Origin of the sequence: Serratia sp. BNK-12 (assembly GCF_047456085.1) — a bacterium.
Lineage (GTDB): Bacteria > Pseudomonadota > Gammaproteobacteria > Enterobacterales > Enterobacteriaceae > Serratia > Serratia liquefaciens.
This window is the reverse complement of record NZ_CP179896.1, coordinates 1,438,555-1,496,225: the sequence shown is the minus strand read 5'-3', so window position 1 is coordinate 1,496,225 and position 57,671 is coordinate 1,438,555. Positions and strand designations below refer to the sequence as shown.

45 protein-coding genes (2 of these 45 only partly in view) are annotated in these 57,671 nt (G+C 56.9%); 12 read left to right on the top strand and 33 right to left on the bottom strand.

The features are described from left to right. From nrdA to yfaE, 3 genes are all read left to right on the top strand, one after another. Nucleotides 1-1,321, top strand: the 3' portion of a protein-coding gene (gene nrdA / locus ACMGG1_RS06745) for a class 1a ribonucleoside-diphosphate reductase subunit alpha (RefSeq protein WP_020827813.1). The gene continues 968 nt to the left of window position 1, outside the view; 1,321 of the gene's 2,289 nt are visible here — the last part of the coding sequence; the start codon falls outside the window, past its left edge; it ends in the stop codon at nucleotides 1,319-1,321. Nucleotides 1,322-1,389: 68 nt separating this feature from the next. Continuing rightward, nucleotides 1,390-2,520, top strand: a complete 1,131-nt coding sequence (nrdB, locus tag ACMGG1_RS06740; RefSeq protein ID WP_020827814.1) for a class Ia ribonucleoside-diphosphate reductase subunit beta — start codon at nucleotides 1,390-1,392, stop codon at nucleotides 2,518-2,520. Between the two features lie 3 nt (nucleotides 2,521-2,523). Further along, on the top strand, nucleotides 2,524-2,784 hold the full coding sequence (gene yfaE / locus ACMGG1_RS06735; RefSeq protein WP_130016468.1) for a class I ribonucleotide reductase maintenance protein YfaE: 261 nt from the start codon (nucleotides 2,524-2,526) through the stop codon (nucleotides 2,782-2,784). Nucleotides 2,785-3,078: 294 nt separating this feature from the next. Here yfaE and ACMGG1_RS06730 read toward each other — a convergent pair whose 3' ends face one another. Next, a complete protein-coding gene (locus ACMGG1_RS06730) occupies nucleotides 3,079-4,275 on the bottom strand; it encodes a nicotinamide mononucleotide deamidase-related protein YfaY (RefSeq protein WP_130016467.1) in 1,197 nt (398 codons plus the stop codon). Nucleotides 4,276-4,519: 244 nt separating this feature from the next. On the opposite strand from ACMGG1_RS06730, the gene tyrP reads away from it, so the two are divergent. Next, nucleotides 4,520-5,728, top strand: coding sequence for a tyrosine transporter TyrP (gene tyrP, locus ACMGG1_RS06725; RefSeq protein WP_041414776.1), 1,209 nt, complete (start codon nucleotides 4,520-4,522; stop codon nucleotides 5,726-5,728). Between the two features lie 50 nt (nucleotides 5,729-5,778). Here tyrP and ACMGG1_RS06720 read toward each other — a convergent pair whose 3' ends face one another. After that, a complete protein-coding gene (locus ACMGG1_RS06720) occupies nucleotides 5,779-6,321 on the bottom strand; it encodes a YfaZ family outer membrane protein (protein ID WP_020827818.1) in 543 nt (180 codons plus the stop codon). 334 nt (nucleotides 6,322-6,655) lie between these two features. On the opposite strand from ACMGG1_RS06720, the gene katA reads away from it, so the two are divergent. Then, entirely contained in the window at nucleotides 6,656-8,092 is a 1,437-nt protein-coding gene (katA, locus tag ACMGG1_RS06715) for a catalase KatA (RefSeq protein ID WP_020827819.1), read from the top strand. A gap of 179 nt (nucleotides 8,093-8,271) precedes the next feature. Here the strand turns inward: katA and menE are convergent, their stop codons facing one another. The 6 genes from menE to menF form a co-directional block, all read right to left on the bottom strand. Further along, nucleotides 8,272-9,657, bottom strand: coding sequence for an o-succinylbenzoate--CoA ligase (menE, locus tag ACMGG1_RS06710; protein WP_414161234.1), 1,386 nt, complete (start codon nucleotides 9,655-9,657; stop codon nucleotides 8,272-8,274). Next, nucleotides 9,645-10,616, bottom strand: coding sequence for an o-succinylbenzoate synthase (menC, locus tag ACMGG1_RS06705; RefSeq protein ID WP_130016516.1), 972 nt, complete (start codon nucleotides 10,614-10,616; stop codon nucleotides 9,645-9,647). The genes menE and menC overlap by 13 nt, the downstream gene beginning before the upstream one ends. 11 nt (nucleotides 10,617-10,627) lie before the next feature. Continuing rightward, a complete protein-coding gene (gene menB / locus ACMGG1_RS06700) occupies nucleotides 10,628-11,485 on the bottom strand; it encodes a 1,4-dihydroxy-2-naphthoyl-CoA synthase (RefSeq protein ID WP_020827822.1) in 858 nt (285 codons plus the stop codon). Between the two features lie 11 nt (nucleotides 11,486-11,496). Beyond that, nucleotides 11,497-12,264, bottom strand: coding sequence for a 2-succinyl-6-hydroxy-2,4-cyclohexadiene-1-carboxylate synthase (gene menH / locus ACMGG1_RS06695; RefSeq protein ID WP_128864607.1), 768 nt, complete (start codon nucleotides 12,262-12,264; stop codon nucleotides 11,497-11,499). After that, the gene (gene menD, locus ACMGG1_RS06690) at nucleotides 12,264-13,937 is read right to left on the bottom strand and encodes a 2-succinyl-5-enolpyruvyl-6-hydroxy-3-cyclohexene-1-carboxylic-acid synthase (protein WP_115058422.1); all 1,674 of its coding nucleotides are present in this window, start codon (nucleotides 13,935-13,937) and stop codon (nucleotides 12,264-12,266) included. Before menD ends, menH begins: the two co-directional genes overlap by 1 nt. A gap of 251 nt (nucleotides 13,938-14,188) precedes the next feature. Next, a complete protein-coding gene (menF, locus tag ACMGG1_RS06685) occupies nucleotides 14,189-15,481 on the bottom strand; it encodes an isochorismate synthase MenF (RefSeq protein ID WP_130016465.1) in 1,293 nt (430 codons plus the stop codon). 287 nt (nucleotides 15,482-15,768) lie between these two features. On the opposite strand from menF, the gene ACMGG1_RS06680 reads away from it, so the two are divergent. Continuing rightward, nucleotides 15,769-24,411 carry a GH36-type glycosyl hydrolase domain-containing protein gene (locus ACMGG1_RS06680; protein ID WP_414161233.1) on the top strand — a complete coding sequence of 2,881 codons (8,643 nt, stop codon included), beginning with the start codon at nucleotides 15,769-15,771 and terminating at the stop codon, nucleotides 24,409-24,411. 43 nt (nucleotides 24,412-24,454) lie between these two features. On the opposite strand, the gene elaB is transcribed toward ACMGG1_RS06680, so the two are convergent. The 3 genes from elaB to idnO all read right to left on the bottom strand — a co-directional run bounded on the left by elaB (nucleotide 24,455) and on the right by idnO (nucleotide 26,673). After that, on the bottom strand, nucleotides 24,455-24,766 hold the full coding sequence (elaB, locus tag ACMGG1_RS06675) for a stress response protein ElaB (RefSeq protein WP_020827827.1): 312 nt from the start codon (nucleotides 24,764-24,766) through the stop codon (nucleotides 24,455-24,457). Nucleotides 24,767-24,852: 86 nt separating this feature from the next. Next, nucleotides 24,853-25,884, bottom strand: coding sequence for an L-idonate 5-dehydrogenase (gene idnD / locus ACMGG1_RS06670; RefSeq protein WP_048763018.1), 1,032 nt, complete (start codon nucleotides 25,882-25,884; stop codon nucleotides 24,853-24,855). 24 nt (nucleotides 25,885-25,908) lie between these two features. Continuing rightward, the gene (gene idnO, locus ACMGG1_RS06665) at nucleotides 25,909-26,673 is read right to left on the bottom strand and encodes a gluconate 5-dehydrogenase (RefSeq protein WP_020827829.1); all 765 of its coding nucleotides are present in this window, start codon (nucleotides 26,671-26,673) and stop codon (nucleotides 25,909-25,911) included. A 269-nt stretch (nucleotides 26,674-26,942) separates the two neighbouring features. On the opposite strand from idnO, the gene ACMGG1_RS06660 reads away from it, so the two are divergent. Beyond that, the gene (locus tag ACMGG1_RS06660) at nucleotides 26,943-27,926 is read left to right on the top strand and encodes a LacI family DNA-binding transcriptional regulator (RefSeq protein WP_020827830.1); all 984 of its coding nucleotides are present in this window, start codon (nucleotides 26,943-26,945) and stop codon (nucleotides 27,924-27,926) included. A 1-nt stretch (nucleotide 27,927) separates the two neighbouring features. Here ACMGG1_RS06660 and ACMGG1_RS06655 read toward each other — a convergent pair whose 3' ends face one another. From ACMGG1_RS06655 to ACMGG1_RS06635, 5 genes are all read right to left on the bottom strand, one after another. Next, the gene (locus ACMGG1_RS06655) at nucleotides 27,928-28,422 is read right to left on the bottom strand and encodes a DUF1097 domain-containing protein (RefSeq protein ID WP_020827831.1); all 495 of its coding nucleotides are present in this window, start codon (nucleotides 28,420-28,422) and stop codon (nucleotides 27,928-27,930) included. 264 nt (nucleotides 28,423-28,686) lie between these two features. After that, nucleotides 28,687-29,931: an MFS transporter gene (locus tag ACMGG1_RS06650; RefSeq protein WP_115058416.1), complete on the bottom strand. Its 1,245-nt coding sequence runs from the start codon at nucleotides 29,929-29,931 to the stop codon at nucleotides 28,687-28,689. A 170-nt stretch (nucleotides 29,932-30,101) separates the two neighbouring features. After that, the gene (locus ACMGG1_RS06645) at nucleotides 30,102-30,965 is read right to left on the bottom strand and encodes a DMT family transporter (protein WP_201896183.1); all 864 of its coding nucleotides are present in this window, start codon (nucleotides 30,963-30,965) and stop codon (nucleotides 30,102-30,104) included. Between the two features lie 112 nt (nucleotides 30,966-31,077). Further along, on the bottom strand, nucleotides 31,078-31,503 hold the full coding sequence (locus ACMGG1_RS06640; protein ID WP_046373055.1) for a cupin domain-containing protein: 426 nt from the start codon (nucleotides 31,501-31,503) through the stop codon (nucleotides 31,078-31,080). Between the two features lie 90 nt (nucleotides 31,504-31,593). Beyond that, on the bottom strand, nucleotides 31,594-33,423 hold the full coding sequence (locus ACMGG1_RS06635) for a thiamine pyrophosphate-binding protein (RefSeq protein ID WP_122079904.1): 1,830 nt from the start codon (nucleotides 33,421-33,423) through the stop codon (nucleotides 31,594-31,596). A 338-nt stretch (nucleotides 33,424-33,761) separates the two neighbouring features. Between ACMGG1_RS06635 and ACMGG1_RS06630 the strand changes: the two genes are divergently transcribed. The 3 genes from ACMGG1_RS06630 to ACMGG1_RS06620 all read left to right on the top strand — a co-directional run bounded on the left by ACMGG1_RS06630 (nucleotide 33,762) and on the right by ACMGG1_RS06620 (nucleotide 35,432). Next, nucleotides 33,762-34,637, top strand: coding sequence for a LysR family transcriptional regulator (locus ACMGG1_RS06630; protein ID WP_128864613.1), 876 nt, complete (start codon nucleotides 33,762-33,764; stop codon nucleotides 34,635-34,637). Between the two features lie 129 nt (nucleotides 34,638-34,766). Next, nucleotides 34,767-35,027, top strand: a complete 261-nt coding sequence (locus tag ACMGG1_RS06625) for a type II toxin-antitoxin system RelE family toxin (RefSeq protein WP_128864668.1) — start codon at nucleotides 34,767-34,769, stop codon at nucleotides 35,025-35,027. Between the two features lie 39 nt (nucleotides 35,028-35,066). Beyond that, on the top strand, nucleotides 35,067-35,432 hold the full coding sequence (locus ACMGG1_RS06620) for a helix-turn-helix domain-containing protein (protein ID WP_130016463.1): 366 nt from the start codon (nucleotides 35,067-35,069) through the stop codon (nucleotides 35,430-35,432). Between the two features lie 62 nt (nucleotides 35,433-35,494). Here the strand turns inward: ACMGG1_RS06620 and nuoN are convergent, their stop codons facing one another. The 14 genes from nuoN to lrhA form a co-directional block, all read right to left on the bottom strand. Further along, entirely contained in the window at nucleotides 35,495-36,952 is a 1,458-nt protein-coding gene (gene nuoN, locus ACMGG1_RS06615; RefSeq protein ID WP_044552632.1) for an NADH-quinone oxidoreductase subunit NuoN, read from the bottom strand. A 6-nt stretch (nucleotides 36,953-36,958) separates the two neighbouring features. Next, on the bottom strand, nucleotides 36,959-38,488 hold the full coding sequence (gene nuoM / locus ACMGG1_RS06610; protein ID WP_020827841.1) for an NADH-quinone oxidoreductase subunit M: 1,530 nt from the start codon (nucleotides 38,486-38,488) through the stop codon (nucleotides 36,959-36,961). Nucleotides 38,489-38,588: 100 nt separating this feature from the next. Next, entirely contained in the window at nucleotides 38,589-40,436 is a 1,848-nt protein-coding gene (gene nuoL, locus ACMGG1_RS06605) for an NADH-quinone oxidoreductase subunit L (protein WP_020827842.1), read from the bottom strand. After that, nucleotides 40,433-40,735, bottom strand: coding sequence for an NADH-quinone oxidoreductase subunit NuoK (gene nuoK / locus ACMGG1_RS06600; protein WP_012146014.1), 303 nt, complete (start codon nucleotides 40,733-40,735; stop codon nucleotides 40,433-40,435). Before nuoK ends, nuoL begins: the two co-directional genes overlap by 4 nt. Then, nucleotides 40,732-41,292 carry an NADH-quinone oxidoreductase subunit J gene (gene nuoJ / locus ACMGG1_RS06595; protein ID WP_020827843.1) on the bottom strand — a complete coding sequence of 187 codons (561 nt, stop codon included), beginning with the start codon at nucleotides 41,290-41,292 and terminating at the stop codon, nucleotides 40,732-40,734. Before nuoJ ends, nuoK begins: the two co-directional genes overlap by 4 nt. A 13-nt stretch (nucleotides 41,293-41,305) precedes the next feature. After that, complete coding sequence (gene nuoI, locus ACMGG1_RS06590; protein ID WP_004947256.1) at nucleotides 41,306-41,848, bottom strand: NADH-quinone oxidoreductase subunit NuoI; 543 nt, start codon at nucleotides 41,846-41,848, stop codon at nucleotides 41,306-41,308. A gap of 14 nt (nucleotides 41,849-41,862) precedes the next feature. After that, nucleotides 41,863-42,840: an NADH-quinone oxidoreductase subunit NuoH gene (nuoH, locus tag ACMGG1_RS06585; protein WP_020827844.1), complete on the bottom strand. Its 978-nt coding sequence runs from the start codon at nucleotides 42,838-42,840 to the stop codon at nucleotides 41,863-41,865. Further along, nucleotides 42,837-45,575: an NADH-quinone oxidoreductase subunit NuoG gene (gene nuoG / locus ACMGG1_RS06580; RefSeq protein ID WP_041415534.1), complete on the bottom strand. Its 2,739-nt coding sequence runs from the start codon at nucleotides 45,573-45,575 to the stop codon at nucleotides 42,837-42,839. Before nuoG ends, nuoH begins: the two co-directional genes overlap by 4 nt. Nucleotides 45,576-45,654: 79 nt before the next feature. Beyond that, nucleotides 45,655-47,007, bottom strand: coding sequence for an NADH-quinone oxidoreductase subunit NuoF (gene nuoF / locus ACMGG1_RS06575; RefSeq protein WP_414161232.1), 1,353 nt, complete (start codon nucleotides 47,005-47,007; stop codon nucleotides 45,655-45,657). After that, complete coding sequence (nuoE, locus tag ACMGG1_RS06570) at nucleotides 47,004-47,555, bottom strand: NADH-quinone oxidoreductase subunit NuoE (protein ID WP_104410952.1); 552 nt, start codon at nucleotides 47,553-47,555, stop codon at nucleotides 47,004-47,006. The genes nuoF and nuoE overlap by 4 nt, the downstream gene beginning before the upstream one ends. Nucleotides 47,556-47,557: 2 nt before the next feature. Then, nucleotides 47,558-49,354: an NADH-quinone oxidoreductase subunit C/D gene (gene nuoC, locus ACMGG1_RS06565; protein WP_020827848.1), complete on the bottom strand. Its 1,797-nt coding sequence runs from the start codon at nucleotides 49,352-49,354 to the stop codon at nucleotides 47,558-47,560. Between the two features lie 96 nt (nucleotides 49,355-49,450). After that, complete coding sequence (locus tag ACMGG1_RS06560; protein WP_012146021.1) at nucleotides 49,451-50,125, bottom strand: NuoB/complex I 20 kDa subunit family protein; 675 nt, start codon at nucleotides 50,123-50,125, stop codon at nucleotides 49,451-49,453. Between the two features lie 23 nt (nucleotides 50,126-50,148). Then, entirely contained in the window at nucleotides 50,149-50,586 is a 438-nt protein-coding gene (locus tag ACMGG1_RS06555) for an NADH-quinone oxidoreductase subunit A (RefSeq protein WP_020827849.1), read from the bottom strand. A gap of 711 nt (nucleotides 50,587-51,297) precedes the next feature. Next, complete coding sequence (gene lrhA / locus ACMGG1_RS06550) at nucleotides 51,298-52,233, bottom strand: transcriptional regulator LrhA (RefSeq protein ID WP_142814763.1); 936 nt, start codon at nucleotides 52,231-52,233, stop codon at nucleotides 51,298-51,300. Between the two features lie 858 nt (nucleotides 52,234-53,091). Here lrhA and ACMGG1_RS06545 point away from each other — a divergent pair. Next, nucleotides 53,092-54,306, top strand: a complete 1,215-nt coding sequence (locus ACMGG1_RS06545) for a pyridoxal phosphate-dependent aminotransferase (protein WP_020827851.1) — start codon at nucleotides 53,092-53,094, stop codon at nucleotides 54,304-54,306. A 117-nt stretch (nucleotides 54,307-54,423) separates the two neighbouring features. Further along, nucleotides 54,424-55,023, top strand: a complete 600-nt coding sequence (yfbR, locus tag ACMGG1_RS06540) for a 5'-deoxynucleotidase (RefSeq protein WP_020827852.1) — start codon at nucleotides 54,424-54,426, stop codon at nucleotides 55,021-55,023. 26 nt (nucleotides 55,024-55,049) lie between these two features. Here the strand turns inward: yfbR and ACMGG1_RS06535 are convergent, their stop codons facing one another. From ACMGG1_RS06535 to ACMGG1_RS06525, 3 genes are all read right to left on the bottom strand, one after another. Beyond that, nucleotides 55,050-56,882 carry an SLC13 family permease gene (locus ACMGG1_RS06535; RefSeq protein ID WP_260679815.1) on the bottom strand — a complete coding sequence of 611 codons (1,833 nt, stop codon included), beginning with the start codon at nucleotides 56,880-56,882 and terminating at the stop codon, nucleotides 55,050-55,052. A gap of 97 nt (nucleotides 56,883-56,979) precedes the next feature. After that, nucleotides 56,980-57,636, bottom strand: a complete 657-nt coding sequence (locus ACMGG1_RS06530; RefSeq protein WP_046373051.1) for a sugar phosphatase — start codon at nucleotides 57,634-57,636, stop codon at nucleotides 56,980-56,982. Between the two features lie 16 nt (nucleotides 57,637-57,652). Continuing rightward, nucleotides 57,653-57,671 carry the 3' end of a YfbU family protein gene (locus ACMGG1_RS06525; RefSeq protein ID WP_020827855.1) on the bottom strand. It continues 476 nt past the right edge of the window, so 19 of the gene's 495 nt are visible here — the last part of the coding sequence; its start codon lies off the right edge, out of view; it ends in the stop codon at nucleotides 57,653-57,655.

The window sequence follows — 57,671 nt, the reverse complement described above, 5'->3', positions numbered from 1 at the left end:
TGGTGTTGAAGGCAACCGCGTTCGTCACATGGACTACGGCGTGCAGTTGAACCGCCTGATGTACCAGCGCCTGATCAAGGGCCAGGACATCACCCTGTTCAGTCCTTCTGACGTCCCGGGCCTGTATGACGCATTCTTCGCCGACCAGGACGAGTTCGAACGTCTGTATACCAAGTACGAGCAAGACGACAGCATTCGCCAGAAACGCGTGAAAGCGGTCGAACTGTTCTCGCTGATGATGCAGGAACGCGCCTCTACCGGCCGTATCTACATCCAGAACGTTGACCACTGCAACACCCATAGCCCGTTTGATCCGCAGATCGCGCCGGTGCGCCAGTCTAACCTGTGCCTGGAAATTGCCCTGCCGACCAAACCGCTGGACGACGTCAACGACGAAAACGGCGAAATCGCCCTGTGTACGCTGTCCGCCTTTAACCTGGGCGCCATCGAAAGCCTGGACGATTTGGAAGAGCTGGCTACCCTGGCAGTGCGCGCATTGGACGCCCTGCTGGATTACCAGGACTACCCAATCAAAGCCGCACACCGTGGCGCCATGGGTCGTCGCACCTTGGGTATCGGCGTGATTAACTACGCTTACTATCTGGCGAAAAACGGCGTGCGTTATTCCGATGGCAGTGCCAACAACCTGACTCACAAGACATTCGAAGCTATCCAGTATTACCTGCTGAAGGCCTCGAACCGTCTGGCTCAGGAACAAGGGGCTTGCCCGTGGTTCAATGAAACCACCTATTCGCAGGGGATCCTGCCGATCGACACCTACAAGAAAGATCTGGATGTCATCTGCCAGGAGCCGCTGCACTACGACTGGGAAACCCTGCGTAAAGAGATCAAGGAAACCGGTCTGCGCAACTCGACCCTGTCGGCGCTGATGCCTTCGGAAACCTCTTCGCAGATTTCCAACGCCACCAACGGCATTGAGCCGCCACGTGGTCACATCAGCATCAAAGCGTCGAAAGACGGCATCCTGCGCCAGGTGGTGCCGGAGTACGAACGTCTGAAAAACGACTACGAGCTGCTGTGGGAAATGCCGAACAACGACGGCTACCTGCAACTGGTCGGTCTGATGCAGAAGTTTATCGACCAGTCGATCTCTGCCAACACCAACTATGACCCAACCCGTTTCCCGGGCGGCAAGGTGCCAATGAAGCAGCTGTTGAAAGACCTGCTCACCACCTACAAGTTTGGTGTCAAGACGCTGTACTACCAGAACACCCGCGACGGCGCGGAAGACGTCCAGGAAGATTTGTTGCCGGCCAAGGGCGGCGATGATGACTGCGAAAGCGGCGCCTGCAAGATCTAAAGTTTGAAACAGCGGGCCGGAACTCTTCCGGCCCCTTCATTTAGCCACGATACGATGGACTCAGGCTTATGGCTTACACCACATTTTCTCAGAATAAAAACAACCAGTTGCTGGAACCGATGTTTTTCGGCCAGTCGGTTAACGTTGCGCGTTTCGATCAGCAAAAACATGAAATTTTCGAAAAACTGATTGAGAAACAACTGTCCTTCTTCTGGCGCCCGGAAGAGGTTGACGTTTCCCGCGACCGTATCGACTATCAGGCGTTGCCGGAACATGAAAAACACATTTTCATCAGCAACCTGAAATACCAGACGCTGCTGGATTCGATCCAGGGCCGCAGCCCGAACGTGGCGCTGCTGCCGCTGATCTCGATCCCGGAATTGGAAACCTGGGTGGAAACCTGGTCATTCTCTGAGACCATCCACTCACGTTCTTACACCCATATCATCCGTAATATCGTTAACGATCCGGCGCTGGTGTTTGACGATATCGTCACCAACGAAGAGATCCTCAAGCGTGCGAAGGACATTTCCGGCTACTACGACGATCTGATCGAGATGACCGGCTATTACCATCTGCTGGGTGAAGGCACGCATCAGGTCAACGGCAACACCGTTACCGTTAGTCTGCGCGCGCTGAAAAAACAGCTGTATCTGTGCCTGATGAGCGTTAACGCGCTGGAAGCCATCCGCTTCTACGTTAGCTTCGCCTGTTCATTTGCCTTCGCGGAACGCGAACTGATGGAAGGCAACGCCAAAATCATCAAGCTGATCGCCCGTGACGAAGCGCTGCACCTGACCGGTACCCAGCACATGCTGAACCTGATGCGCTCCGGTGCCGATGACCCGGAAATGGCAGAAATCGCCGTTGAGTGTCAGCAACAGTGCTACGATCTGTTCGTGTTGGCGGCCGAGCAGGAAAAAGAGTGGGCGGAATACCTGTTCCGTGACGGCTCGATGATCGGCCTGAACAAAGACATTCTGTGCCAGTACGTGGAATACATCACCAATATCCGCATGCAGGCAGTGGGCCTTGGCCTGCCGTTCGCCACCCGCTCTAACCCAATCCCATGGATTAACGCCTGGTTGGTCTCCGACAACGTGCAGGTTGCACCACAGGAAGTGGAAGTCAGCTCCTACCTGGTAGGGCAGATCGACTCGGAAGTCCATGCCGACGACCTGAGCGACTTCGAACTCTAAGCGATGGCATCATCAATCGTGACGCTGCGTACCACGGGTACGCAGCTTGCCTGCGCCAAAAGTGAAAATTGCCTGCTCGACGTGCTCGAATTGCACGACGTTGAGGTGGAGTATCAGTGCCGTTCCGGCTACTGCGGCGCCTGCCGCCTGAAGCTGGTAAAAGGTGAAGTGACCTACCGCCAACAGCCATTGGCGTTTATCAACCAGGGTGAAATCCTGCCTTGCTGTTGCATGCCGCTGACGGATATCGAGTTGGAAATCTGATTTTCAAGAACATCCTTCCATCACCTGAATATACCCTATGACTTTCGAGTTACAGCCAACAACGCTGCAGCTTGAAAGACGACGGGTATAAATACCAAAATCGTAATAGATACAACGGCTAACGAGTGAAACACCTGCTTTAACTGCATGCTTGCCTCCTTGCTGTGAAGAGGCTAGCGTAACGGTGTCTAGGCGTTATGTGCAGCCCCATTCTGATTGAGAGTCAATACAGTTTGGGGCTTTCATCTATCCGCCTTGCCACACAATGCCCAAGACCAACAGTCTCAAGCCTCCCTATTCGATAATCTCCAGCGTCTCCAGCCAGGCATTCCTGCCGCATACCGGCCCACCGTTCAACCACCGCCGCAGCATGTCTAGCGCCAGCATCGCCACCGACTCTTGCCTTAACCGCAGGCTATGCCGCGCAGCCCGATAACGTACCGTCTGCCCGATGCTGCCTTTTGGCGTATGCAGCCCAATGCTCACCCGATCGCCGCTCATGGCGCTGACCGCCAATGCCAGCTGCGCCCCGGTCAGTTCCGCCAACGAACGAGCGCGCGCCAACGTGGTTTCCAGCGTTTCCACGCAGTGCGACGGCAACAATTCGCCACCGGCCAACGGCGCCCCTTCGCTTTGCAGTTGTAGATTTATCAACCCGGCGCTGAACTGTTCGCTCAGCGCCAACTTCAACCCTTGCTGATTCAACCGCTGTGCCAGCACTGCCGGCAGGCCAAGGGTTCCTTCAAACAGGGTGTTATCACCCGCAACCTGACGAACCCGCTCCCACGCTTGCTCCATCGCCGCACGCTGGGCAACCGGGCCGGTCAGCTTCAGTTCAATGATCGGGCTGGAGGAACGATAACCCAGAACCACATCCGGCGGCAGCGGCATGCCGTCCAGCTCAGCAGCCAGATCGCTTTCCGAAGTACCAAAAGTGGTTAACCGCAGGCACAGCGGTGGTGCCGGTAAGGTAAAACGCTGACGCAGGCGCGGCACAATTTGCTGTTCGACCATCACTTTGAATTCAGATGGCACGCCGGGCGTGAAAAACATCATGCATCGGTTCAGTTGCAAAGCAAAACCACAGGCGGTGCCAACCGGATTGTCGAGCATCTCTGCGTTAGCGGGGATCTGCGCCTGCTTGCGGTTTGAGGCCGCCATCGGCCTGCCGCGTTCAGCAAAATACGCCTCGATACGCGCCATCCATTCAGCATGTTCAACCAGCTCGACGCCGCAGGCGGTCGCGGCCGCCTGAGCACTGAGATCGTCACTGGTCGGCCCCAGACCGCCGTTAACAATCAGCACGTCGGCGATATGACTGCGTTCCTGTAATGTTTCGATCAGAGAGGAGAGACTGTCCCCCACCGTTTCGCGGCCGCTCATCGGCATGCCCTGCTGGAACAGATAGTCTGCCAGCCAGGCGGCGTTGGTATCTATAATTTGCCCGTGTAGCACCTCATCACCGGTGCTGAGCATCTCCACCCTTAACATTGATCTCTCCCACATTTTCCGATCTTTCCACTATAGAAGCCTGTAAATAAGTTTTCACTAGGCACCACCAGTTAATTTCGGTTAAAGGCATTTTTTTGCGAGATAGCGCAGCCCGCTGCATCGTAAAGATAAGTTAACAGCACCCGTAACGCCCGTTTGACACGAAATATTCCATCAACTATCCTGCCGCACTTAGAATCAGTTACCTATAATTTTCCAAAATCTTTGGTTGATAGAGAAAAACGTGAAAAATCGCACGCTTGGCAGTGTATTTATCGTAGCAGGAACCACCATCGGCGCCGGGATGCTGGCAATGCCGTTGGCGGCGGCCGGTGTAGGCTTCGGCGTCACCCTGGCTCTGTTAGTCGGCCTGTGGCTGTTGATGTGTTATACCGCGCTGCTGCTGGTCGAAGTCTATCAACATGAACAGGCCGATACCGGCCTCGGTACCCTGGCAAAGCGCTACCTCGGCGGCGGCGGTCAATGGCTGACCAGCTTCAGCATGATGTTTTTGATGTATGCCCTGACTGCCGCCTATATCAGCGGCGCCGGTGAATTGCTGGCGGCCAGCATCAGCCAGTGGACGTCGCAGGACTTCCCCACCACGCTTGGCGTATTGCTGTTTACTCTGGTGGCCGGCGGCGTAGTCTGCATCGGTACCCACTCGGTCGATCTGTTTAACCGTATTCTGTTCAGCGCCAAAGTGGTGTTTCTGATTGTCATGCTGGGCCTGATGCTGCCCAATATCCACCAGACCAACCTGATGACGCTCCCGCTGGAGCAAGGGCTAGCGCTGTCGGCCATTCCGGTGATCTTCACGTCGTTCGGCTTTCACGGCAGCGTGCCAAGCATCGTGAACTACATGGGCGGCAACATCCGCAAGCTGCGTTGGGTGTTTATTATCGGCAGCGCCATTCCGCTGATAGCCTATATTTTCTGGCAGTTGGCCACGCTCGGCAGCATCAGCTCCACCACTTTCGTCGGTATCTTGGCACAGCAAGCCGGTCTGAACGGCCTGTTGCAGGCGGTGCGCGACGTCGTGGCTTCCCCACATGTCGAACTGGCGGTGCATTTGTTTGCCGATCTGGCGCTGGCCACTTCCTTCCTGGGGGTAGCGCTCGGGCTGTTTGATTTCCTGGCCGACTTGTTCAAGCGCCAGGATAACGTACGAGGCCGTCTGCAGACCGGTGCCATCACCTTCTTGCCGCCGCTGGCTTTCGCGTTGTTCTATCCACGTGGCTTTGTGCTGGCGCTGGGCTTCGCCGCCATCGCGCTGGCAGTGCTGGCGTTGCTGCTACCGTCAATGCTGGTGTGGAAAACGCGTCAACAGCATCAGGCGAAATACCGCGTCTGGGGGGGAACTCCGGCGCTGGCGGTGGTGTTTGTCTGCGGGGTGACGGTGATTGCCATTCAGGTGGGTATCGCCAGCGGTATCCTGCCGGCCGTAGGCTAATAGATTTTTCGATAAAACGAAGGGGCCAATTGGCCCCTTCGCTGTTTGTATCAGAAGCTCAGACCCACGCCAACATAAGGGCCATCGGCCAAGGTGTTGTCACGACGCCCGTCCTTCCCTTGCATCTGAATATAGCGGTAACCCACATCTACGCTAAGCGGGCGGAAAACCGTCCAACGCAGGCCGCCGCTGGCTTCGTTGTAAGCCTTAACGCCACTGGTCAGTGATTCCGGGGCGAAATAGCCTTCGCCATGCAGGCTGAGAGAACGCGTGATTGCCCAGTCAAGACCGCCGCCCAGTGCCAAAGCCCCACCGCTCTTACCGTCCTTCGGGCTCAGATACAGCGCCTTGCCCCCTAACGTCGCAGTCAACGGTCCCAGTGGCAGGCCGAAGTTCAGCCCCAGGCTGCCAACGTTGCCGTTATGATCGCTACGGGCCCAGTTACCCGTTAAACCCAAACCGCTGGTGCCTGTGTCCTGACCGAAGCCGAGGTTGGTGTAATGCTTGCCGGCTTCGCCAGACAGGCTGAGCGCGTTCGCCGCACCGGTCATAAACAGCATGCTTGCCGCGCAGGCGACCAAAGTCTTTTTCATCGTCTATCCCTCTTGCTACTTCATCCATTAAGAATGATATGAGTTAACCCGTAATAATACCGTCACGAGTCTATACCAAACCACAACCAGTTCTTAAGGGATAAAAGCGAAAAAATTCTTCTGTAATCAAATGAATGTAAAGTTTTGCAAGGAAAAGCGTCCTCCCGGGTGGCAATAGCAACGATAACCCAGACCTATTTGCCGAGTGCGTTCAATAGGTCTACAACTAGTAGTGGCATTGATTAGGGTCAGGGTGAGAACGCCCTGGCGGATTATGATGAAAGCTTGAGTCGCCCAAGTCTTCACTCAATTGCAATACGATAAGGAGCAAGTGATGAGCAAGAAAGGACTGACCACCGCAGCCGGAGCCCCGGTTGTCGATAATAATAACGTGATCACCGCAGGTAAACGCGGCCCGATGCTGCTGCAGGACGTTTGGTTCCTGGAAAAGCTGGCTCACTTCGACCGTGAAGTGATCCCCGAGCGCCGCATGCACGCCAAAGGATCCGGCGCCTACGGCACTTTTACCGTCACCCACGATATTACCCAGTACACCCGCGCAAAAATCTTCTCTGAAATCGGCAAGCAAACTGACATGTTTATCCGCTTCTCCACCGTAGCCGGTGAGCGCGGGGCCGCCGACGCCGAACGCGACATTCGCGGTTTCGCGATGAAGTTTTATACCGAGGAGGGCAATTGGGACCTGGTGGGTAACGACACCCCGGTGTTTTACCTGCGCGACCCGCTGAAATTCCCCGATCTTAACCACGTGGTCAAACGCGATCCGCGTACCAATCTGCGCAACCCAACTTATAAATGGGATTTCTTCTCGCTGTCGCCGGAAAGCCTGCACCAATTGACCATAGACTTCAGCGACCGCGGCATCCCGAAATCCTACCGCCATATGCACGGCTTCGGCAGCCACACCTTCAGCTTTATCAATGCCAACAACGAACGCTTCTGGGTTAAATTCCACTTCCGCTGCGAACAAGGCATTGAAAACCTGATGGATGACGAAGCGGAGGCGATCATTGCCAAAGACCGTGAAAGCTCACAGCGCGATTTGTATGAAGCCATCGAACGGGGTGATTACCCGCGCTGGAAACTGCAGATTCAGATCATGCCGGAACACGAAGCCTCGCAGACACCTTACAACCCCTTCGATCTGACCAAGGTATGGCCGCACGGCGATTACCCGTTAATCGACGTTGGCTTCTTCGAGCTGCACCGCAACCCGGAAAACTACTTCGCGGAAGTGGAACAAGTGGCGTTGAACCCAGCCAACGTAGTGCCTGGGGTCAGCTTCTCGCCGGATAAAATGCTGCAGGGTCGCCTGTTCTCATACGGGGACGCCCACCGCTACCGTCTGGGTGTTAACCATCATCAAATCCCGGTTAACGGCGCAAAATGCCCGTTCCACAACTACCACCGCGACGGCGCGATGCGCGTGGACGGCAACAGCGGTAACGGCGCGACCTACGAGCCAAACAGCTTTGGCCTGTTCCAGGAGCAACCGGACTTTAGAGAGCCACCGTTGAGCATTGAAGGAGCCGCCGACCACTGGAATCACCGTGAAGACGGGGATTACTTCAGCCAGCCGCGCGCGCTGTTCAACCTGTTGAGCGCGGAAGAACATCAGCGTATGTTCACCCGTATCGCCGGTGAGCTGTCACAGGTGCCGGAACAGATCCAGCGCCGTCAGGTCGATTTGTTCACCCAAGTGCATCCGGATTACGGCGCTGGCGTAGCCAAAGCGCTGGGCCTGAAATAACCGTCGGCAGTCACCGAAGCCGTTGACAAAGTGCTCTGTTGTTTAATGGTAGGGGCGCTGCATGCTGCGCTCAATAGCATAATCAATGGGTTAAATCGGGTCGAACATGTTCGACCCCTACCGGTTTAGCCGTTTCGCAGGTTTGTCAGCAGTCTGAGGCCGCCTTTGGGCGGCCTTTTTTATCGATGGGATAGCTGTTCAGCCACCCATTGCTGCAGTTGACGGCGGGAGATCTTGATCCCCCCGGTTTTCAACTCGGCGGGCATCGCCAACAAAGCAACCGGCCGTTGGAAATTCACCAGACGATCCTGCGACCACGCCAGCAGATCTTCCAGCAAAAGCGGTACCCCACTGTCGATCACTGCCACCGGTCGTTGGCCAAACTCGGCGTCATCCACCGGCACCACCACCACCTGCAAGATCTGCGAGTGAGCCGCCAGCACGCGTTCGATATCCTCCGGCTGAATGCCTTCCCCACCGCTGAAAAACAGGTTATCCAACCGGCCAATGATCCGCAGTTCACCCTGTTCCATGACGCCGCGATCGCGGGTATGAAACCAGCCTTGATCATCGACGAGCGGCAGCAACGCACCGCGTTGCCAATATCCCAACGCCAGACTCAACGCACGGATCCACACTTCCTCATTCACCAGCTTAACTTCCCGACCAGCCAATGGCAGCCCAACGCCTGGCAGCCCGTCAGCGCGCTTGGCACACACCGTGGAAGCCAGTTCGGTCAGGCCGTAGCCGCACCAACAGCGAATGCCTGCCGCCTCCGCCTGCGCGGTCAGCTCTGGCGGGATCATCGCGCCCCCAAGCAGCACTTTCTTCAACGTCAGCGCCGCCAGCGGCTGCACCAGTAAACGCCAAAGCTGTGTCGGCACCAGCGAGGCATGGGTACACCCTGCCAATGCGTCAGCCAGAGGATGCATATCACGCACCACCAGTCCGGCCCCCGCCGCCAGCCAGCGCCAGACAATGCCCTGGCCGGAAACGTGAAACAGCGGTAAAGACAGTAGCCAGCGGTCCTGAGGTTGGAAGTCCATCAGCCGCAGTACCCCTTCGGCGCTGGCCAGATGCGCGGCATAGCTGTGCGCAGCGGCCTTTGGTCTGCCGCTGGAGCCGGAGGTCAAGGTCAGCGTCGCCAGCCGTTGCGCATCCCAACGCGGTGGATTCAGCCAGCGAGATTCGGTAGAGGGAGGGGTTAAAGGGATGATCGTTGCCGGTAAGGTCGGTAACCGGTCCGGACTGAAAGCAAAATCGATATCCAGATCAGGCAGCAACGTCGCCAACTGGGCCGCGGGCAGCGCCGGATTCAACGGCAGCAGCCGCGCACCGCACTGCAGCAGCGCCAGATAAGCCAACAGCAGCGGGTAGCTGTTCTTGCCGCATAACGCCACGCCACAGCCGGGCTCGACGCCCTGATGCTGAAAATCTGCCGCCAGCCTATCCACCTGACGGCGCAACACCAGCCAACTCACCGGCTGGTGCCCCACCGTTACCGCCGTCGCCTGTGGCCGTCGCTGCGCCCACTGCCGCCACGGCCAGTCTTTTAGCTGCGCCATAAACACTCCAGCGCTGATGTATCCAATAGCGGCAACTCGCAGTCCGGCCAGGGGCGTAGCAGCTGCGCCTGCATCAGATCCAGCGTGTCCAGTCCAGGTACGGTATTCGGCGTCAGCCAGTGCGCGATGCGTGCCAGTTGCGTCAACCCCAGGCTCGATTCGATGCTGGAGCTGATCACCGCCGTTAACCCCGCCGCATGGGCCTGCTCCACCAGGGTACGGCAACGAACCAGACTGCCGGTCAAGGTTGGTTTAATGACGATCGCCGCCACGCCCGGCTCGGCCTGCACCACAAAGTCCGCCTCGCGCACGCTTTCGTCCCAGGCGATAGCAATGCCGGTCGCCAGCGCGAAATCCCGCGATTCATCACGGGTTTTGCAAGGCTCTTCAAGGAAAGCAATGCGTTCACGCAGCGCCGGTGCCACGTATTTAGCGAACCCGTCCGCCTTGGCACGAGTCCAACTGCGGTTGGCGTCCAGCCGCAGACGCAAATCGGGCAGGGCTTCCAGCAAGACGTTGACTATCATGCCGTCGCGCACCGCCTCATACAGCCCAACCTTCACCTTGGCAACTTTCTCTCCCGGCAGCGCGGTCAATACCGCGAACAGCTCGTCAGGATCGCCGGTACACAGCGGCGCTTTGCGGTAATCTGCCTGCAGCGGCAACCGCTGTTCCAATTCCGCCAACGCGCAGCTGGTGCCGAACGCTACTGAAGGCAACGGGCTGTCTGACGGCAAGGTCCCGCCTTGCCAGTCCTGTACCCAACGCAGCGCAGCCTGCTCGGCCTGCGCCAGCGTTTCCTGGCTGAACTCTGGCAGCGGCGCTATCTCACCCCAACCTTCCTGCCCGCCCTGCTGCAGATGGATCAGCAAACCATCGCGGGTTTTCAGCCGCTGGTTGCGCAGCACCACGCCAGCCTCCATCGGCAGGCTGTAACGGTAAACGGCGGCGTTACGGATCGGAGCATTCATTACGGATTACGCTTGAATTTGCTGAAGTCCGGCTGGCGTTTTTCGTTGAACGCGTTGCGCCCTTCCTGACCTTCGTCAGTCATGTAGAACAGCATGGTGGCGTTACCCGCCAGTTCCTGCAGACCGGCCTGACCGTCGCAGTCGGCATTCAGGGCCGCTTTCAGGCAGCGCAGCGCCATCGGGCTGTTTTGCAGCATTTCACGACACCAGCGTACGGTTTCTTTTTCCAGGCTCGCCAAGGGCACCACGGTGTTGACCAGGCCCATGTCCAGCGCGGCGGCAGCATCATACTGACGGCACAGGAACCAGATCTCGCGCGCTTTCTTCTGGCCGACGATACGTGCCATGTAAGAAGCGCCCCAACCGCCGTCGAACGACCCCACTTTAGGCCCGGTCTGGCCGAAGATGGCGTTATCCGCCGCGATGGTCAGGTCGCACATCATATGCAATACGTGACCGCCGCCGATCGAATAACCGGCAACCATCGCCACCACGGGTTTCGGGCAGGTGCGGATCTGGCGCTGGAAGTCGAGCACGTTCAGATGGTGCACGCCGCTTTCATCCTGATAACCGCCGTAATCGCCGCGCACTTTCTGATCGCCGCCGGAGCAGAAGGCTTTGTCGCCGGCGCCGGTGAGAATAATGGTGCCGATGCCGTCGTCGTAGCGGGCATTGGACAGCGCTTCGATCATCTCTTTCACCGTGTGCGGCCGGAAGGCATTACGCACCTGCGGACGGTTAATGGTGATTTTAGCGATGCCGTCGCTGGACTTGTGGTAGAGGATATCTTCGAAATCGCCTGAGCAATCCTGCCACTCGATGGCGGCGTACAGCTGTTCTTCATTCGGATAGAGCATGTTCTGTTCCTTTAACCAGGGTTAACGAGAAAAGTGCGCAGTTCGGCGACGAAATCCTGCGGGTTGGCCAGGTGCGAGTTATGCCCGGCCTGCGGCACGATGCGTAACGGCAACCCGGCGTCACGCGCCAACTGCTGAAATTTGTGATCGTCGGCACCGCACAACACCACCAGCGGTATCGCCAGCTGTTGCAATTGCGGCACCAGACAGGGCTGCTTGCCCAGCGAAGTGGCTTCCAGCATGTCCGCCACTGCCGCGCCGGAATTGTCCTTGCGGGCACCGATCAGCGCATCGCGGTGCACCGCGCTGAGATTGGCGAAGACCGGCTGCTGGTACCAGTCCGCCAGCACCTGTTCAATGGGTTCGTGGCGGAAACGTTCCGCCCAGGCCGCATCGTGCGTCAGACGTTGAGCACGCAGGGCCGGATCGGCCAGTCCGGGATTTCCGCCTTCAATAATTACCCCTTGCAGGCCGGTGGTGTCGCCGCAGCAGGCGTGGTACATGGCTATGCGCCCACCCAATGAATAGCCCACCAGCCAATAGCGTTCGATGCCGTGCATCTGCAAGGTGCTGCTGATTTGCGCGCTGATATCGTCAAAGCTGCTGCAGGTCACCGCAACGGAATCGCCGTGGCCCGGCAGGTCGATCGCCAGCGACGGCCACTCCGGGCAGCGGGAAGCGATCACCCGCCATTCATTGTTGTTGCCCAACAGGCCATGCAGCCAGATTAACCAGGGCCGATCGGCTTCGCCCTGTTGCAAGACTTTTGTCGCCAGCATTATTGCTCCGCCATCTGTTGCACCAGATGCTGCAACGTCTGTGCACCATCGCTCGGCGGCACCTGCAGCTCAATCAGCGTGGCACCGCTGTGGCGCCACCCCTGTTCCACCGCCTGCAGCAACTGTCCCCAGTTTTCCGGGCGGGCGTAAGCGAGTTGGAACATCGCTGCGGCATGGCTGAACTCCACGTCCTGCGGCATGCAGTAGAAGCGCTGCCGGTCTTCTTCCGGCGTTGGCAGCAATGAAAAAATCTGGCCGCCATTATTATTGACCACGATCAGCACCGTTGGCGCAGAGCATTGACGCAGCAGCGCCAGCGCGTTCAGGTCATACAGGGCGGAAAGATCTCCCACCACCGCCAGCGTTGGTTTGGCGGTGGCCCGCTGCACGCCTGCGGCGGTAGAGATCAGGCCGTCGATGCCGCTGGCACCGCGATTGCTGAACACCGGATAACCCGCCGGCAAGCGGGTCAAGGCATCAATCAAGCGTACGATCAGGCTGTTGCCCAGAAACAGCTGGCCGTTTTCCGGTAGCAGCTCCGGCAGGCGGTGCGCCAACTGCGCCTCGCCAAAACGGTTGACCAGGTGGCCCGAGACCGCGTCCAGCGCGTTATCCGCCAGCTGCGTCAGTTCATCCGCCCAAGGGGTGCGAGGCTGGGCCGGATGCAACTCAAGCCACTGCGCCACGCTGGAACGAATGCGCCGCCCCCGGTGGTGCGCCGGGTCGAGTCGCCCCGGTAAATCGTCGATCAACCAATATTCCTGCGGCTGGCACTGCTCCTGCCACTGCAGCAGGCGTTTACCGGTCAGGCTGCTGCCGAACTGCACCACCAGTTGCGCATCCGCCAGCCGTTTTTGCGCCTGCGGCTGAGCCAACCATAAATCGGCACAGGGCAGCGGTTGCCCGGTCTGAGACAAAACGTCGCCTATCAATGGCCAGCCGAGCATGGCGGCCCATTGCGCCACCTGCTCACCCTCCTCCGCACTCATGCGGCCTGCCACTACCACGCCCCGTTTTTGCCGCCAGAAGAACCAGTCTGGCTGTTTGAGCACCACGTGTGGATCCATTTCGCGCAGCCAGGGCTGGCTGCCTTGCCACCAGTCGCCAAGCGTCGCGGACCAATCGTCGTACTGCTGCTCATCGCCGCCGTACAGCGGTTCGGCAAAGGGGCAATTAATATGCAGCGCGCCGTGATGCAAACGTGCCATGGCGCTGTCGAGGGTGGAAACCAGCCAACTGGCGGAAATATCCGGCGTCGGGCGCGGCAGATCGAGACTCAAAGATGGGTGGCTGGCATACAGGCCGTTTTGGCGGATGGCCTGATTGGCACCGCAGTTGATCAGCTCAGGTGGACGATCGGCCGTGAGAAACACCAGCCGTTCGCCGGTCAGCCCGGCTTCGATCAAGGAAGGGTACAGGTTGGCGGCCGCAGTGCCGGAAGTGACGATGACCGCCACCGGCTCCCGTGACGCCTTCGCCAGGCCAAGCGCCAAATGGCCCAGCCCGCGCTCGTCAAAATGGGTATGGCAGATAAAAGACTTGTTGGCCGCCGCAGCCAGCGTCAAAGGCGTAGAGCGCGATCCCGGAGCGATACAAACATGCCGCACTCCATGGCGAGCCAGCGCTTCCAACAGCAACGCCGCCCACCGGCGATTAAAAACACTTGTCGACATAGTTCGCTCACAAGTCGGTTAACAGAATCTGCCTCTGGCACCCGCCGATCGGCGGCATGCCAAAATGATGTTCTGCATTATATGAGTAGTTATCTTTACGACTTTTGCGCCAGCGCAAAAACGCCGTACATCCCGGTGACTTTATGGTAGACAATTAATTGATTTAGAACAAAAAATAAACATAAAAATCACACGCAGTTTACACTCACCGCGTCGTTCTCTCAATAAATCCGTAACCCAAGCAGGGAAATTCAGGGCAAAGCGTCTGGCTGTAACAACGTCAGCAACCCGGCGGCCTTGTTTTCGATCTCCAGCCACTCTTCGGCGGCGTCGGAACCGCTCACGATACCGGCCCCGGCGTACAGCCGTAATCGGTCGCCGTCTAACTGCGCGCAGCGTAGCGATACGCAAAACTCGCTGCGGGACGCGGACAAATAGCCGGCAGAACCGGCATACCAGCCGCGGGAGAAGGGTTCATGCTGCAGGATAAATTCGCGTGCTGCCTGACGCGGCAAGCCGGCGACCGCCGCCGTAGGCTGTAACCGATGCAAGCAATCGGCATCGTCCTCACGTTTCAGCCGGCCTTCAATACGGCGCCGCAGGTGCTGCACCTTACGCAAACGCACCACTTCCGGCGGTAACACATCCACGGCATTAGCTCCCCCTTGCAGGCGCTGGCAGATGTCGTCCACCACCAGCAGATTTTCACGCCGGTTCTTGCCATCCTGCAGCAGCCATTGCGCCAGGGCCTGAGCCTGTTGGTGTTCGGGGTGATTAGCCACGGTGCCCGCCAGAGCTTCCGTCAGCAGTTGACGCCCCTTGCGTAGATACAGCCTTTCCGGGCTGGAACCGAGAAAGGCGGAATCTGCATCAAATCGCAGCATATAGTGGTAACATCGGTGGTTCACTCTGCGGCTGGCTTCCATCATCGCCGGCGCAAACAGCGGGCCATCCAGCGTCAGTAGCGTACTGCGCGCCAACACCACCTTCTCCATCTGTTGCCGATCTATCGCCTTCAGCGCTTCGTGCAACATGGTTTCCCACCCGGCACGTTCCGGTTGATGCTGCACCTTTCTCACTTTCGCCTTTAATGGCGTCATAGGCCGTGCAGCCACGCTATTTTCCAGCCAGCACTCGGCGACGATCGCATCGTCGCGTAGCGAACTTTCAGAAAACAGATTCAGCATTAATTGTGTTTCGCCCTCGCGGGTCAAAATTTCCAGGCGTGGCAAAAATAAATGCGCCGTGCCATCGAAGGCGTTCAGCCCCCACACCCGCGCACCTTCATGCGCCTTGAGAAATGCCTGTGCTTGTTCCGGTTGGGTAAACAGGCGCAGTGCACCGCAGGCCGCGGCCTCTTCATGCCCGTCGCGATGATGCCAGTAAAACTGAGGGAATGTCGGCTGTGCCGCTAACCATGCCAGCAAGGGGGTGGTCAACGGCGCGGGAACGGGAAGTGCAAGCTGGCGGAAGCCGCCCGCCACGGGAAAATGTTGTTCAAACTGCCGGCGTAATCGCCGCAGCAATGCCGAAAGTTGTTCCACGGCCACCTCAATAACCAAACTTAATGTAGGGAATTATACGGTAAATCAAGGATCAACGGCGGAAAAATAGCGTCATAACGCCAATGGCAGGGCCCGCAAATTGTTTATTAAAATTAAACAATCAGCTCAAAAAGCGGCCAAGAATGCATTGTACGACTATACTGAGAAAGCATGTTCCTGCCTGCTGTGAACCCACGCCAGATCTTACTGGCGCTAAAAACAGGATGTTCACGCTCTCCCAGCGGTTTCACCGGCTGTCCTTTGGGTCAGATGTAAGGAGCTTTTGTGTGAAAGAAATACTAATCAATTGGTTAAAAAAACAACGTAAAAATTCGAAAATTAAATCATTGCCGCTTCGGCGTCAAAAAGACGCTCCTGACAACAGCGGCGGTGCCATTAAGGCAGAACTGTTTTCTGTCGATCAAATGGAGCGTTACGGGCAACGCCTGGCGCGTTCCCATAAGCTGGCAACGCGCAAAACGCCCTACTACCTGCTGAAGCGTCTGGACGACAACGAACGCATTTTGGCGGAAAGCTGCCACCAGCTCAGCAACGGCAAGAAAGCCAGCATGACTCCCGCCGGCGAATGGCTGCTGGACAATTACTATCTGATTGAAGAACAAATCCGCGTTGTGCGCCACCACTTGCCGAAAACCTTCGGTCGCGGTCTGCCGCAGCTGGCGCCGCCGCATAACTGTCCGCGGATCTATGACGTGGCTGCCGAAGCCATCGCGCACGGTGACGGCCACTGGGACGCCGAAAGCCTCACGCGGTATATCGCCGCCTATCAAAAAGAAGTCAATCTGACGCTCGGCGAACTCTGGGCGCTGCCCGGCATGCTGCGCCTGGCGTTGATCGAAAACCTGCGCCGCGTCAGCGTGGAAGTCGCGCAGGCCCAGCAGGAACGCAATCTGGCCGACAGCTGGGTGACGAAAATGCTGGAGTCGGCGGAAAACGATCCCGCCAACCTGATCGTGGTGATCGCCGATATGGCGCGATCCAATCCCCCACGCACCAGCGCCTTTGTTGCCGAGCTGGTGCGCCGTCTGCAGGGGCACGGTACCATGCTGGCGCTACCACTCACCTGGGTAGAGCAGCGTCTGGCGGAAGTCAGCCTGACCTCAGATGAATTGATCCACCGCTTTAACCAGCAACTGGCCGTCAGCCAGCTGTCGGTCAGCAACAGCATCTCCGGCCTGCGCCAGCTAAGCGAAATGGATTGGGCAGAATTTGTCGAAACCATGAGCCAGGTCGAACAGACCCTGCGTGAAGATCCCGCCGGGGTTTATCCGTTAATGCATTTCACAACCCGCGACAACTACCGCCACGTGATCGAAATGCTGGCGCGCCACTGTCCGCACAATGAAGTGCAGGTCGCTCAACACGTGCTTAATATGGCGCGCGTAGCGGCTGAAGACCCGTCGAGCGATCCACGCCGCAATCACATCGGTTACTACCTGGTTGACGATGGTCGCCCCGAACTTGAGCAGCAATTAGAGGTAAAACTCGGACGCATTACCCAATTGCGCCATGCGCTCAGTCAGGCGCCGCTGCTTTCCTGGCTCGGCAGCCTGAGCCTGATCACTACCGCCATCTGCGCGGAACTGCTGCGTCACGCTTACAGCACCGGCATCAGTTGGGGACTGGTACTGCTGTTCTTCCCCATGGCTATCGTGGTCAGTCAGTTCGTGCTCAATTTACTCAGCGAGGTCACTACCCGCAGCCGCACGCCGCAACCCTTGCCGCGGTTGGATTTCTCCTGCGGTATTCCCGCTGAATTCCGCACCCTGGTAGCGATCCCGACGTTAATCGACAGCAAAAGCGACGTCGATAAACTGATCAATGCGCTTGAGGTTTGTTATCTGGGCAACGCGATGAAACATTTGCACTTTGCCCTGCTCACCGACTTCAACGATGCGCCCCAACAACGGCATGCGGACGACGCAGCCTTGCTGGATTACGCCTGCCGACAGATGGAAGCATTGAACGGACGCTATCCCTGCGAAGGGCCCAGCCACTTTTTCCTGTTTCACCGCGACCGCGAATGGAATGAAAAACAGGGAGTATGGATGGGGTTGGAACGAAAACGCGGCAAACTGAACGCGCTGAACAACTGGCTGCGCAACCGAGGTAACGCCTTCTGCACGCAGATTGGCGATGGGCTGGAGGTGCTGAAAAACGTCAAGTATGTCATTACGCTCGACAGCGATACCGTCCTGCCGCGCGAAAGCGCCCATCAGCTGATCGCCGCGATGGCGCACCCGCTCAATCAACCTCAATACGATGCGCGCCAGCAACGGGTGGTTGAAGGTTATGCCATCCTGCAACCACGCATGGCCGAAGAAATCCCCAGCTACGGCCAGGGCCGTTATGCCGCCCTGTGCAGCAGCACGCCGGGTAATGACCCCTATACGCTGATGGCCTCGGATATCTATCAGGATCTGTTTGGCGAAGGCTCGTTTATCGGCAAAGGCATTTACGACGTGGACGTGTTCTCCCACAGCCTGAAAGGCACCTGCCCGGCGAACCTGGTACTGAGCCACGATCTGCTGGAGGGCTGTTACGCCCGCTCCGGCCTGCTGAGCGACGTGCTGCTGTACGAGCAATATCCCAGCAATTATCTGGTGGACGTCGCGCGCCGCACGCGCTGGATCCGCGGCGACTGGCAATTGCTCAACTGGCTTCTGCCACGGGTGAAAACCGAGGACGGTACCCGCACCGCCAATCCGCTGAGCACCCTGTCGCGCTGGAAGTTGTTCGATAACCTGCGCCGCAGCCTGGCTGCCCCCAGTCTGTTGCTGTTACTGTTTTGCGGTTTTGTCTGGCTGCCAAACACCCGTTACTGGCTCGGGGTGTTCGCCCTTATCCTGCTGCTACCGACCCTGTTGGCGTTGGTGCAGGACATCCTGCGTAAACCGCCGCGCAGGCCCGTCTTGCAACATCTGCTGTTGGCGTTAAACGGTTCGCTGCATCGCCTGGCACAAATCGGACTGCGGCTGGCGACCTTGCCGCATGAAGCGCTGTACAGCCTGAAAGCGATTGCCGTGACCCTGTGGCGGCTGTTGATTAGCAAGCGCAATCTGCAAGAGTGGACCAGCTACGATCAATCCAAGGCACGCCAGCAGGTCACGCTGGAAAACTTCTATCGCGCGATGTGGATCAACCCGGTCGCCGGTGCCGCACTGCTGTTGTTCAGTTTTCTGCATAATCCAATGGCGCTGTTTATCACATTGCCGTTCGCCACTCTGTGGATCCTGTCGCCGTTCCTGCTGTACTACCTCAGCCAGGAGCCACAGCGCAGCAAAACCGCCATCAACGATGAACAACGGCGCTTTCTGCGCCAAACCAGCCGCCAAACCTGGGACTTCTTCAATACCTTCGTCAACCAGCAGGAAAACTGGCTGCCGCCGGATAACTACCAGGAAATACCGGAGCCGGTGGTGGCGCACCGTACCTCACCGACCAATATCGGGCTGTCGTTATTGGCCAACCTCACCGCCTATGACTTCGGCTATCTGACGCTCAGCGACGCGCTGCGGCGCATCGAACTGACGCTCAACACTCTGGATCGGCTGGAACACTATCGTGGCCATTTGTACAACTGGTACGACACCCGCACCCTGGAGCCGCTGAACCCGCGTTATATCTCCAGCGTCGACAGCGGTAACCTGGCCGGTCACCTGCTGACACTCAGCGCCGGCTTGCCGGCACTGGCCCACCAGCCGGCCATAGATCCGCTGCGGGTGCTGACCGGTCTTGGTGACAGCCTGCAACTGCTGGAACAGCACTGGGGCGACGCCGCACCGAAAAACCTGTCGAAGCTGCGCAACCATTGGGAGCAGGCCCACCACAGCCATCCGGCAGCCCTGCTGGCGGAACTGAATGCCATGCGCAACTACAGCAACGGGCTGCAGGAACCGGCGCTAAATCATGATGAGGAAACCAAACGCTGGGCCGGAGCCTTGCACCAGCAGCTTAACGAACTGTGTGCCGAATGGGCGCAGTGGTTCGGCTGGCTGAGTGACGGCATGCCCGAACTGGAGCAGGTGCCCAGCCTGCACTGGCTGGCTAACCCGCCTGGCCAGTTGACGCTGTCGCCGGAACAGCAAAATCAGCTGAGCGCGGCGGGTGCGCTGGCGCAGGAACGTCTGACGCAGTTGCAAAGCCTGCAGCAGCGGTTGGAAAAAATGGCGCAAATGGATTTCAACTTCCTGTATGACGAATCAACCCATTTGCTGACCGTTGGCTTTAACTGCGATCAAAACAAGATGGACAGCAGTAAATACGACCTGCTGGCCTCCGAGATTCGTTTAACCAACTACGTCGCCATCGCCACCAATCAGGTGCCGCAGCGCAGCTGGTTTGCACTTGGCCGCCTGTTCACCGTGATCGACCACGAACCCGCGCTGATGTCGTGGAGTGGGTCGATGTTTGAGTACCTGATGCCACAGTTGGTGATGCCTGCCTACCCTGATTCACTGCTGGTGCAGATGTGCCATGCGGCGGTGGAGCGGCAGATTGCCTGGGGTAAGGAACGCGGCGTTCCCTGGGGCATTTCCGAATCCGGCTATTTCGGTTTCGACGCCGACCAAAACTATCAGTATCACGCCTTTGGCGTTCCGGGTCTGGGCCTGAGACGCGGGCTGGGTGACGATATGGTGGTGGCGCCTTATGCCACGGTGATGGCGCTGATTGTCGATCCGGACGCCGCCTGCAATAACCTGGTTACGTTGGAGAAAAATGGGGCCAAAGGCCGCTACGGTTTCTACGAAGCGCTGGATTACACCACCGCTCGCCTAAGCCGGGGGCAACTGTATGTCATCATCCGTTCCTATATGGCGCACCACCAGGGCATGAGCTTCCTTGCCCTGTCGCATCTGTTGCTGGATGCGCCTATGGTAGCGCGCTTCGCTGAGTATCCGGCGTTCCAGTCAGCGCGGCTGTTGCTGCAGGAACGGGTGCCGGATGCAGTCGAGCTGTACAGCACCCGTCGCCATTTCGAAACCCACGAGGGGACTATCACCCCGGCCAGCTTCGCCGCACGCGAGTTCAACCGTGTGGACTCCCCGATCCCCGAAGTGCAGTTGCTGTCCAACGCCAACTATCACCTGATGCTCACCCAGGCCGGCGGCAGCTACAGCCGCTGGCAGAATCTGGCCTTGACCCGCTGGCGCGAAGACGCCACCTGCGATAACTGGGGCGCTTTCTGTTACCTGCGCGACCCGCAAACCGGTGAGGTCTGGAGCAATACCTGGCAGCCGATCGGTGGTGCCGCCAAGGGGTACAGCGCCGTGTTCAACGACGCCGGGGCCGAGTTCCAGCGTCAGCAGGGGTCGCTGTCGGTGAAAACGCAGGTGGTGGTATCGCCGGAAGATGATATTGAGCTGCGCCGCGTGACGTTGGTCAACCGCAGCAAGCAACCGCGCACCATCGAAATCACCAGCTATGCAGAAGTGGTGCTGGCACCGGCCGGCAATGATCTGGCCCACCCGGCGTTCAGTAACCTGTTCGTACAAACCGAACTGTTGCCGGATCAAGACGCCATTTTGTGCCACCGCCGCCCGCGCGAACCGAAAGAAAAATGCCCGTGGTTACTGCACATGATGACGGTGCAAGGCCGCACCAGCCAGACGTCGTTCGAAACCGATCGCGCCAAATTTATCGGCCGCGGCCGCACCCCGGCCAATCCGCAGGCGCTGTATCAAAATACCCCGCTAAGCAACAGCGCCGGACCGGTCATTGATCCGATCATCGCTATCCGTCAGCGCGTGGTGCTGGAACCAAATGTACCGCTCACACTGGATATCTTCTATGGCGTCAGTGAAGACCGCGCCAGCAGCCTGGCGATGCTGGAAAAATACCGCGATCGCCATTTGGCAGACCGGGTGTTTGAACTGGCCTGGTCGCACAGCCAGGTGGTACTGCGTCAACTGAACGCCAATGAGGATGACGCCAACCTGTTCAATCGTCTGGCCAGCGCGGTGGTCTTCCCGGCGCAGGAAATGCGCGCCGCCAGCAGCGAAATCATTAACAACCGCCGTGGTCAGTCTGGTCTGTGGGGATATTCAATCTCCGGCGATCTGCCGATTGTGCTGTTGACCGTGACCGACGGCGAAAACATCGAGCTGGTTCGGCAACTGATCCAGGCGCACAACTACTGGCGTCTGAAAGGGTTGCAGGTGGATCTGGTGATCCTCAACGAAGATATCGGCGGCTACCGTCAGGATCTGCAAAACCAGATCATGGGCCTGATCGCCGCCGGCATGGAATCGACCCAAACCGATAAGCCGGGCGGCATCTTCGTACGCACCAGCGAACATATGTCACCGGAAGATCATCGTCTGCTGCTCAGCGTCGCGCGTATTTACCTCGACGATCGACGCGGCGGTTTAACCGAGCAGCTCAACCAGCGCCTGCAGTTGCCGCAGATCCTGCAGCAACCGCTGTCGCCGGTGACCGCCTCGTCGAAACTGGCGACGGTGGATAATTTGCCGCGCAACCTGCATTCGCCGCAGTTGCCCGACATTGCCGCGCTGCAGTTCTATAACGGCCTCGGCGGCTTCTCGGAGAATGGCCGCGAATATGTGATTGCGATGAACGAAAGCAAGATCACCCCGGCGCCCTGGTCGAACGTGATGGCCAACCCGATGTTCGGCTCGGTGGTTTCGGAAAGCGGCCAGGCCTACACCTGGTACGAAAACGCCCACGAATACCGTCTCACGCCTTGGGACAACGATCCCATCTGTGACCGCAGCGGCGAAGCTTTCTACCTGCGCGACGAAGAGAGCGGCCATTTCTGGTCACCAACCCCGCTGCCCGCCCGGGGCCGAGGCCATTACCTGACCCGTCACGGTTTCGGCTACAGCGTTTTCGATCACCGCGAAAGCGGCATCGACAGCCAGTTCACCCTGCTGGTGGCCAAAGATGCCCCGGTAAAACTGTTCCTGCTGACGCTGACCAACACCTCCGGACGTACCCGCAAGCTCTCGGCTACCGGTTATGTCGAGTTTATCCTCGGCGATCTGCGGCAAAAGTCGGCCATGCATATCGTCACCCAGGCGGCTTCGTCTGAAAACGGCTGCGGTATCCTGGCGACCAACCACTATGGGGGCAACGGCTCGGATCGCACCGCGTTCTTCGGCGTCTCGGGGGCGCATTGTTCGCTCACTGGCGACCGGCGTGAATTTATCGGTCGTAATGGTTCGCTGGCCAATCCGGCGGTGCTAAAACTGCGGCGCCTGTCTGACAAAGTCGGGGCTGGTATGGATCCGTGCGGCGCGGTGCAGTCGGCCATCAGCCTGATCGACGGCGATCAACGCAGCTTTGTGTTCGCCCTCGGGTTGGGGCAAAACGCCGAAGAAGCCGAAGCGCTGCTGCACAAATACCTCCAGGAGGACAACCTGCAGGATGAGTTGCAACAGGTGGCTGCGCACTGGGACGGTATTCTCAACAAAGTGCAGATAGGGACGCCGCAACCGGCCGTCGATTTACTGGCCAATGGCTGGCTGCTGTACCAGACCCTTGCCTGCCGTATTCAGGCGCGCAGCGGTTACTACCAATCCGGCGGTGCCTTTGGCTTCCGCGATCAACTGCAGGATACTTTGGCACTGACTCATGCCGCCCCGGAACGGCTGCGGGAACAGATCCTGCTGTGCGCTTCGCGCCAGTTCGTCGAAGGCGACGTGCAACACTGGTGGCATCCGCCGCAGGGCAACGGCGTGCGCACCCGCTGTTCGGATGACTATTTGTGGTTGCCGCTGGCCATTTGCCACTATCTGGACGCCACCGACGATCAGAGCATCCTGGATGAACAGGTGGGCTATCTGGAGGCGCGCAAACTGGCACCCGGCGAGGAGTCTTCCTATGAACAACCGGCGCAGAGTGCAACGCAAGAAACCTTGTATCAGCATGGCGTCCGGGCGTTAAAACACGGATTGAACTTCGGCGAACACGGTCTGCCGCTGATGGGAGCCGGTGACTGGAACGACGGCATGAATATGGTGGGCCTGGAGGGACGTGGCGAGAGCGTCTGGCTTGGCTTCTTCCTGTTCCATATCCTGCAGCGTTACGGCAAGTTGGCAACCGCGCGTCATGACGACGAACTGGCGACGCTGTGCCGCCAACAGGCCGAGACGCTGCGCAATAATCTGCGTGACCATGCCTGGGACGGCGAATGGTACCGTCGGGGCTATTTCGACAGCGGGGAACCACTGGGCTCTCATCAGTCGGCGGAGTGCCGTATCGACGCCATTGCCCAAAGTTGGTCAGTACTGTCCGGTGCCGGTGATGCGCCACGCAGCCTGCAAGCCATGCAGTCGCTGGATAAACACCTGGTCGACAACCAGGCCGGCCTGATCAAACTGCTGACGCCGCCTTTTGACGGCAACGGCCCGAATCCGGGCTATATCCGCGGCTATCTGCCTGGCGTGCGGGAAAACGGCGGACAATATACCCATGGCGCGGTGTGGGCGGTGATGGCCTTCGCCGAAATGGGCAATATCGAGCGCGCCTGGGAACTGATGGCGCTGATCAACCCGATCAACCACAGCCTGGACAGTACCGCGGCGGAACGCTACAAGGTCGAGCCGTATGTGGTTACCGCCGATATTTACGCGGTGGCGCCGCACGTCGGTCGCGGCGGCTGGAGCTGGTATACCGGCTCTGCCGGTTGGATGTATCGGCTGATCCTCGAGTCACTGCTGGGTCTGAAACGCCATGGCGATCGGCTGAGCGTCAATACCCGCCTGCCGGCGGACTGGCCACAGGTGACGCTTAACTACCGGGAGGGTAGCAGCGAATATCGGTTGGTTGTTCGTCAGGGGCAAGGCGCGGCGCAGGTCAGCGTCGACGGTGAAAAACAGTCGGAAGCTGTGATAACGCTGGTAGACGATGGCAAAATCCATCAGGTGGAAGTGACATTGGGGCAGTAAATATCGGGGCGCGGCGGGTGCCGCGCCCAACGTCTACAGGCCGTTATTTACGCGCCAGCAACAAGCCCAGTACCAGGCCAACCGTTGCACCAATCCCTACGCTGCACCAGGGGTTTTCACGCACGTATCCGTCGGTTCGGCAAACGGCGTCCTTGGCACGCGCATAGTAGGACTCGGTGGTGTCAGCCAACCGCGACTTGACCTCACTCAATGCCTCTTCGGCATGAGCTTTGATATCGATATAGGCCTGATCGGCACGATCGCCGGAGTACTTCAACACTTCTTCCAGCGTGTCGCTCAGCATTCTCAGATCGTCATCGAGCGTGGTTTGATCCGCATCCGTATTTCTCGCCATGGTAAGTTCTCCGTGTTTAAAAAATGAAACGGCCCTTAACTATAGACAAGGATCGCCGATCCCCGCCATCAGACTGATGGCTAAAATCAGAACACCAGTTGGACTTTGGCGGCCCGGCTCTTGTCGCCGGCAAACGTCAGCGCCTCAGCCAGTTGACGATTGTCGAACTCGGCGGACAGCAGCGGCAGCGGATTGACTGTCCCCTCGGCCAGCCACGTCACCGCCAGGGCGAACTCTTCAACAAACCGGAAGGATCCCAGCAGATTCAGCTCTTTGGCGATCAACAGCATCAGCGGGAAATCCGGGAAGCTGCTTCCCATACCGACTTGCACCACCGTCCCCTTGGCGCGGGTGACCTCCAGACAACGCTGCAACGACAGTGGATGGCCGGAGACTTCAAAAGCGATATCAAAGTACCCTTTTTCCTGCTGATAGCTGCTGAAATCGTCATTGCCGGCGTGCAGACAGCGGGATGCCCCCATCTCTCCGGCGATATCCAGACAACGCGGGCTGAGATCGGCGCAGACAATTTCGTCGGCGCCCAACGCCTTCAGCGCCGCCACCAGCAGGCAGCCTATCGGGCCGACGCCGGACACAAATACCTTTTTCCCTTTCACTTCACCGGGCTGCCTGGCGGCATGTATCGCCACCGCCAGCGGCTCGGCAAAAACCATCACCTTCTCGTCGCAGTTGGCGTCGAACGCAATGCATTGCGCGCTATCAACCACCTTGTACTGGGTAAAAGCGCCGTCAACATGTGGGAAGTACATCGCGCTGCCGAAAAAGCGCATTTGAGTACATTGGTTTTGCTGATCCGCCAGGCAATACTTACACTGCCCGCAGGGCTTGCTGGGGTTTAACGCCACTTTCTGGCCCACGGGCAGACGAGCCGTGTCGCTGGCGACCACTTCACCGATCACCTCATGGCCCAGCACCATCGGCTGACGCACCTGAAAACTGCCGACTTTACCCTCCTGATAATAATGCAGGTCTGATCCGCAGATGCCACCACGGGTGATTTTCACCAGCGTGCCGTGGCCCTGGTACTCAACCTCCTGCTCCACTACCGCCACGTCATATTTGCCGTTGACCACGCAGGATTGGGTTTGAATTTTCATCATCATATTCTCATAAGCAGGCGGCTATACCGCGGCCGACATTCCGCCATCGACAAACAGCAGGTGACCATTGACAAAATCAGAGGCTTTGGACGACAGGAACACCGCTGCGCCAATCAACTCCTGCGGATCGCCCCAACGGGCAGCCGGGGTACGCTTGGTCAGCCAGGCGGTAAACTCTTGGTTGTCCGCCAGTGCCTGAGTCATTTCGGTTTTGAAGTAGCCCGGGGCAATACCATTGACCTGAATGTTGTAGCGCGCCAGCTCTACGCACATGCCGCGCGTGAGCATTTTCACCGCCCCTTTGGAAGCGGCATAGGGGGTGATGGTGTCGCGGCCCAGTTCGCTCTGCATCGAGCCGATATTGATGATTTTACCGCTTTGACGCTGCACCATATGGCGGGCTACGGCTTGTGACACCATAAATACCGCCTTCTGGTTGACGGCAATAATGTCGTCCCAGTCTTTTTCCGGGAATTCGGTAAACGGGTGGCGACGCTGTATGCCCGCGTTGTTAATCAACACATCGATCCCACCGCTTTGCGCCTCAATTTTCTCAATAGCGGCATGAATGGCCTGGGAGTTAGTGACATCAAAGGCCGCGGCATCGGCGCGGAAGCCCTCACGGCGCAGTGCTTCAACGGCTCGCTGGGCGTTTTCTTCGGTGGTCGCATTGACCAATATGTGAGCGCCGTACTCCGCCAGCCCACGCGCCAGCAGAAAACCAATGCCCCGAGAAGCGCCGGTAATCAGTACTTTTTTATTATCCAGTGAAAATAAGTTGTTCATAACGTCCCCGGCAGTGTCATTCAGATAAGACAGGTGCCTATCTCAGCGGATCGCCGCCGGCAAAAACGTGATGACGATCACTTAAAACAGTGTTACTAAAACCTGTTACCTTTAACGTGAAGCCACGCAATCTCGCGGGAAATAAACTCAACACATTTCATTGAAAAATAAGATTTTTATACTTTATGTCGTCGATTGTTATCACTAAATCGATTTGTTAACATGGCGTTATTCGCGATTTCGCCGCCCCACCCTGTTAAGGCCTCAGAATGAAGAACCAACGCGTCACGCTGCAAGATATTGCGCTGCTCGCCGGCGTGACCAAAATGACCGTCAGCCGCTATCTGCGAACGCCGGAAAAGGTGGCGGCCGAAACCGCCGAGAAAATTGCCCAGGTGATGAAGGAAGTTAACTTTACCGACGGCGATGAAGCACGCTCAACGCAAAAGCCGCGCATTGGCGTTTTGATCCCCTCGTTCAACAACCAAATTTTCGCCGATCTGCTGGCCGGAATCGAATCCATCACTCTGGAACAGGGCTACCAAACGCTGGTAGTGAACTATGACTACAGTCGGCAGCGCGAAGAAGAGCATATCGTCCAACTGCTGGCTTACCCGATTGCCGGGCTGATCCTGACGGATTCGGAGCATACTCTGCGGGCGGAAAAGTACCTGACGGCCGCCAAAATCCCGGTGGCGCAGGTGATGGATCTGGAAGGTCCGGAAGGAAGGATCGCCGTGGGGTTCGATAACTTCCAGGCGGGTTACGACATGACCGAAGCGCTGCTGGCCAGCGGTAAGCGTCAGGTGGTTTATTTTGGCGCCATGTCCGATGCGCGCGACACCAAACGTTTTCAGGGCTACTGCCGGGCGATGGAAAAACAGGGCCTGACACCGCGCCAAATCACACCGCACCGTGTTTCGTCGGTGACGGTCGGCTCCGACATGCTGGCCATGGCACGGCAGCTTTACCCGGATTTGGACGGTATCTTATGCACCAATGACGATCTGGCCGTTGGGGTCTTACAGGAGTGTCTGCGGCTGGGGCTGCGGGTTCCGCAGGATATCGCTTTGTCGGGATTTCACGGCCTGGATATCGGCAAAGCCACCACGCCGGGCATCGCCAGCGTTATTACACCCAGGTTTGATATCGGCAAGGTGGCCACAGAGATCTTGTTGAAACGCATTAAAGGGGTGCCGTGCATTGAGCGCGTTGATCTGCACTACCGCATCTCACTCGGCGGCACCATTTAACTCAGCGGTTAACATGTTCGGTAACAGCGGCCGCCGGTTTCGGTTTTTCGCTGCGCGCCGCCAGCCACAGGCCGCTGTTTTTCATCGCGTAGCCAAACACTAATCCCACCAACAGGGAAAGGGTCACCAGAGACCAATTGCCGCCGCCGGCGAAGGTGGCGCAAGCGCCGATAAAGGTGCCGGGCACAAAACCCAGCCACTGCTGCTTTGCCTGAATGCACATCAGAAAAGCCACCGCGCCGGTCAGCAGATAACCGAGCAGGCTCCAGCCGGGCGCCAGCTCACTGCCGTGAATGATCGCCATCGCCCAAAATACCCCGCTGCAGCAGGTCAGTGTGCTGATCAACAACCCTTTCAGCCCCCCCTGCGGGCAAGCAAAATAGGCCGTACAGCCCAGGAAACCGGCCCAACTGATCAGCCCCAGGCTAACAGCCACCCATCCCCACACGCCGGAGAGGATCCCGGTAGTCACAGCAATGGCAAAAAGAACGTTCATAAACTGACCCGCAGCAAAGAAAGCGCGCAGTTTACGCGAAAATCGGCAAATTCAAGTGATGTAAATCACAAAAATTTTGTAATGAGAAATACTGAAATTGCAGAATTGAGGAATTTGTCACAAAAAAACCAGCGTGACTAGCACGCTGGAAATGACACACAACAACACCAGGGAAATCGTTCGCCACCTTGCGTGGCTAAAATCGTTGTTCAGCTACCCTGCGAATTTCACGTTGCCGACGGACAACCTGAAACTCGGCGGGTATCAGCGCGGGAAACCCGCGCGGGTCACCATGAAGCTCAAAGATAAGCAAACCACGGCACTGACCAGAAATAACAGATTGACCGCCAGATGCAGGCTGGCATGGTCGATAACCGCCCCCAGCAGGATCGGAACCCAGTTGGCGATATAGGCGATTACGTAAAACAGTGAAATCAGTCTCGCATGGCTGGCCTTCGGTGAAATCAGGTTCACCAAGGTGGCACTGCCGACAAAAATCGCCCCGTAGGCGTAACCGGCAATCACCATACCGGCACTGGCCAGAGCCAGCGAGTGGATCTGAATCGCCTCGGCGAACACCACCACTGACAGCGCCTGCGCCAGACAGCCAAACATCAGCGAATGGCGCGCATTAACGCGACGGCTCAGGATCTGGCTAATACCGGCAATCACCAGATAAACCGCAATCACATAGCCGTAAACGCCCCGGCTGTGCATGCCCAGCAGCTTTTCCGATACGCTTGGCCCAATCGCCAGAATACTGGCAGCCACTGCCCAGCAGATGAACAACGCGCCGGCACACAGGAAGAACTTGCCTCCGGTAGCGCGCAGGCCATCCGCCAACGAGCTTTTTTCTGCCGCGGCTTCTGCTGCCGGTGCCCCGCTGAGAGGTACAACAACGGCTTCAACCGGCCATTTCAACATCACGCCCAGTGCGGCAACTGCCGCCACCGCCATGATGATAATGAACGGCAGCGAGGTAGTGTGGAACCCGGTTTGCAGCGCCACGCCGCTGAAAATCGGCCCCAAAGCCAGACCGGTGGTGAATGACAGCGTGGCAATCAGCGCCGCATTTTTACCGCCGTCCTTCGGCCCAAAACGCACCAGCGCAATGTTAGCCGCACCGGTCAAAGCCCCGGTGCCGATCCCGGCCAGCAGACGCGCCATAAACATCATCAAAAACGAATCGGCCATCGAAAACAGCAAGGCCCCGGCCAACACCACCAGCAGCGCCGGTACAATCATGCTGCGCAGATCTTTGACCTTGCCGGCCATGTTGCCCACGCCGAACAGCGAAATCAGCACGCCGGCGGCATAGGCGCCATAAATGACGGTCAGGCTGACCGAGCTTAGCGCCAACTCATGTTGATAAAGCGGGTAAAGCGGTGTCGGCGCACTGCTGTTCAGCAATGCGGACATTAATGCCAGGGCTAAAAACAGCAGGATGGCAAAATGCGACTCACCCAACTTCGCTTTAGCGGCTTCATCAACAGCCACACCTTCAGACATTTTTCTCTCCCGAAACAATCTGGATAAACACCTAACCCTGAAAACCAAACTCCTCAGGAAACGCGTTTATCATACCTTTCGGGTATAACGGTCAAAATAGCCAAGAATGCATCACAGTGATTCATTAATGCATTTGCGCTGACGCCCGCCAGCGCTTAATGCCGTGCTATTCACACCGCCGCCGCCTTCGAGGTTTTTGCCGGAGAGCGCTTCACTATCGCCAACGCACCGGAGAAAATAATCAGCGCCATGCCGCCCGCAGCAATGTAGGACAGCTTCTCGCCAAACAACAGATAGCCGAGCAGCGTGGAGAAAATGATGGTGCTATAGGAAAGAATGCTGACAATCACCGCATTGCCGCTGCCGTAGGCGCGGGTCATGGTGATTTGCCCCAGGCTGCCGAACACGCCGATGGCGCAAACGCACAGCATCATGGCGCTGTCCAGCGCGGTAAACCCCACCACTGAGGTCATCATGCCGCCCACCAGGGTGCCCACCAACGAGAAGTAAAACACCACTCGCAGTTCGGGTTCGCCGCTGCGCACCAGCTTACCGACGTTAAAATAGGCCAGCGCGGTCAGCAGGCCGGAAAGCAGGCCAATCAGGGTCGCGGCATACTCGCCGTTCGGCGTATCGGGGCGCAGCAGCACCAAAATGCCGATAAAACCCAGCAGTACCGAGAACAGCAGCTTGCCGGTCAGTTGACCTTTGCTAGTGACAAAGGCAATCGCCGACTGAAAGATAGGATTGGTGTAGCCCAACGTGGTGGCCGTGGCGATCGGCAGATGGATTAGTGAGTAGAAACCGCAGTACATCGCCGCATTGCCAATGGCGGCGCGTTTCATGTGCAACCCCAAATGCTGGGTGCGGAAACCGAGATTTTTCACATGGATCAGCGCGGCAACGATCAGGACGTTAATCACAGAGCGGTAAAAAATGATGTCGAAAAAACCGACCTTGGCCGAAGCCAGTTTGATGCTGGCCCCCATCAACGCAAAGAACCCGCTGGCGACGACCATCCACAAAGCAACCATGATTTCCTCGGTATATCACCCCAACGGGCGACAAAATAAAACGGGGCGAATTGATTCGCCCCCTACGGCTAATGCAGTCAACATCGCCGCAGCTTGAAAAACGGCGGGGATATTATTCGGCAGCTTTCACCGTCAGCGGTTTATTATCAGCGCAGGCGAAGAATACCAGCATCTCCGCGCCTTTATCACCAGAAACCCCTTGGTGAACGATATCTACCGTGTCGGTAAAGGAGTCGCCCTGCTTAAAGGTATGTTTCACGCCGGTTTTCTTGACCGTCAGCGAAACGCTGCCCCCAGTCATATACACCGCGCTGATGCACGGGTGAGTATGCCAGGCGAGCACCTTGTTCGGTTCCACTGTGACCTTCAACATGGTGATCTGCGGAGCGCCTGCCGGATAATGCTGGTACGGCGTCCCCTCCCATGAGGTTTCGGTTTTCAGCAAGGTTTCTTTGTTTATGCCTTCGCCGTGATCCTCTGCGGCCTGTGCAGCGCCTTGAAATGCCATCATTAATGCCAGAAGTGTCAGTTTATACATTGTTATCGCTCCATGACTACGGTGAACAAAATAGAATGGCGTAATACAAAGGACAATGAATGACGACTCCTGGAATCTGGGGTTACGCCTTTACAAGCCTTTGATACGCTGCTCGTATTCTACGATGCTCTCGGCATAGTATCGATTAGGCGCCACATGATTTCCTACCAACACTTCTATCAGGAAAGGCCCCTCATGCTCAGCCGCGGCGGTCAGCGCTTCGTCCAGTTCCTCCAGCGTCGCCGCTTTGGCGGAGGCAACCCCCAGGCTGTTGGCGAAGGCCTTCCAGTCATGGTTCGGCAACGCGGTATAGTCCGCAGATACCCCACGGTTTTGCAGGGTGTCGATGTGCATCGCTCCGTGAGCGCAGTTGTTCATCACCACAAAGGTCATTTTGACCTGATAACGGGCGGCCGTCTGGATCTCGATGCCGTGCATCAGCATGCAGCCGTCGCCGGTAACCACCACGCAGTCGCGGTGCGGCGCTGCCAGTTTGATGCCAATGCCGGCACAAATCGCCCAGCCCATCGGCGCCAGAGAGCTTGAGGTATGGTAATCGCCCCGGCCGCTGGCCTGCCAGTGGTGCGCCATAAAGATACGGTGTGCGCCGGAATCGACCACCACGTTGGTGTCCTGATTCATACGGCTGCGGATGCGTTTGATGGCGTCGCCGGGGTACATGTTGGCCTCACCCTCGGCAAGACGCACCTGCAAATCGGGCCGTTGCTGCTCTAGCGGCAGTTGACCCACCTGCTCAAGCCAGCCGTTACGCAAGCGCTTAATGCTGTTCAGGTGCGCGTCATCGTCGCTGACCGCATCCAGCAGGTGGTGCAACGAGCCGGTCAGGCTGGAGAAAATCTGCATATCCGGTTGATAATGCGAGCTGACCTTATCGAAATCCTCGTCAATCACCACCAACGTTTTGGTGCCGTGCAGTCGCGGATTCCAGTTCAGGCTATCGCGTTGGCTCAGATCGCAACCCAGCACCAGCAGCACATCCACTTCATCGCCATTGATGGTTTCCACCGCCCGGGTATGACCGGCAAAACCATACAGCCCCAGCGCCAGCTCGTGCCCTTCGGGAAACGCGCCCTTGCCGGACAGCGTAGTGGCAACCGGCAGACGGTATTTCTCCGCCAGGCGCAACAGCAGGGCCGCATCCAGCGGATTATTCATGCGGTTACCCACCAGGCAGGCGACGTTCAGCCCGCGCAGCAGATAGTCATCCAGCACCTGATCCAATGCCTGTGGGTCGATGGCGGCCTCTCGGCACTGGGGCGTGCGTGGCGGGCTAACTTCATGACCGCCAGCCACCTCTTTCTTTTGCATATCGACCGGCACGCTGAGATAGGTGCGACCTTTTCGCTGAGTGTTCAGGCAGGACAGACTGCGCCGCAGTTCGTGCTGCAACGTGAGATTATTTTTCACTTCTATCGCAGCGGAAAGCAGCGGTTTGACGATAGTCAGCTCATCGATGCCACTATTGCTGCCGTCCTGGAAGGCACCCTGCGCCTCATGATAAGTGGCAATGCCGCCGGCCAGATACAACACCGGAATTTTGTCGGCCTGTGCCGCCGCCATCGCCGGCAGGAAATTCATGGTGCCGGGACCGGAGATGCCCAGACAAACGCCAAACTTGCGGCTGGCGCGGGCATAACCGTCCGCCATAAAGCCGCAGGCGGTTTCATGGGCGCCGACGATGCCGGCAATGCCTGAATGTTCAATGGATTTTATCAATGGGTACACCAGCTTGCCGGGTACCAGGAATATGTGCTGAATGCCGCGAGCTTCGAGACTCTGGATAATCGCATCAGCGTTGCTTTGCGTTGCCGCTTTCGCACCGGGGGTTGCAATAACTCTGACACCGTCCGCAGTTGCCAGTGCTACGGGGGTGTATAACTTCTCTGCGTGAGACTCCATTTTCAATGTCCAGTCGTGGTGGGCCAACCTAGATTCAGAGTCGATCCCACCAGGCGATTAGCCCACAGAGACAGGCTCTCATGCGCGTCTGCTTACGCGTTCAGGGTAACATTGGCACAAAATGTGCGCCAGATCACAGCATAAACGTTGATAAGCATAAAGATTGTCGGGTAAAAATAAAGATGCAAAACTGCTTCACGTTGATGCATTTATTCATATCCTGAAACATAATTAATAATTATGATACGTGGGCCTCATTTGCAGCCAAAACCAGAGCCGGTACGGTTGCGCAATAATGAACACAGACAAGACCGATAAGCCTGCACAAAGGAAATGGCATGATGAATTGGGATGATGCACGCTTCTTCCTGGCGGTCGCACGCTGCGGCACTTTACGAAAAGCCGCCAATGAACTACACGTCGACCAAGCCACCGTCGGGCGGCGTATTACCGCTTTTGAAGAGAGCCTGGGATCCAAACTGTTTATCCGTACGCCAAAATCGTTCTCCCTCAGTCCGTTGGGAGAAGAAATGCTGGCGGACGTCATGAACATGGAAAACTCGGTGCAGGCGATTGGCCGCAAAGCCACCAGTGGCGACGACAGCCTGTGCGGTAACGTACGCATCGCCACCACCGATACCATGGCCGAGGCTTTTGTCATCCCGGCGCTGAAGGCGCTGCGAGAGCAATACCCGTTAATCACCGTCACCATGCTGACGGCGGTCAATATCTCTGATATTTCGTACCGTGGCGCAGATCTGGCGATCCGCGGCGCCCGTCCCGAATCCGATGAGCTGATTATCAAACGCATGGCCACCATCGAAATGGGGCTGTATGCGACGCAGGACTATCTCGACAAACACGGCATGCCGACCAAGGGCGACCATCTGCGGGGTCATGACCTGCTGATGTTCCCGCGAGAACTGGTGCCCCGTCACTGGAATAACTTCTGTGGCGAAACGCTGATCGATCCTAACGTGGTGCTGCAGTGCAATTCGCAGTTGCTGCTGCGCTCTGCCACGCGCAATGGGTTGGGGATTGGCCTGCTGTCCTCGTTCCTGGCGGATAAGGACCCGGATCTGGTGCGAATTTTCCCGGAAAACAAAGACTGGGTAGATATCTGGCTGGTGCTGCATCCTGACCTGCAGCGTGCCGCCAGGGTGCGTGCCGTAGTCCAGGCGCTGGAAACCTCATTTAAAAACAATCCCGGCTGATCCCCCCTACTCAGGGGTTAGGGTGACTTACCCTGCCCCTCTTATCCCGTTTCACCACATTGTCATGATTAGATAAAAAGCTTATTATCTAATTAATGCACAGGACGTGCCCCCACTGTCGAGGGAATGATGGCAAAGGTTAACTGGTCGCGCAAAGCAGTTAAACAATTGATGACGCTACCGACTCAGGATCGCTCAGCCATTAGAGACAAGGTCGGGCTGTTAAGCGCGTTTCCGGCCGCCGGGCTGGATATCAAAAAATTGCATGGTGCTGACAGCCAATTTCGCCTGCGCGTCGGCAGCTACCGCATTATTTTTGAGATGAGTGATGGTGAACCTATTGTCTGTCTGATCCAACAAGTGAAGCGTAGAACGTCGACAACTTACTAAACCGCGTTGAGCTGAAATTTATAATCCGAGGTATGCCAGATGGCGAAGTTACAATATATCCATGATGAATCAGGCAAGCCGCTGTACGTGATATTGCCTCTCGATGAATATAAAAAGCTGGTAGGCCGGCAAGATGACTATGAGTCTGTTCCCTATCAAAGCGATGCGCACGATGATGAAACTGTTCCTCATGAAGTGGTCTCTATCATGTTGGATCAGAACATCAGTCTGATAGCCGCATGGCGAATTTTCCGCGGCTTCTCGCAGTACGATGTGGCGACAAGACTGGGGACTACCCAATCTGCCGTTTCTCAGTGGGAAGCCATTGACTCTAAACCGCAAAAAAAAACCCGGGAAAAACTGGCAGAGTTATACCACTGTAGCCCGTCGCAGATGATGCTCTAATCCGTTCCCCACGCCATAAAAAAAGGTCGCCGAAGCGACCTTTTTTACTGCCCTGATGCCCATCAGAACATCGGTTGTGCCATCTGTACCAGCGTAATCAGCGGCTGCGGATAAACACCCAGCAGCAGCACCAACGCGGCGGAGATCAGCACCACTACGCCGCCTGCGGTCAACGCCCAGTTATTTGGGGTATCGCGCTGCAGCGCTTCCGGCGCGCTGAGGAACAGGCTGACGGTGACGCGCAGGTAGTAGTACAAACCAATGGCGCTACCCAGCACCACGGCGCCGGTCAACCACCACAGGTGAGCGCTGACGCCCATTGCGATCACGAAGAACTTACCGATAAAGCCCAGGGTCATCGGGATACCGGCCAGTGACAGCATCATCACCGTCATGACGGCGGACAGAATGGGCTTATGCCAGAACAGACCGCGGTAGGAGAACAGTGAATCTGCATCCGGGCCACGGTACGGGCTGGACATCAAGCTGACCACGCCGAACGCGCCCAGGCTGCTGAACAGGTAACCGGCCAGGTAAACCCCGGCGGTTTCCAGCGACAGCTGGTGGGTTTGCACCGCAATCAGCGCCACCAGCAGATAACCCAGGTGGGCAATCGACGAGTAACCCAGCAGACGCTTGATGTTGGTCTGGCTGATGGCCATCAGGTTGCCGAACAAAATCGAACAAACGGCAATGATCGACAGCACCATGCGCAGCGCTTCGTTGTCGGCAGCAGGCGCATACAGGAACAGACGCATAACGACCGCAAAGATAGCAATCTTGCTGGCGGTGGCCAGGAAGGTTGAAACCGGCGCAGGCGCCCCCTGATACACATCCGGCGTCCACAGTTGGAACGGCACCAGCGACAGCTTGAAGCCCAGACCGACAATCATCATGCCCATACCGGCCAGGATCAGCGGCTGGTGCATCATGTTTTCTTGCAGGCTCTTGCCCAGGCCGGCCAGCGACAGGTCACCGGACTCCGCATACAGCAGCGCCATACCGAACAGCAGGAAGGACGACGCCGCGGCGGACAGCAGCATGTACTTGATGGCCGCTTCCAACGGTCGCTTCTGGCGGTAGGCGTAGCCCACCAGACCAAACAACGGCAGCGAGATCAGTTCAATACCGAGGAACAGCGAGGCCAGATGGTTGGCGCTCGCCAGCAGAATGCCACCCAGGGTAGCAATCAGCACCAGCAGATAGAACTCTTCGCGGTTGTCCGGGTAACCGACCAGCCACGGATAGGCAAAGGTACAGGTCGCCAGACTCGCCAATATCACCAGCCCGGTATAGAACATCGAGTAGCCGTCAACCCGCAGCAGCGGGGTGACATCCATTGGGCCTGCCTGGCCGACAAAGTACAGCGAAAGCAGCGCCAGGTTTAGCCCGATCACGGTCAGGGTGGCGTTGATAAAGTGGTCGCGTCGCCACGCAATGCCTAGCATCACAACCACCACCGTCAATCCGACGATCAACAGCGGCAACAGTGCGATCAGTTGTTGAGGAGTTATTGTCATGGCGAATTACGGCCTTGTTGTTGAAATTGCTGAAACTGACGAACCAAACCAGTGTTGCACGTTGCTCATCGCCGCATTAGAAGTGTCCAGAATCGGTTGTGGGTAGAACCCCAACAGAACCAGCAACACCACCAACAGCAGAATGATGAACAGCTCACGCGCGGTCATGCCCGGCAAAGGTTGGTCAGACTTGGCTTTGCCGTAGTAGGCACGCTGCATCATGATCAACGAGTAAACCGAAGCAAACACCAGACCGAAGGTAGAAATCACGGTGATCACCGGCACAACCTGATAGCTGCCGAACAGGATCATGAATTCACCGACGAAGTTACCGGTACCCGGCATCCCCAACGTAGCCACCGCGAAGAACAGCGACAGCGCAGGGATGTATTTGATACGCCCCCACAGGCCGCCCATTTCACGCATGTCGCGAGTGTGCAGACGTTCGTACAACTGGCCACAGATGATGAACATACCGGCCGCAGACAGGCCGTGTGCAATCATCTGGATCACTGCACCCTGGTAAGCCAGTTGGCTGCCGGTGTAGATGGCGATCAGGACGAAGCCCATATGGGAAACCGAGGTGTAAGCGATCAGACGCTTGATATCGGTCTGCGCAAACGCCATCCAGGCGCCGTAGAAGATACCGATAACACCCAGCCACATGGCGATTGGCGCGAACTCATGCGAAGCTTCCGGGAACAGCGGCAGGCTGAAGCGCAACAGGCCATAGGCCGCGGTCTTCAGCAAGATCCCCGCCAGGTCGACAGAACCTGCGGTAGGAGCCTGGCTGTGCGCATCCGGCAACCAGCCGTGCAACGGCACCACCGGCATTTTCACCGCGAAGGCAATGAAGAAGCCCAGCATCAACAGGTATTGCACGTTGTGTGACATTGGCGTTTGCAGCAGGTCTTCGTAATCGAAGGTCCACACGCCGGTCGCGTTATAGTGCACAAATACCAGGCCCATAATGGCAATCAGCATCACCAGACCGCTGGCCTGGGTATAGATGAAGAACTTGGTAGCCGCAGTGATGCGGGTTTTCCCGTCCGACGCCTTGTGACCCCAGAGTGCGATCAGGAAGTACATCGGCACCAACATCATTTCCCAGAAGAAGAAGAACAGGAACATGTCGATGGCGAGGAACACGCCGATAACCCCACCCAGGATCCACAGCAGGTTCAGGTGGAAGAAGCCCTGGTATTTCTGGATTTCACGCCAGGAACAGAGGATAGCCAACACGCCCAGCAGGCCGGTCAGCACGACCATCAGCAGTGAAAGTCCGTCCAGCGCCAGGTGGATGGAAATGCCAAAGCGTGGGATCCACGGCAGCAGGAATTCAGACTGCCACTGCGGTATGCCTTTCGGCGTAGTCAACGTGTAGCCGCCCTGCATCCACAGATGCAGAGAAAGCGCCAATGTCAGCCCCATTGCGATCAACGCAATCCAGCGCGGCACCTTAGTACCGAAGCGCTCAAACTGCCAGCACAGCAGACCGCCAATAAAGGGGATAAGAATTAGCCAAGGTAATAGCATGGCGTTTTGTGTCCCTTATACGAATAATTTCAAACTTTGTACGTAGCGCCTGCCCTGCAGAGCGCTACGCCCGAAAAATGCGTCTGTTTAAATTATTCAATTAAACCAAAATCAACAGAGCCAATACGACCACTGCACCCACACCCATAGACGCTATATACCAACGCACCTGACCGTTCTCGCTCACTGTCAGACCACGGTTCCCCCAGCGGGAGAAAATGGCCGGCAGGTTCATCATCGAGTTCAGCGGATCACGTTGCAGCAACTTCGCAATACCCAGGTACGGCTTGACGAATACTTTGTCGTACAGCCAGTCGAAGCCCCAGGCATGGAACCACCAGGTAGAGAAGAAACGTCCCGGTGCGCTATTGGCGATGCGGGTAACCAGGGTACGTTTGCCCAGCCACAGCGCCGCCGCTAACAGGATGCCAACAATAGCCACTACGCCGGAGGTAATTTCCAACTGCAGCACGCTACCGTGCGCCAGCTCGGTGGTATCTGGCAGCACGCCCTGCAGTGGCGGAACAATCATCGCGCCAACGAAGGTGGACAGCACCAGCAGAACCAACAGCGGCAGGTGGTGAGTGATGCCTTTACCGGCATGCGCTTTGATTTTCTCTTCGCCATGGAACACGATGAAAATCATACGGAAGGTGTACAGCGAGGTCATGAACGCACCGACCAGGCCGGCAATCATCAGGTTGATGTGACCGTTGGCCATCGCACCCGCCAGGATCTCATCCTTACTGAAGAAGCCTGCGGTGATCAGCGGCAGTGCCGACAGCGCAGCGCCCCCCACCAGGAAGCAGACGTAAACCAGTGGAATGCTCTTGCGCAGGCCGCCCATCTTGAAGATGTTCTGCTCGTGATGGCAAGCCAGGATCACTGAACCGGAGGAGAGGAACAGCAGCGCCTTGAAGAACGCATGGGTCATCAGGTGGAAGATTGCTGCATCCCACGCCTGCACACCCAACGCCAGGAACATGTAACCAATCTGGCTCATGGTGGAGTAGGCAAGTACGCGTTTGATGTCAGTCTGTACCAGCGCGGCAAAGCCGGCCAGCACCAGGGTCACTGCCCCGATAATGCCCACCAGATGCAACACTTCCGGCGCCATCAGGAACAGGCCGTGCGTACGGGCAATCAGGTAAACGCCCGCGGTCACCATGGTCGCCGCGTGGATCAGTGCGGAAACCGGGGTTGGACCCGCCATGGCGTCTGCCAGCCAGGTCTGCAACGGCAGCTGCGCTGATTTACCGACCGCGCCGCCCAGCAACATCAGGGTAGCCCAGGTGATCGCCGTATCGCCGACCGCCAGTTTTTGCGGTGCCAGGATCATCAGTTCGCGGATGTTCAGCGTGCCCAGCTCGTTGTAGAGGATGAACAGCGCGAACGCCAGGAACACGTCGCCGACGCGGGTCACGATGAAGGCTTTCATCGCCGCAGCACCGTTGGCCGGATCCTTGTAGTAGAAGCCGATCAGCAGGTAGCTGCACAGGCCCACGCCTTCCCAGCCCAGGTACATCAGCAACAGGTTGTCTGCCAGTACCAATACCACCATGCTGGCGATAAACAGGTTGGTGTAAGCGAAGAAGCGCGAGTAGCCCTCTTCACCGCGCATGTACCAGGACGCGAACATGTGGATGAAGAAGCCCACGCCGGTGACCACGGACAACATGGTCAACGACAGGCCGTCCAGCGTCAGAGTCACGCCGATATTAAAGTTACCGACGGTCATCCAGTTCCACAGGCTCTGCTCAAACAGCTGCACGCCCGTCGCTTTCTGGGCGAAGAAATCCATCGCCACATGCACCGTGACCAACGCAGCCAGGCCGATAGAGCCTACGCCAATGGTTGCCGAGACGTTCTCAGACCAGCGGCCTCGGGAAAAGGCCAACAGCAGGAACCCGATCAGCGGTAGCAGAATAGTTAAATATAATAGGTTCATCCGCGCATCTCACTGACAGTATCAATATTCAGGGTATGACGGCGACGGTAGAGCTGCAGTAGCAACGCCAGACCGATACTGGCCTCGGCTGCCGCCAAACTGATCGCCAGGATGTACATCACCTGCCCATCCGGTTGGCCCCAGTAACTACCCGCCACGATAAACGCCAATGCTGCGGCGTTGATCATCACTTCCAGACTGATCAGCATAAACAGCAGATTACGACGAACCAGCAACCCGGTCAGACCCAGGACGAACAGGATCGCCGCCAGAATCAGGCCATGTTGAAGAGGGATCATGCTTGCTCCTCCGATTTTCTTCTCGCCATTTCGCCACCGACCGGCGCGTTGCTCAACACCTCACCCGGTTTGTGCTCACGGCCAATGTGGAAGGCAACAACCAGACCTGCCAACAGCAGCATTGAAGCCAGCTCAACCGCCAACACATAAGGACCGAACAGGCTGATCCCCACGGCTTTGGCGTCTACCATCTCACCGCTGATGCCCTGATCGGACACGCTGCGAATCGCGAAAATCAGCACCGCCAGCAGCAGCAACGACAGCAGGCCCGGACCGATCCATACCGACGGCTTCAGCCAGTCGCGCTCTTGCTTTTGTACCGCGCTGCCGAGGTTCAACATCATGACCACGAACACGAACAGCACCATGATGGCACCGGCGTAAACGATGATCTCCAACGCCGCTGCGAAGTACGCGCCGAGTGAGAAGAAGACTGCAGAGATCGCCAACAGCGAGACGATCAGATACAGCAACGCATGCACAGGGTTGGTATGCGAGATCACGCGAATGGTCGCGATCACCGCAATCAAACCTGCCAGATAAAAGGCAATTTCCATGCTTGCTGGCTCCTTAAGGCAACAGACCTTTGACGTCGATCGGTTTGGCTTCGTTTTCGGCTTCGCCCTTGGCTTTGCCGTCAATCGCCATACCGGCCATCCGGTAGAAGTTATATTCCGGATATTTACCCGGCCCCGAGATCAACAGATCTTCTTTTTCGTACACCAGGTCCTGGCGTTTGAACTCACCCATTTCGAAATCCGGCGTCAGCTGGATCGCGGTAGTTGGGCAAGCTTCTTCGCACAGGCCGCAGAAAATGCAGCGCGAGAAGTTGATGCGGAAGAACTCCGGATACCAACGGCCATCTTTCTGTTCTGCTTTTTGCAGCGAGATACAGCCCACCGGGCAGGCAACCGCACACAGGTTACAGGCTACGCAACGCTCTTCACCGTCCGGATCGCGCGTCAGCACGATACGGCCACGGTAACGCGGCGGCAGGTAAACCGGTTCTTCCGGATACATCTGGGTTTCGCGCTTGGCGAAGGCATGCAGGCCTATCATCCAAATGCTGCGCACCTGGGTGCCGAAACCAACCAATAACTCTTTCAATGTCATGGTTTATTCACCCCTTATTGAGCGTTGTACAAAATGACTGCGGCAGTTGCCAGCAGGTTCAGCAGCGTCAGCGGCAGACACACTTTCCAGCCGAAGGCCATTACCTGGTCATAGCGCGGACGTGGCAGAGCAGCACGAATCAGAATGAACATCATCATGAAGAAAGCCGTTTTCAGCGCGAACCAGATGAATGGCGGCAGGAATGGACCCTGCCAGCCACCGAAGAACAACGTCACAATCAGGGCAGAAACGGTGACGATACCGATGTACTCACCCACGAAGAACAGACCGAACTTCATGCCGGAGTATTCAATGTGGTAACCGTCGGCCAGTTCCTGCTCGGCTTCCGGTTGGTCAAACGGGTGACGGTGACACACCGCAACGCCGGCAATCGCAAAGGTCACGAAACCGAAGAATTGCGGGATGACGTTCCACAGATGCGCCTGAGATTCAACAATGGTCTGCATGTTGAAGGAGTCCGCCTGCGCCACCACGCCCATCAGCGACAGGCCGATGAACACTTCGTAGCTCAGGGTTTGCGCAGAAGCACGCATCGCCCCCAACAGCGAGTATTTGTTGTTGCTCGACCAGCCGGCGAACAGCACGGCGTATACCGCCAGGCCGGCCATCATCAGGAAGAACAAAATACCGATGTTGAGGTCGGACACCGCCCAGGTCGGACTGACCGGGACGATGGCAAATGCCAGCAACAGGGAAGTGAAGGCGATCATCGGCGCCAGGGTGAAGATCACCCGGTCGGAGAATTTCGGAACCCAGTCTTCCTTGAAGAACATTTTGATCATGTCGGCGACCAGCTGCAGCGAACCGCCCCAGCCGACACGGTTTGGTCCGTAACGGTTCTGGAACAGGCCGAGCAGGCGACGTTCGCCGAAGCTCATGAAAGCACCGCAGGTGACGACGACCAGCAGGATCACTACCGCTTTAAGCACGGAGATCAGAATGTCGATCACCTCAGGGGTAAACCAGCTCATCGTGTTGCCTCCCGCAGATTTTCAACCGTCGCACCCACCAATACCGGCGGGATCCCTGGCAAGCCAAGCGGTAAGCCCACCTGGCCCTGGGTCAGCGTTTCACTCAGGCGCACCGGCAGACGCAGCGTCTGGCCCGCACAGCTGAACTCCACCAGCGCACCGGCATTCACGCCAAGCGTAGCGGCATCCGCCGGGTTCACCATCACGTAGGCCTCTGGCATACGCTGCTGGATCACGCCGGAACGCTGTGACATTTCATCACTGCCGAACAGGTGGTAATAAGGCGCGACACGCCAGCCTTGCTCATGATCAAAGGCGGCAGGCACCTGGGTGAAGTAATCCAGCTTGCCCTCCCCTGCTTCGATCAGACGCACGCCCGGATCGCCATGGCGCAGCTTGCCGCCCACTTCGGCCTGGAACTTGTTCCATGCCTGCGGTGAGTTCCAACCTGGTGCCCAGGCGAACGGGATCTGCTGACGATCGGCCAGCGGGCTGTTGTTCCCTTCCATCGAGAAGGCGAACATGGTGTCTTTATCCTGCGGCTGACGCGGCTCGTGCACGCTGATGTTGGCGCGCATAGCCGTACGACCACTGGAACGATGTGGCGAACGTGCCAATTTTTGACCTCGGATGCGGAAACTTGCGTCCGGTGCCGCGTCCACAATGCCCTGCAGCTGCGGCAACGCGGTAACACAGGCTTCGATAACGTGATCGAGCTGCGTCCAGTCCACGTGACGGCTGGTATAGGTGGAATGCAGCGAGTGCATCCAACGCCAGCTTTCCAGCATTACGGTGTAAACGTCTTTTTTCGCGTCGTCGTAGTAGGCCGGATCGTATACCTGGAAGAAACGCTGTGCGCGACCCTCCTGGTTGACCAGGGTACCGTCGCTTTCTGCAAAGCTGGCCGCCGACAGGATCAGGTTGGCCCGATCCATGATCGCGGTGCGCTGATGATCAACCACGATCAGGTTGCTGACCTTGGCCAACGCGGCGTCCACTTTTGCCGCCTGCGCATGCCGGTAGAGATCGTTTTCCATCACGATAGCGGTGTCTGCTTCGCCGTTTTCCAACTGCGACAGCGCCTGATCGAGCGAACCACCGCCAATCATCGACAAACCGATGCTGTTGGCCGCGCTGGCCACGAAGGTGATACCCACATCAGAGCCGCGATCCTTCAGCGCTTTGGCGATGTTGGCCGCCGCTTCGATGATGGCTTCGCTGCCGGCGTTGCTACCGGTGACGATCAGCGGTTTACGTGCGTCGGTCAGCGCCTGCACGATGATATCGACTTTCTTGTTCAGGCCGTCAGCCAAATCGTTGACCGCCGGTGCCGCATTATCCAGCCCGTGGGCGATGGCGAAGCCGAGACGCGCTTGCTCATCCACCGGTGCACGGTAGTTCCACGCAGCGATGTCGTCCAGACGGGTGTTGTCCACGTTGGTGACGAACAGTGGGTACTTGGCATGCTGACCAATGTTTTGTATCGCGGCAATCTGCCAGTCGGCAACGCGCTGGGCTGCAGCCATGGCGCGAGCCTTGCCCTTCACCGCCTGACGTACCGACAAAGCAATACGTGCGCCGGTCTGGGTCAGATCTTCACCCAGCACCAATACCGCGTCGTAGCCTTCAATTTCGCGCAGCGCAGGCGTGTGAACGCCGCTGTTTTGCAGCACGTTCAGCATCAGGTTCAGACGACCCTGTTCCGCCTGTGAAATACCGGTGTAGAAATTCTCGGCACCGACCAGTTCACGCAGTGCGAAGTTGCTTTCCAGACTGGCGCGGGGTGAGCCGATACCGATGGTTTTCTTCGCCTGACGCAGGATGTCCGCCGCGCCCTGCATAGCCTGTTCGGCGTTCAGGGTGATCCAATCGTTGCCGCGCAGCTGCTGTGGCTGACGTGGACGATCTTTCTGGTTCACGTAGCCATAACCGAAGCGGCCGCGGTCGCACAGGAAGTAGTGGTTCACGCTGCCGTTATAGCGGTTTTCGATGCGACGCAATTCACCATAGCGCTCGCCCGGGCTGGTGTTACAGCCGATGCTGCACTGCTGGCAAATGCTTGGCGCAAACTGCATGTCCCACTTACGGTTATAACGCTCGGAGTGGGTTTTGTCGGTGAACACGCCGGTCGGGCACACTTCTACCAGGTTGCCGGAGAACTCGCTTTCCAGCGTGCCGCTCTCAACACGACCGAAGTAGACGTTATCGTGCGCCCCGTACACACCGAAGTCGGTGCCGTCCGCATAATCCTTGTAATAGCGCACACAACGGTAGCAGGCGATGCAGCGGTTCATCTCATGCGAGATAAACGGCCCCAGTTCCTGGTTGTTGTGGGTACGCTTACTGAAGCGGTATTTACGGAAGCTGTGGCCGGTCATTACTGTCATATCCTGCAGGTGACAGTTACCGCCTTCTTCACATACCGGACAGTCGTGCGGGTGGTTGGTCATCAACCACTCAACCACGCTTTCACGGAACTGTTTGGCTTCGGCATCGTCGATGGAAATAAAGGTTCCATCGGATGCCGGTGTCATACAAGACATCACCAAACGGCCACGCGTATCTTCCGCGTTTTGGTATTGCTTTACCGCACATTGGCGGCAAGCGCCGACGCTTCCCAGCGCCGGATGCCAGCAAAAGTAAGGAATATCGAGGCCGAGAGAGAGACAAGCCTGCAACAGGTTGTCAGCTCCATCTACGTCGTATTCTTTGCCGTCTACATGAATCGTAGCCATAGTCAGCATGCTTCCAAGTGGCCTGCCTTGCGGCAGGCGTTAATCAAAAATTCTGGCCGTGTCGTCGGGGCGAGTCGGCTTACCAGCGTTGCTTCAGCAGGTTGTTCGGCTGAATGCCGCCAATCGCATGCGCGTTACTGAAATGCTTCACGGCGATGCCCGCTTCGAACTCTTCACGGAAATATTTAATTGCGCTTTGCAGTGGCTCTACGGCACCTGGCGCGTGGGCGCAGAAGGTTTTGCCCGGGCCGAGGGAACGGCACAGCTGCTCGAGGGTTTCGATATCCCCCGGCTGCCCTTGGCCATTTTCCAACGCACGCAGGATCTTCACGCTCCACGGCAGGCCGTCACGGCATGGCGTACACCAACCGCAGGACTCGCGAGCGAAGAACTCTTCCAGGTTGCGCACCAACGGAACCATACCGATTTCGTGGTCCACCGCCATCGCCAGCGCGGTGCCAAGACGGCTGCCGGCTTTACCGATGTTCTCGAAGTCCATTGGCAAATCGAGATGATCGGCAGTCAGGAAGTCGGTCCCTGCACCACCTGGCTGCCAGGCTTTGAAACGCAGTCCGTCACACATGCCACCGGCGTAATCTTCCAGAATTTCACGTGCGGTGGTACCAAACGGCAGCTCCCAAACGCCTGGGTTTTTCACCCGGCCGGAGAAGCCCATCAGTTTGGTCCCGGCGTCGTTACTTTTGCCGGCGGAGATCCCCTTGTACCAGTCAATGCCGTTCGCCAGAATGGCCGGCACGTTACACAGGGTTTCTACGTTGTTAACGCAGGTCGGTTTGCCCCATACGCCGGAGGAAGCCGGGAATGGTGGCTTGGAGCGCGGGTTGGCGCGGCGGCCTTCCAGCGAGTTAATCAGCGCGGTTTCTTCGCCGCAGATGTAGCGACCGGCACCGGTATGAACAATCAGCTCGAAGTCGAAACCGCTGCCCATGATGTTCTTGCCCAGATACCCGGCTTCGGTAGCTTCGGCAATCGCACGGCGCAAATGCACCGCCGCTTCGATGTACTCACCGCGCAGGAAGATATAGCCGCGGTAAGCCTTCAGCGCGAAAGCCGAGATCAGCATGCCTTCCACCAACAGGTGCGGCATCTGTTCCATCAGCAAGCGGTCTTTATAGGTGCCCGGTTCCATTTCATCGGCGTTACACAGCAGGTAACGGATGTTCATGGATTCGTCTTTCGGCATCAGGCTCCACTTCAGACCGGTGGAGAAACCTGCGCCGCCGCGGCCTTTCAACCCGGCGTCTTTCACCAGGTTGACGATCTCGTCCGGAGCCAGGCCTTTAATGGCCTTTTCGGCGCCCGCATAGCCGTTTTTGCTGCGGTATTCATCCAGCCAGACCGGCTGTTTGTCATCGCGCAGTCGCCAGGTCAGCGGGTGCATTTCGGGAGTGCGTACAATGTCTTTAATCATTGATACTGCTCCAGTAGCGTCTCGATATCTTCAGGCTTCAGCTGACTGTGAGTGTCCTCATCAATCATCATGGTCGGCCCTTTATCGCAGTTGCCCAGACAGCAGGTTGGCAGCAGAGTGAAGCGACCATCAAAGGTGGTTTGACCCGGTTTGATGCTCAGCTTCTTCTCGATGGCGGCCTGAATGCCCTGGTAACCGGTGATGTGACAAACAACGCTGTCACAATAACGGATCACGTGACGTCCTACTGGCTGACGGAAAATCTGGCTGTAGAACGTGGCCACGCCTTCTACGTCGCTGGCAGGAATGCCCAGCACTTCCGCGATGGCATAAATCGCACCGTCCGGAACCCAGCCGCGCTGCTTCTGCACAATTTTCAGTGCTTCGATTGAGGCGGCGCGTGGATCCTCGTAATGGTGCTTTTCGTGCTCGATCGCATCACGTTCTTCCGCGCTCAGCTCAAATGCATCAACGCCGCTCTGAGGAGCGGCCGCATTGATGGGTTCAAGCGCTTCGTTATTCGCGTGATTGTCTTTTTGATCATGCATAGTTAGCGGTCCACATCTGACATTACAAAATCGATACTACCCAGATAGACGATCAGGTCGGAGACCAGGCTGCCACGGATTACCGCTGGGATTTGCTGCAGGTGCGCGAAGCTTGGCGTACGTACCCGGGTGCGGTAGCTCATGGTGCTGCCGTCGCTGGTCAGGTAGTAGCTGTTGATCCCTTTGGTGGCTTCAATCATCTGGAATGATTCGTTGGCTGGCATCACCGGGCCCCAGGAAACCTGCAGGAAGTGGGTGATCAGCGTTTCAATGTGCTGCAGCGTACGCTCTTTCGGCGGCGGCGTGGTCAGCGGGTGATCGGCCTTGAACGGGCCTTCCGGCATGTTGTTCAGGCACTGCTCAAGGATGCGCAGACTCTGGCGCAGCTCTTCTACCTTCAGCATCACGCGGGTGTAGCAGTCGCTGTTGCCGTCGCCGACCGGGATTTCGAAGTCGAAATTCTCATAGCCGGAATACGGACGCCATTTACGCACGTCGAACTCGATACCGGTAGCACGCAGGCCGGCGCCGGTCACGCCCCACTCCAATGCCTCTTTGGCATTGTAGGATGCAACACCCACGGAACGGCCTTTCAGGATACTGTTCTTCAGCGCAGCCTTGACGTAGGAATCCAGGCGTTTTGGCATCCACTCCAGGAATTCACGCAGCAGACGATCCCAACCGCGCGGCAGATCGTGTGCAACACCGCCAATACGGAACCAGGCCGGGTGCATACGGAAACCGGTGATCGCTTCCACCAGATCGTAGATTTTCTGACGGTCGGTAAAGGCGAAGAACACCGGGGTCATGGCGCCGACGTCTTGAATGAACGTGCTGATGTATAGCAGGTGGCTGTTGATGCGGAACAGTTCGGACAACATCACGCGGATAGTGTCAACGCGCTCCGGCACCTTGATACCGGCCAGCTTTTCAACCGCCAACACGTAAGGCATTTCGTTCACGCAGCCGCCGAGGTACTCGATACGGTCGGTGTACGGAATGTAGCTGTGCCAGGACTGACGCTCGCCCATTTTCTCGGCGCCACGGTGGTGGTAACCGATATCCGGAACGCAGTCGACGATCTCTTCGCCATCCAGTTGCAGAATGATACGGAATGCACCGTGCGCTGATGGGTGGTTCGGGCCAAGGTTGAGGAACATGAAGTCCTCGTTCTCGGTGCCACGCTTCATGCCCCAGTCTTCCGGCTTGAAGGTCAGCGCTTCCATTTCCAGATCTTCTTTCTGTTTGGTCAACACAAAGGGATCGAACTCGGTGGCGCGCGCCGGATAATCCTTACGCAGCGGGTGGCCTTCCCAGGTTTGCGGCATCATGATGCGCGTCAGGTGCGGGTGGCCGTCGAAGGTAATACCGAACATTTCCCAGGTTTCGCGCTCATACCAGTTGGCATTAGGGAAAACCTTGGTTGCTGTGGGCACGTGCAGGTCTTTTTCAGACAGTGCCACTTTCAGCATGATATCGCGGTTGCGTTCGATAGAAATCAGATGGTAGAAAACAGAAAAATCCGCGGCCGGCAAACCGTCGCGGTGGGTGCGAAGACGCTCGTCCACGCCATGCAGATCGAACAGCATGACGTAAGGCTTCGGCTGTTTTCTCAAAAACGTCATTACTTCCAGTAACTGGTCAGGCTTGACCCATACCACGGGCATTCCGGTACGGGAGGGCTGAACAGTGAAGGCTTCCGGCCCAAAACGGTTGCGCAGTTCGCCAATCACCGGATCGTCGAGGTGATCTCGGGTCTGCCAGGCCGGCAAGGCGTCGTGCGTCGTTGAATCTGTCATAATTTTTTTTCACCACACTAAAGGGTTATTTCGCCGCAAGTTCACTTTTCGCTGTGTTAACCAATAGCGCACTAAGATGGACGTTAAATGAACGTCTTAAATCTCGTCAGGCGTCCGAAGGTTGGTCACCGCGATACGCTCGCCGTGTTTACGCTCTCTTTCAGACTGCATATTGGCGCGGTAAACGCCCTGATCGCCAACAACCCAGGACAGCGGACGGCGTTCTTTGCCGATCGATTCCTGCAGCAGCATCAGCGCCTGCATGTAAGCTTCTGGACGCGGTGGACAACCCGGGATATACACATCGACCGGCAAGAATTTGTCCACGCCCTGCACGACGGAATAGATATCGTACATGCCGCCGGAGTTGGCACAGGCGCCCATGGAGATCACCCACTTTGGCTCCAGCATCTGTTCATACAGGCGCTGAATAACCGGGGCCATCTTGGTAAAGCAGGTACCGGCTACGACCATCAGGTCAGCCTGACGCGGCGAAGCACGCAATACTTCGGCACCAAAACGAGCCACGTCGTGAACGGCGGTAAACGACGTCACCATCTCCACGTAACAGCACGAAAGGCCAAAGTTATAGGGCCAAATAGAGTTTTTACGCCCCCAGTTCACCATGTCATGCAATGCATGTTCGAGTTTACCCATGTAAACCGTGCGGTGAACCTGTTGATCCAGGGGATCGGCGACGACCTCCTGTTTTTGCAGGGGGTAACGGTCGTTCTCACCGTTCGGGTCTATGCGGGTGAGCGTATAGTCCATCTTAATGCCTCGTTTTTTACCGACTACTGCGGATGACTGTTGGTGTTAGTGATCGTGCCTGGTTTACTCAGACGTTTGGAACGCGACGGTGTCCAGTCCAATGCGCCGATACGCACCAGATAAAACAGACCGGCCAATAGCACCAAAATGAAAATGGCGGCTTCGATGAAGCCAACCCAACCGCTCTCGCGAATGGAGACCGACCAGGCGTACAGGTACAAGGCTTCAACATCGAAAATAACGAAGAACATGGCAACCAGGTAGAACTTGGCGGACAGACGCATACGCGCCGTGCCGACCGAGTCGATGCCTGATTCAAACGGGGTATGTTTGGCACGCGCACGGGCTCTCCCACCCAGGAAGAACGCGCCCAGCAGCATTAAACCGCAAAGCCCGATAGCCACGACAAAAAATACGGCGAACGCCCAGTGATGAGCGATAACTTCAGTGGTTGTTGACATACTCTATGCTTACTCATCAAAAGTGGCGTCGATCGCTCTGCTCTTGTATCTGGCAGTTAGTGCACCACATCGATTTAAGGGAAGGATAAATAAACCACACAAACAAACTGCTTTTACAGCGAGTTAGGCAGCGTTTTACTGTGGGCTTTTTACTCCTTTCTATAACCTTTTGTCAACTTTGACAAAAGTATCTACACACTAGTTTACATACGTATCATTTAATTAACATTTGATGCGCCTGGCTTAGGCTAAATCGTGTCAGTTAATTGCCGTGTAGAAACAGATAGATATAAACCAACATGCACATTTCAGTTTTACTATACCATTGTCTCAGGAATCTCCTGTTCTTCCACTCACTACCTAGGGGTATTTTTTTGATCCAGGACACGTTTTCAGCATAAAACCTCAAAAAAAGTGTGGCCCTTTAATAAATTTTGTCAATTCTTGCGGTAAAAATCGCCGTGACACGCTATCAAAATAACCCTATCTATTCCAGGTCTTTAGCGGTGAAATTAATCGTTCAAAAAAACAGCGAAAGTCATTTTTTTCGTCTGATAACCGTTCTCATTACCCAGCAAGACTTAAATAAATACCCACTTCGATATCTGAATCAAACGAACTCGATATAAATAAAACTTTTACCGAATTTTGGCCAAAAAAAACCTCCGCCGAAGCAGAGGTTTTATCATCCCGTTTTAACGCGTTTCGGCGTTATTCTTCATCATCAACCAAACAAGCATCATCTTGCAACGATGCCCCAGGTCCATTGAAGCTGTAGCTGTCGTTGCCGTTTTGCATGGCGCTGAATATCGCCATCGCCAGCTCATTACCGCACTGAGGATCCTTGCACAGGCTGTATTGAGTATCAGGCAACGCGGGTAACCCCTCGGTTGCACCAAGCACACGCAGGTCCGGACTCATCATTTCTATTGGGCGAACGGTAATGCCCAGCCCGGCCTTACAGGCGGCGCGAACGGCGGAAAGCGTTGAAGCCACATAGGCGATCCGCCATGGGATCCCGGCGTCATCCAGGTGTTTGATCGCCATCGCGCGGAACGGACTTGGATCGTCCATCACCACCAACGGGATCGGTTCGCCAGCCTGGAAATGGTAATCGGCCGCGCAATACCACAGGGTTGGTGAGGTACGCAGCACAATGTGCGGGCGATCTGCGGCAGCTATAGTGGTGATAGCCAGATCGACTTCGCCGCTTTCCAGCATGTCGACCATGAACGAGCTGGGTTTCACCCGGACATCAATCGCCAGTTTTGGGTACACCGACGTGACGCGGTTAAGCAAGAAAGGCAGGATGGTATCGGCGGTATCGTCGGAAGCGCCAATAGTCAGAACACCCTTTATATTGTTGTACATCAACGAAGTACAGGCTTCGTCATTGAAGCGCAGGATTTTCCTGGCGTAGCCGAGAAGCTGAATACCGTGTTCGGTCAGTAATTTATTGCGCCCATGACGGGCAAACAACTCTTTGCCAACCAGTTGCTCTAACCGCTGCATTTGTTGGCTGACGGCTGATTGAGTGCGACAAACGGCGACTGCCGCCGCCGCAAAAGTATTCAAATCAGCAACAGCTACAAAGGTTCTTAGCAGATCGAGGTCGAGATTGAGTATCGGACGATTTGCAGTTGTCATAGTGTTTTCTTCACTTTTTGAATTCTAATTTACAAACTACCCTGGTGTGTTTCTAAGACATCGTTAAAGGACGATGCCAGACATGACAGTACCCCACTCATAAGTGGAGGGCAAAAAAATTACTTTTATTTCGTTACCTCTATCGCCTTTTAAAATGTGATCTATCGTGAATGCTTATAGAAATGCCGTACTTTATAAGTGGTGAAAGTGTTTCATTTTTACCGGGTTAAATATTTTACTCATTCAACGCGTGAGATTTCCACACCAATCGTGCTGCATAACTCCCGCGTCCAGACTGGCCTCAGCGCCGTTTTCTGCACAGAAAAATCCGTAGTTCGCAGCGTAACGTCTGGTTCATTTTTTCATGACTTTAATAAATTCAATCAGTAACATTTATTGCGTGAATAAATCAGAAATAACTACTTAAACAGCGCTTAAGATAGAAACTGAAATACGGCTAATGTAATTCATCCTTGTCTTTCAGTTTGGATCGCCGATTGACATCCCGCTATCAGACTACTCTGGCATTATCATTTCTTTACATTTTAACTTCTTTAATCTTTGGCCGGATAACCCGTTTGTCGGGTCCCGTTCCGTTACGGGGATGATACCGGGTAATTATGACTGCACACCACCACAAAGACAGAATTAAATACCAATTTCAAAATAAAATGCAGCACTAAAACCCACCAAAACACTTTAACATTGCTTATCTCACCTGGGTTCCTGCGTTACCCCCTTCGTTTGCACCAAAGGCGTGCATGGCCCTTCAAAAGCGCCCGCGCCAGGAGTACATTGGGCAGGTTGCGGCATTCCACGGTAGGAACGCCCCCATCCCAGCAAAAGGCTCAACTTTTTATGTCCCCCATTGAGAAATCCAGCAAACTGGACAACGTCTGCTATGACATTCGTGGCCCGGTGCTCAAAGAAGCTAAACGTCTTGAAGAAGAAGGCAATAAAGTCCTGAAACTGAACATCGGCAACCCAGCCCCATTCGGTTTCGATGCCCCTGATGAAATTCTGGTCGACGTGATCCGCAATTTGCCCACGGCGCAAGGGTATTCTGATTCCAAAGGGCTCTTCTCGGCGCGTAAAGCGATCATGCAGCACTACCAGGCCCGCAACATACGCGACGTGACCGTTGAGGATATCTACATTGGCAACGGGGTTTCCGAGCTGATCGTGCAATCCATGCAGGCGCTGCTCAATAGCGGCGACGAAATGCTGGTGCCGGCGCCGGATTACCCACTGTGGACCGCGGCAGTTTCGCTGTCCGGCGGTAAAGCAGTGCATTATCTGTGCGATGAGCAAGCCGGCTGGTTCCCGGATCTGGATGACATCATCAGCAAGATCACTCCACGCACCCGCGGCATCGTGATCATCAACCCGAACAACCCAACCGGTGCGGTGTACAGCAAGGCCTTGCTGGAGCAGATCGTCGAGATCGCCCGTCAGCACAACCTGATCATCTTCTCCGATGAGATTTACGACAAAATTCTGTATGACGAAGCCGAACACCATTCGATCGCCGCGCTGGCACCGGACCTGCTGACCGTCACCTTTAACGGATTGTCCAAAACTTACCGTGTGGCGGGTTTCCGTCAGGGTTGGATGGTGCTGAACGGGCCGAAAAAACACGCCAAAGGCTATATCGAAGGCCTGGAAATGCTGGCGTCGATGCGTCTGTGCGCTAACGTGCCGATGCAGCACGCTATTCAAACCGCACTGGGCGGTTACCAAAGCATCAGCGAATTTATTCAACCCGGCGGCCGTCTGTATGAACAGCGTAATCGCACCTGGGAACTGTTGAACGAAATCCCAGGGGTTTCCTGCGTGAAACCTCAGGGCGCGCTGTATATGTTCCCACGCATCGATGCCAAACGTTTTAATATTCACGACGATCAGAAATTGGTGCTGGATCTGCTGCTGCAGGAAAAAGTGCTGCTGGTGCAGGGCAGCGCCTTCAACTGGCCGTACCCGGATCATGTGCGCATCGTTACGCTGCCGCGCGTAGATGAACTGGAAATGGCGGTCGGCAAACTGGGCCGCTTCCTGGAAGGCTATCGTCAATAGTCATGATGGGCGCAGCCTGCTGCGCCCTTCTCCCCCATCACCGCACTGCCTGAGTTGCATAACCCGCCATCACTGCTCACAATGGAACCCTCACTTGCCGTTGTATAAGAGAGCACCATGAGCCAGAGCCACTTTTTTGCCCATCTGTCACGTTTGAAACTGATTAACCGCTGGCCGCTGATGCGCAATGTACGTACCGAGAACGTTTCCGAGCACAGCCTGCAGGTGGCATTTGTCGCCCATGCGCTGGCGGTGATCAAGAACCGGAAGTTCAATGGCAACCTGAGCGCCGAGCGTGTCGCCCTGCTGGCGATGTACCACGATGCCAGTGAAGTGATCACCGGCGATATGCCGACGCCGATCAAATACTACAATCCGCAGATCGCCCACGAGTACAAAAAGATCGAAAAGATCGCCCAGCAGAAACTGCTGGATATGATCCCGGCCGAATTGCGCAACGATTTCCGCTCGATTCTCGACGAGCACTATTACACCGAGGACGAAAAGTTGGTGGTGAAGCAGGCCGATGCGCTGTGCGCCTACCTGAAGTGTCTGGAGGAGCTGTCTGCCGGCAATAACGAATTCAAGCTGGCGAAGGCGCGATTGGACAAGACCTTGCAGCAGCGCAGCAGCCCGGAAATGGACTATTTCATGAACGTGTTTATTCCCAGCTTCAGCCTGTCGCTGGACGAAATCAGCCTCGACTCCTCTCTGTAAATCTTATGGCGCAGCACGCTGCGCCGTTAAAATGCATACAGCCAGGGCACGATAATCACGCTAACCAGCATCACCAACAGTGTGAACGGCACGCCCATACGCACAAAATCACCGAACTTATAGTTCCCTGGCCCCAACACCAACGTGTTCACCGGGGAAGAAACCGGCGTCATAAAGGCCGCCGAAGCGGCAATGGCGATAATCATGGCAAACGGGTACGGTGACACCCCCATTTCGCGGGCGGCGGCAATGGCGATCGGCGCCATCAACACCGCGGTTGCCGTATTGGAGATAAACAACCCAATAGTGGCGCACAGAGCGAACAGGCATACCAGCATCACCCTTGGCCCGGCACCGCCGGCAACGTCCATTAACCCGCGCACGATCAAATCCACCCCGCCAGTCTTCTGCAACGCCTGAGCAAAGGGCATCATGCCGACAATCAAAATAATGCTCGGCCAGTGGATCGATTTGTAGGCACTTTCCATGTCGATACAGCGGAACTTACCCATCAGCAGGCAGGCAATCAATGCGGCGATCGGATTGGGGATCTCGTCGGTCAGCATCATCGCCACCATCAACGCCAGACAGAATAATGCGTGCGGCGCCTGGGTGATGGCCGGCGCAACCTCGTCGACCTCGGCGGGCAGATTGAGTACGATAAAATCGTGGGTTTTCGCCTGCAGCTGACGGATCGCCTTCCAGTCGCCAATCACCAACAGAATGTCACCCAACGCCAGGGGCTCATCCACCAGCTTGCCCGCCAGGGTTTCGCCATTACGGCGGATCCCCACCACGTTCAGATCGTAACGGCTGCGAAAGGCGGATTCGCGCAGGCTTTTGCCCAACAGCGTCGAGTCAGGAATCAACGACACTTCCGCCATGCCGACATTGCGCGACTGCTCGGAAAAATAGTCGCCGCGCAGAACCATAGGTTCCAGTTGCTGCTCACTGCAAAATTCCCGTAAATCGACCTGGCTGTCCGACATGTCGAGCAGCAGCACATCGCCTTCGCGCAGCTCGGTGCTGCCGGATGCGCTGACCATTACCCGCCGAAAGCGCTTCCAACGTTCAATGCCCACCACATTGGCGCCGTAGCGAGCACGCAGGTGCAGCTCGTCAAGGGAATGTCCCACCAGCGGCGAACCGCTGCGCAGCGCCAGCCGACGCGCCCGGCCGGTCAGCTTGTAGTCACGGATCAAATCGCGGAAAGTGCGTCGCTGCCAGGTTTCGCGCGTCTTATCGCCGTCTTCATTACCCAGCCAACGTCGAGCCACCAGCATATAGCCCACGCCCAACACCAGCACCGCCAGGCCTACCGGCGTCACGCCGAAGAAGCCAAAACCGCTGATGCCTTCGCGCACCAGCTCGCTGTTTACCACCATGTTCGGCGGGGTCGCCACCAGGGTCATCATGCCGCTGATCAGGCCGGCAAAGCTCAGCGGCATCATCAACCTTCCCGGGGCGATTTTCATTCGCGCCGCCACGCTGAGCACTACCGGGATAAAAATTGCCACCACGCCGGTCGAGCTCATGAATGCCCCCAGGCCGGCGACGGTGACCATCAACAACATCAGCATTTTGGTTTCGCTACTGCCGGCGACCTTCACCAGCCAGTCTCCCACCTGATAAGCCACCCCGGTACGCACCAGCCCTTCACCAATCACGAACAGCGCAGCAATCAGGATCACGTTGGGATCGCTGAACCCGACCGTGGCCTCCGGCAGGGTCAGGGTACCGCTCAGCACAAAGGCGATGATCACCAGCAACGCCACTACGTCCATACGCAGTTTATTGGTGGTAAACAACACAATGGCAATCAACAGTAAACTCAGCACCCACAGTAATTCGCTGTTCAAAACGGCCTCACCCGGCAGAGATATCCAAGGGCTTAAAAATTAGCATAAAAAAACCCCGCGGGTGCGGGGTCTAATCAATTTGGGTGAAGATAGCGCGTTACGCCACCAGGTTAATCGCGGCGCCCTGCTCCGTTTTGCTCACGGCGATCTGCTCAAGCGATGACAGCAGCAGATCGACCTGATCCAACTTTGGTGCATCGGCAGGAGCATTGACGGCAATCACCTGGCAGCCTGCGGCCAACCCGGAAAGAATGCCGGCAGCGGCGTCTTCCACCACCACACAATCTTGCGGTGCCAACCCCAGGCGCTCAGCCCCCAGCAGATACGCATCCGGCTGCGGCTTGCCCTTTTTCACCTGCTCGGCAGTAATGAAAACCTCCGGCTGTGGTAGGCCACCGGCGTTCCGCCGAGCGGTAGCTACCGGGATCGAGCCGGAAGTGACGATCGCCCAGGGAATGTCGAGTTGATTCAAGCGTGCCAGCAAGGCAGCGGCGCCGGGCAGTGCGGTAACGCCCTCGGTGTCCTGCGCTTCCACCTGTTCCAGCAGCAGAAACTCCTGCTGGATCGCCGCCTCGCTTTCACCCGGCATAAAATGACGCAACGAGGTAATGGCCTGTTTACCGTGAATAAAATCCAGCACGTCCTGCGGATCAACGCCGCGGCGTTTGGCCCAGTTAACCCAGGCGCGCTCTACCGCAGGCAATGAATCCACCAACGTCCCATCAAGATCGAACAGAAAACCCTTACACTCCACAGGAAACCTCTTTTAATCAGGCATTGATAATTTGC

Excerpts from the sequence above, each read along its gene's own strand:
- ACMGG1_RS06630 (WP_128864613.1), top strand. The coding sequence starts at position 33,762 with ATGATGAATTGGGATGATGCACGCTTCTTCCTGGCGGTCGCACGCTGC.
- nuoK (WP_012146014.1), bottom strand. The coding sequence starts at position 40,735 with ATGATCCCTCTTCAACATGGCCTGATTCTGGCGGCGATCCTGTTCGTC.
- nuoF (WP_414161232.1), bottom strand. The coding sequence starts at position 47,007 with ATGATTAAAGACATTGTACGCACTCCCGAAATGCACCCGCTGACCTGG.
- menD (WP_115058422.1), bottom strand. The coding sequence starts at position 13,937 with ATGTCGACAAGTGTTTTTAATCGCCGGTGGGCGGCGTTGCTGTTGGAA.
- ACMGG1_RS06645 (WP_201896183.1), bottom strand. The coding sequence starts at position 30,965 with ATGGTTGCTTTGTGGATGGTCGTCGCCAGCGGGTTCTTTGCGTTGATG.
- nuoL (WP_020827842.1), bottom strand. The coding sequence starts at position 40,436 with ATGAACCTATTATATTTAACTATTCTGCTACCGCTGATCGGGTTCCTG.
- yfaE (WP_130016468.1), top strand. The coding sequence starts at position 2,524 with ATGGCATCATCAATCGTGACGCTGCGTACCACGGGTACGCAGCTTGCC.
- ACMGG1_RS06625 (WP_128864668.1), top strand. The coding sequence starts at position 34,767 with ATGGCAAAGGTTAACTGGTCGCGCAAAGCAGTTAAACAATTGATGACG.
- ACMGG1_RS06635 (WP_122079904.1), bottom strand. The coding sequence starts at position 33,423 with ATGGAGTCTCACGCAGAGAAGTTATACACCCCCGTAGCACTGGCAACT.
- ACMGG1_RS06730 (WP_130016467.1), bottom strand. The coding sequence starts at position 4,275 with ATGTTAAGGGTGGAGATGCTCAGCACCGGTGATGAGGTGCTACACGGG.
- nuoC (WP_020827848.1), bottom strand. The coding sequence starts at position 49,354 with ATGACAGATTCAACGACGCACGACGCCTTGCCGGCCTGGCAGACCCGA.
- ACMGG1_RS06655 (WP_020827831.1), bottom strand. The coding sequence starts at position 28,422 with ATGAACGTTCTTTTTGCCATTGCTGTGACTACCGGGATCCTCTCCGGC.
- nuoJ (WP_020827843.1), bottom strand. The coding sequence starts at position 41,292 with ATGGAAATTGCCTTTTATCTGGCAGGTTTGATTGCGGTGATCGCGACC.
- ACMGG1_RS06560 (WP_012146021.1), bottom strand. The coding sequence starts at position 50,125 with ATGGACTATACGCTCACCCGCATAGACCCGAACGGTGAGAACGACCGT.
- nuoG (WP_041415534.1), bottom strand. The coding sequence starts at position 45,575 with ATGGCTACGATTCATGTAGACGGCAAAGAATACGACGTAGATGGAGCT.
- yfbR (WP_020827852.1), top strand. The coding sequence starts at position 54,424 with ATGAGCCAGAGCCACTTTTTTGCCCATCTGTCACGTTTGAAACTGATT.
- katA (WP_020827819.1), top strand. The coding sequence starts at position 6,656 with ATGAGCAAGAAAGGACTGACCACCGCAGCCGGAGCCCCGGTTGTCGAT.
- menH (WP_128864607.1), bottom strand. The coding sequence starts at position 12,264 with ATGCTGGCGACAAAAGTCTTGCAACAGGGCGAAGCCGATCGGCCCTGG.
- ACMGG1_RS06620 (WP_130016463.1), top strand. The coding sequence starts at position 35,067 with ATGGCGAAGTTACAATATATCCATGATGAATCAGGCAAGCCGCTGTAC.
- nuoH (WP_020827844.1), bottom strand. The coding sequence starts at position 42,840 with ATGAGCTGGTTTACCCCTGAGGTGATCGACATTCTGATCTCCGTGCTT.
- nuoI (WP_004947256.1), bottom strand. The coding sequence starts at position 41,848 with ATGACATTGAAAGAGTTATTGGTTGGTTTCGGCACCCAGGTGCGCAGC.
- menB (WP_020827822.1), bottom strand. The coding sequence starts at position 11,485 with ATGCTCTATCCGAATGAAGAACAGCTGTACGCCGCCATCGAGTGGCAG.
- nrdB (WP_020827814.1), top strand. The coding sequence starts at position 1,390 with ATGGCTTACACCACATTTTCTCAGAATAAAAACAACCAGTTGCTGGAA.
- ACMGG1_RS06545 (WP_020827851.1), top strand. The coding sequence starts at position 53,092 with ATGTCCCCCATTGAGAAATCCAGCAAACTGGACAACGTCTGCTATGAC.
- ACMGG1_RS06555 (WP_020827849.1), bottom strand. The coding sequence starts at position 50,586 with ATGTCAACAACCACTGAAGTTATCGCTCATCACTGGGCGTTCGCCGTA.
- nuoE (WP_104410952.1), bottom strand. The coding sequence starts at position 47,555 with ATGCATGATCAAAAAGACAATCACGCGAATAACGAAGCGCTTGAACCC.
- ACMGG1_RS06640 (WP_046373055.1), bottom strand. The coding sequence starts at position 31,503 with ATGTATAAACTGACACTTCTGGCATTAATGATGGCATTTCAAGGCGCT.
- ACMGG1_RS06660 (WP_020827830.1), top strand. The coding sequence starts at position 26,943 with ATGAAGAACCAACGCGTCACGCTGCAAGATATTGCGCTGCTCGCCGGC.
- nuoN (WP_044552632.1), bottom strand. The coding sequence starts at position 36,952 with ATGACAATAACTCCTCAACAACTGATCGCACTGTTGCCGCTGTTGATC.
- idnO (WP_020827829.1), bottom strand. The coding sequence starts at position 26,673 with ATGAACAACTTATTTTCACTGGATAATAAAAAAGTACTGATTACCGGC.
- idnD (WP_048763018.1), bottom strand. The coding sequence starts at position 25,884 with ATGAAAATTCAAACCCAATCCTGCGTGGTCAACGGCAAATATGACGTG.
- ACMGG1_RS06650 (WP_115058416.1), bottom strand. The coding sequence starts at position 29,931 with ATGTCTGAAGGTGTGGCTGTTGATGAAGCCGCTAAAGCGAAGTTGGGT.
- elaB (WP_020827827.1), bottom strand. The coding sequence starts at position 24,766 with ATGGCGAGAAATACGGATGCGGATCAAACCACGCTCGATGACGATCTG.
- lrhA (WP_142814763.1), bottom strand. The coding sequence starts at position 52,233 with ATGACAACTGCAAATCGTCCGATACTCAATCTCGACCTCGATCTGCTA.
- menE (WP_414161234.1), bottom strand. The coding sequence starts at position 9,657 with ATGGCGCAGCTAAAAGACTGGCCGTGGCGGCAGTGGGCGCAGCGACGG.
- ACMGG1_RS06720 (WP_020827818.1), bottom strand. The coding sequence starts at position 6,321 with ATGAAAAAGACTTTGGTCGCCTGCGCGGCAAGCATGCTGTTTATGACC.
- nuoM (WP_020827841.1), bottom strand. The coding sequence starts at position 38,488 with ATGCTATTACCTTGGCTAATTCTTATCCCCTTTATTGGCGGTCTGCTG.